This is a genomic window from Streptomyces achromogenes subsp. achromogenes, from assembly GCF_000720835.1.
Lineage (GTDB): Bacteria > Actinomycetota > Actinomycetes > Streptomycetales > Streptomycetaceae > Streptomyces > Streptomyces achromogenes.
This window is the reverse complement of record NZ_JODT01000002.1, coordinates 115,343-172,808: the sequence shown is the minus strand read 5'-3', so window position 1 is coordinate 172,808 and position 57,466 is coordinate 115,343. Positions and strand designations below refer to the sequence as shown.

Sequence of the window (57,466 nt, the reverse complement as noted above, 5' to 3'; positions counted from 1 at the left end):
CCGAGTTCCGTGCCCATCAAGTACGACATCGACGGCTACGTGAACCGCTTCGCCCAGGAAGCCAAGGTCAACGCCGAAGACGTGCCGAACATGGCGGCGGCCGTCACCACGGTCGTACGCGACCATGTCTCGCCCGGCACGCTGGAGTCGGCACTGGATCAGCTCCCGAACGACATCTGCGCCCTGCTGCTCCAGCCGGCCTGAACCGCAGCGGTCCGCTACGGCCGCCGGTGACCGGGAGGCGGGTCCGTGCGCGGGGTCAGCGGCGGTCCGCTGTGACCAGCCATGACGTGCTGAGCAGACGGACCGTGCCGTCCGCCGCCAGGTGGCCGCGCAGATGGTCCGTCAGGACGCGGCGGGCGCGGGCGCGCGTGCCCGCGTCGGCCCGCGCCAGCAGGTGGCGGCCCGGGCCCGTGCCCAGCAGGAACTCCGCCGCGTCCTCGGCCCCGTGGCCCCACACTCCGTGAGCGTGCACCCGGTCCACGGTGACGGCGGTGAACCCGGCCGTGGTGAGGACGGCACGGATGCGGTCCGCGGCGGCCAGGGAGAACATGCCCGGCAGTGCGGGCGTCCCGAAGTCGCCGACCGGCACAAGACCACGCAGGCTCGCGATCGCCGTCACCCAGTCGTTGAGCGTGGCGTCGGCCGGGCAGACGAACGCCAGCCGCCCGCCGGGCCGCAGCGCCCGGCCGATGTTGCCGAAGGCCGCGATCGGGTCGGCGAAGAACATCAGCCCGTAGCGGCTGACCGCCGCGTCGAACGCGGCCGTCTCGAAGGGGTGCACCTGCGCGTCGCCTTGTACGAAGGAGACGTTGCCGAGGCCCTCCTCCTTCGCGCGGGCCCGCGCCCCGGCCAGCATCGGCGCGGACAGGTCGAGGCCCAGCGCGCGGCCCCGGGGTGCCCGTCGCGCGGCGCGGCGCGTGGTCTGCCCGGAGCCGCAGCCGACATCGAGGATCCGGTGCTCACCGGTGATCGCCGCGGCGTCGAGCAGCGGGTGGTCGAAGCCCCCGTTCACGGCGTTCCAGCGGTCCTGGTGGCGGGCCCAGTGGGTGCCTTCGGAGCCGTTCCACGCCTGCGCCTGGTCGGTGTTGGCGATGTCCGGCACGGGTGCCTCCCGGTGTCGGCGACAAGAATGGGCGTGCGCCCAAACAGTATGGGCAGGTGCCCAAACCGGCAATCCCCTTTACACTCCGGGGAGTCGCATCGTCTGAGCCGGAACGGGAGAACGGCCCATGTCACCGCGCGGAGTGGCGACGCCGGACGTACGCGAGCGGTTGTTCGCGGCTGCCGAGCGCGTCGTGGAGCAGGGCGGCCCCGGCGCGCTCACCAGCCGGTCCGTCACCACCGAGGCGGGCTGCGCCAAGGGGCTGCTGCACGCGCACTTCGCGGGCCTCGACGAGTTCGTGGCCGAGCTTTGCCTCGACCGGTTCGCGCGGACGGCGGCGAAGGCGCGCGCGCTGTCGGGGCTCGTCGGGCAGGGCACGGTGGCGGACAACCTCGACGCCGTCGTCCTCGCGCTGCTCGACTCCGGTGGCCCCGCCCTCTCGGGCCTCGCCCTGACCCGGCCCGCGGCGACCCGGCGTATCTGCGAGGCGCTGGAAGGCGGGGCGCCCGGCTTCACCGCGATCCAGGAGGCCGTCACCGCCTATCTGGCCGACGAGCAGGAGCGCGGCCGGGTCGCGGCGACCGTGGACCCGCACACCGTGGCCCTCGCCCTGGTCGGCACCGCCCACCACCTCCTGATGACGAGCTGGCCGGGCACCCCCGACCCACGGCCCGCCATGACGCGCCTGGTGGCCGCGCTCCTGAAGGGCTGATGAGGGGCCCGACCCGTAGAGCCCCGTCACCCGTGGAGCCCCGTCACCCGTGGAGCCCCGTCACCCGTGGAGCCCCGTGACCCGCGCGGGAACTCTCCCGCGCGCGTGGTGCGGGGCGGCCGGTGATGTGCGCGGGCACGCGAAAGGCGGGACGTAGGCACTTTCCGTGGTGAGTGGTGCGGTTTTATGCGGGTTGTGCTGCACCTTCATCCATGCGGTGTGTTTATGCGGTTCAGCCGGTTATCCCATGCCGGTTCGGTCATCACGGTTGCGGGACCGGGCCCCGCAGGCCGGCGGACGGGACGCCGGTCCACACCCCTTCGGCCCGAAGGACACGGAAGGAGGTGACAGACATGGAGAACCGCGAGGAGGTCTACGAGGCGCCGATGCTCAGCGAGGCCGGCGACTTCGCCGAGGTCACGCTCGGCTGGCCGTTCGGACACCGCCGCGACGGCGGACTCCCGCCGTACTGGCTCTACCCCTACGGCGAGTGAGCCCGGTGCGGTGAACCCTGTGGGCGCGCGCGACGCCGCGCGTCCACCGGGTGCGGGGCCGCCCGACCTGCCCGTGAGGAGAAGGAGTGCCGTGGACGACTGGTGGGTGATGCTGCCCGATTCACCGGCCGCAGCCGCTGTCGCGGAGCGGCTGCGCCGGGACGGCGTGCGCCGCGTGCCGCACGCCTCGGGACGGCCCTGGCTGGTGGGCCGTTGGGACGCCCGGCAGGAAGTGTCGGCCCGGGCGGGCGAGGCACGGATCGTGGTACTGGGCCGGAGCACCGCACAGGCCGGGACGCTACGGCGGCGGATCGAGCGAGTGCGTCTGCCCGCGGAGGCGGAACACGCCGTGACGGGCCTCGCGGGCAGCTTCCATGTGCTGGCCTCGGTGGGCGGACGGGTATGGGCGCGCGGCACGGCATCGGCCGTACGTCGTGTCTTCACCACACACATCGACGGCGTACCGGTGGCGGCCGGCCGCGCCGATGTGCTGGCCGCCCTGTCGGACGCGGACCCCGACCCCGGGGCGCTCGCCGTGCGGCTCCTGCACCCGCCGGTGGCGTCCACGGTCCTCGCCGACCGCACCTTCTGGCGGAACGTGCGCGCCGTACCCCCGCAGGAGGCGTTGGTGTGGGAGCGCGACGGGCGCCGCGGGCCCGGGGTCCGCTGGTGGCGTCCCCCCGAACCGCACCTGTCGCTGACGGAGGCCGCGGCCGAGGTGCGTACGGCACTGACGGACGCGGTCGGCACCTGTACGGCCGGTGGCGGCACGGTCAGCGCCGACCTCTCCGGGGGACTGGACTCGACGAGCCTGTGCTTCCTGGCCGCACGGGAAGCGGACCGGCTGGTCACCGTGCACTGGGAAGGACGGGACCCGGACAACGACGACGCCGCCTGGGCCGCACGCGCCCGCGAGGCACTGCCCTCGGCCACCCACCTGGTGCTGACCGGTGAGGAGTCACCCGACTGGTTCGCCGGCGTGGGCGGGCTGCGGCTGCCCAGCGAGGAACCCTGCGCCTGGGTACGGGACTTCGCCAAACAGTCCGACCTGCTGCGGCGGGTCGGGGAACACGGCTCCCGGCTGCATCTGAGCGGCGGTGGCGGCGACGAGATGTTCACGCCGTTCCCCTGCCACCTCCAGGACCTGGCCGCCATCCGGCCGTGGCGGGCCTGGCGGCTGCTGAGCCGGGAACGCCACCAATGGCGCGCCGGCCGCCTCTCGGTGGCCCGCGGCGTTCTGCGGCGGACCTCCTACCGGCGGTGGCTGCTGGACGCCGCCGGACACCTGACCCTGGCGCCGCCGCCGGGTTTCACGGGCATGCTCGGCTGGCAGCCCGAACCCCGTGCGCCGGGCTGGGCCACTCCCGAGGCGGTGGTGCTGATGACGGACGCGCTGCGCACCGCGGCGGCCGACAGCCCCGAACCGCTCGCGCCCCAGCGGTCCGTGCACTGCGCGCTGCAACAGGTCTGTGAGGGCGGCAACACCATCCGCGTGCTGAACCAGACGCTGTCCGGCCCGGACATGGCCCTGCCCTACACCGACGACGCGGTCGTCACCGCCGCCCTGTCGGTCCGCCCGCTGGAAGCCGTACGGCCGGGCACGTACAAACCACTGCTGGGCGCCGCCCTGTCCGGCATCGTGCCCGCGCACCTCCTGGCCCGGTCGAACAAGGGCCCCTACGACGCCGACTTCTACCACGGGCTGCGCCGCCACCGCGGGGAGCTGCTGGCCCTGACCGAGGACTCGCTGCTGGCCGAAGCCGGGCTGATCGACACCGAACGGCTGCGCCGCGCCCTGTACCACCACGCCGCCACCGCCGAACTCGACCCGCTGCTCCACACGTTGGGCTGCGAGGTGTGGCTCCGCTCACTGGACGGCGGCGGACCGGCCCCGGTGCCGTACCCGCCGGTCACGAGAACACGGTGAACGAAGGGGTACGGCGATGGAAGGAGCCTGTTGATGTCCATAGCGCTGGCCGCGTACGTGACCGCGGTCGACACCGACGGTGGCGCCATGGTCCTGCTGGACGAACGCACCGGGCAATACAGGCAGTTGAACCCCACGGGTGCGCTCGTCCTGCGCCTGCTGCTGCGAGGCGCCGGCGCCGAGGACGCCGCGGCGGCCCTGGCGGAACGCTATCCGCAGGCCGGCGCGCGGGCCGGCGAGGACGTCGCGCGCCTCGTGGAAGCGCTGCGGCGGGCCGGACTGCTGCGTGACTGAGCCACCCGGCGTGATCCACCGCCCGGACACGGGAGGCCCGGAGAAGGTCCGGAAGCCCGGAGTACGCCTGAGAAAGACACTCTCTCGCCACCGCACCAGGAGCGATCACCATGACCGACCCCATCGGAGTACCCCAACCAGCCGTCGTCCCACCCTCGCGCCGCCTGCTCGCCCTGCTGGCCGTGGCCGCCGCCCGCCCGCTGGCCGGCGCCGGACCGCGCCGCATCCGCGCCGTCCTGCACCTGCTGCGCCGCGGAGCCGTCCCCGCCACCCGGCAACAGGCCGCCGCGGCCCGGCAGGCCGTGATCACCGTCAGCCCGCGCTGCGCCGCCGACCGCAGCTGCCTGCAACGCTCCCTGGCCACCGCCCTGTTGTGCCGCGCGTGGGGCATCTGGCCCACCTGGTGCACCGGCGTGCGCACCGACCCCTTCCGCGCCCACGCCTGGGTCGCCGTCGGTTCCGAGCCCGTGGGCGAACCGGCACACGAACGCGGCTACACGCCCGTCATCACCGTCCCGCCCCTGCCCCTCACCGGGAACCGCTCATGACCGGACGCCCGAGCCCCGCCACGGACACCGCCGCCGGCGGCCGGGGAACCCGGCGCGCCCTGCCGTACGCGGTCCACACCCGGGGGCTGGCCAAGTCCTACCCCGGCGGCCAGGACGCCGTACGAGGCGTGGACCTGACCGTCGCCACCGGCGAGATGTTCGCCTTCCTCGGCCCCAACGGCGCGGGAAAGTCCACCACCGTGTCCATGCTGTGCGCCCTGAAGAGGCCCAGCGCGGGGGAGGCCTGGGTCGCCGGGGCGAACGTGCTCATCGAGTCGCACCTGGTGCGCCGCCGCGTCGGCGTCCTGTTCCAGCACAGCGCCCTGGAGCCCGACCTGACCTGCGCCCAAACCCTGCACCTGCACGCGCGCCTGCACGGTCTGTCCCGCTCCGACGCCCGCTCCCGCACCGGCCAGGTACTGAGCGCCGCCCGGCTCGTCGAACACCGGCACGCACGGGTCCGCACCCTCTCCGGTGGCATGCGCCGCCGTCTCGACATCGCCCGCGCCCTGCTGCACGACCCCCGCGTGCTCTTCCTGGACGAACCGACCGCCGGACTCGACCCGCCCGCCCGCGCGCGCCTGTGGCAACACCTGCGCCGCCTGCGCGAGGACGAGCGCATCACCGTCTTCGTCACCACGCACTACCTGGAGGAGGCCGAGTACTGCGACCGGCTCGCCATCATCGACCACGGCCGTATCGTCGCCCACGGCACGCCCGCCGGCCTGAAGTCCGCCCTCGGGCAGGAGACCGTACGGCTGCGCACCAGCGACAACCGGCGGGCCGCCGCCCTGCTCAGAACCGACCACGGCCACACCGCCTTCGAGGGCGGCGAGGAGGTCACCGTGCCGGTGACCGACAGCGCCGAGTGGCTGCCCAGGCTGTGCGCCACCCTGGGCGCACACGGCATCCACATCCACACGGCCACCGCCACCGTGCCGACCCTGGACGACGTCTTCTTCCACCACACCGGCCGCCCCTTCGATCCCGAGAACGGCACCCCATGACGACGGCCCGCGTCCCGTCCAGGGCGGCCCACGCCGGGAAGGACGGAGTGCGTCAGGAACTGCGCGCCGTCCACGCACTCATCACGCGCGACTGGCTACGGCTGGCCGCCAACCCCACGAACACCGTGCTGATGCTCCTGCAGCCCCTGCTGTTCCTGCTCGCCTTCGGCGGCGGCCTGTCCGCACTCGTCCCCGACAGCGCCGTCGGCGGCCAGTACCGCGCCTTCCTCTATCCCGGCATCCTGCTCATGGCCATCCAGGCGCCGGCCGTCAGCGTGGGCATCCGGCTGATCACCGACCGGCACAGCGGCAACATCCGCGAGCTGCTCGTCACCCCCGCCCGCCGGTCGAGCCTGCTGTGCGGGATCTGCCTCGGCGGCTGTGCCACGGCCACGGCCCAGGGGGCCGTCCTGCTCGCCCTGGCACCGGCCGGCGGACTGCCCTACCGGCCCCTGCCGCTCGCCGGCCTCCTCGCGGAACTGGCCCTGGCCGCCTTCACGCTGACCGCGCTCACCCTCGTACCGGCCGTACACACCCGGCGGCCCGAGACCTTCAGCACGCTGCTGGGGCTGACCAGCGCTCCGCTGCTCTTCGGATCGGGAGCGCTCGTCCCCCTCTCCACCCTCCCCTCCTGGGTGACCTCCGCGGCCGCCCTCAACCCGCTCGCCTACGCCACCGACCTGCTGCGCCGCACCGCCGGCCCCACCACCGCCGCCGGCGTCCACTGGGGCTCATGGCAGCCACCGCCGGCCCTGGAGGCGGGCGTCCTCCTGCTGACCGCCATCACCGCCCTGCTCTGCACGGCCCACCGCTTCGGCCACACCGACGACATGACATGACCTCAGGTTCCGGCGCGGCCGGGCTTCCGCCAGGTCAGCGAGTACCGACGGAGCACATGACGGCGGTAGCGCACACCGGGCAACAGCCGACGTGCCGTGGCCCGGACCTGCCGGTAACTCATCCGGGGGACGGTGACCGGCATGCCCTCCGGCTCGCGCGCCCGGCGCAGCACCTTCGTGATCCGTACGACCGGGGCGGCCGCGATCGTCACCGCCCACTCCGCCGGGCCCTCCTCGCGCGCCAGACCGACCACCACCAGCGTGCCGGCGGGCCGCAGCAACTCGCGCATCCGGACCAAGGCGGTCTCGAAGTCCATGTGAGGGACGGCGGACACCGAGCAGATGAAGCCGTACCCCTCGTCCGGTAGGTCAGCGGTCAGGAAGTCGCCTTCGACGAAGGTGAGTCGGGGATCGTCGGTGGCGAGCGCCCGCGCGCGGGAGATCATCCGGGGCGACTTGTCGATCCCCGTGACCCGCTCGGCCCGCCCGGCCAGCTTCCGTGCCAGGAGTCCGTCCCCGCAGCCGACGTCCAACGCGTCCCCGCAACCGCCGGGAACCGTACGGAGGATGCCCGGGTGCCGGGCGACGTTGGTGTTCCAGTACGGTGTCGGGCCGGCTCGGTGCATCGGCTCATCGTGGGACCCGGACAGCTCTCAGCGGCCGAAGAGTCGCGGGGGAGGCTGGTCGGCGTGAACGGCGGCATCGGTCCTCGCGCCCTCGTACCCGTACCGTGGCTTCTCCGCTCCCACTGTCGACCAGCGGTGCCGGACGCCGAGTTCAGCCGCGTGTCAGCGCGGGCGCGTACGTGTGGTCGCCCAGGGCGCGGTGTACCAGTTCGAGAACCATGGCGATCACTTGGCGCTCATCGATGCCGACGCTCTCGTCCTTCTGGCCGATGAGGTCGTCCAGCAGGCCGTCGGACGCGTGGTAGGCCATGCGGAACGCCACACGGGTGTCGCCGGCCCGGAACGCGCCGGCGGCCGTGCCTTCCTCGACGAACGCGCACATCAGGTCGATGACCCGCTGGTTGGCCTGCCGGCACAGCTCCAGGGCCTTGGCGTTGGCCGAGCCGTAGACGATCCGGTGCAGTTCCGCGTTCGCGAGGGCGTGCCGGACGAGGGCGCTCATCACCCGGTCGATGGTGGGCCACCAGTCGTCGCTCTCGTCCAGGATCTCCTGCGCGGTGGAGACGATGGCGTCCACATAGCGCTCCCACAGCGCGCCGAGCAGGTGGTCCTTGGACTCGAAGTAGAGGTAGAAGGTGCCCTTGCCGATCTCGGCCGCGTCCGCGAGTTCGGAGATGGTGGCGCGTTCGAAACCCGTTGTGCCGAAAACGCGTTGCCCTGCACGCAGGATGTCGTCCCTGCGGTCGTCGGGGCTCTTGGTGACCCGCTTCCTCCGCGTCGTCGCCGGCATGCCCACCTCCGTTCACGCGGTGTCGTGGAGCCCTATGGGCGTGCCCAATATAGCTGACCGGCGGTCGGTCCCCTCTCGTTGACTGACCGTCGGTCATTTGTTTGACCGATGGTCGGCAGCACCTAATCACCGGCCTGGTGCCGCTGACCGTGGCCGGCGGGCTCTCCTCCGGTCACCGGTCTGCTGACGGCCGTGCGACTCCTCGCCGCCCTGGTGTCGGCGCTGTGCCTGCCGTAGCCCACCCTCCCGTGTGCGCCGATCCGCCGGTGCCGCTCGAAGTGTTGGAATTCGGGGGTGAATAGAGTTGAGTCCTGCCTCATGACTCAGTACGTCAAGACATTCCATGCCGTCGAGATCGGCGACGGCGGTGACGGGCGATGGGCCGAGCGGGTCCGGCCGGCCATGGCGGGCGCGGCGGTCTGGCTGACCGAGGAGGGGCGGACTCCCGAGGGCGCGGCGCGTGCCCGACGGCTCTTCGAGGAGCACATGCCCGAACTCGTCCCCGCGCTCGACCGGCTCGCCGGCCAACTCCCCTCACCCTGGGCCGGAACCCTTCTCACCATGGCGGCGGTACGGCCGTTCTTCTCCGGCTGCACCCAGATCGGCCGCGAGGGCACCCTGCTGAGAAACTACGACTACGCTCCCGAACACTGCGAAGGCACCATCGTCTCCTCCCACTTCCTCCGCCCGGTGATCGGCATGCAGGAGCCGGGTGGGGGCTGCTGGACGGCATGAACGACGCGGGTCTCGCGGTGTCGCTGACCTTCGGCGGGCGGTACGTCCACGGGCGGGGATTCGCCCTCCCGTTGGTGCTGCGCTATCTGCTGGAGACTTGCCGGACCGCCGACGAGGCGGTGGACAGACTGCGCACCATACCCATCGCGATTCCGCAGAACGTCACCCTTGTCGACCCGGACCGGACCGTGACGGTCCACGTCGGACCCGATATCCCGCTGACCGGGACGCGGGATTCCTGCGCCGCCAACCATCAGCACCTCCCGGTGCCGGACGAGCAGGAACGCGTCACCCGCACACAGGAGCGGCTGGCCGCTGTACGGGCGGCGGGCGTCGATGTCGCGGCGATGCTGCGACCGCCGCTGTACCAATACGTGTACGAGGACTGGCTGGGCACCATGTACACGGCCGAGTACCGGCCGGCGGAGGGCCGGGTGACCTACCACTGGCCCGAAGCGAGCTGGGAGCACTCCTTCGACGGCTTCTCCCCGGGCACCCTCACCGTCACCTTGGGGCTTCCGGACGGGCGCGACCAGAGCTGACGACAGGCCTGCTAAGTGCTGACTGTGGGTAAGCGTCAAACTACCGTCCCCGTGCGGGAACCCGGCTGCCGTCGCGCGTACTGCGGTGCGGCGGCCGGGCCGACCCTCGCGGTGGATCACCGTGAGCTCGGACGCCTACGACACCGGGGACTCGCCGCTCTGGGCCGCTTCGGCGCGATCTTCGGCCCGTGGATCGGCCGCGCCCCCGTAGCCGCGTACTCGGTGCGGCCGGCGGACCACTGATGTCGGCCGGACGGCCACCGGGTCGTGTGCCTACCCCTTCTTCTCGATCGCCTCGGCAAACGCGGCCAGTTGTGCGGCCAGATTCTTGATCTCGGCGATGGTCCAGTCGTCCATCAGCTCGGCCACGATGTCGGCCCGGGCCTGCCACAGCTTGCGGATGGCCTGCTTGCCCGCGCGGCTGACACTGACCAGCTGGGCGCGGGCGTCCGCCGGGTCCGGCTCACGGACGATGAAGCCACGGGCCTCCAACCGCTTGGCGGGCGGCGTGAGCGTGGACTTGTCGACCTCCATCACATCCGCGAGGACCGACAGCCGCACCGGCGCGTGGTGGGAGATCTGAGCGAGCAACGTGTAGTCCCCCAGGGACAGTTCGAGGCCCGACGCCGCCATGATGCGGCGTCGCGCCGCGGTGGAGAACATCCAGTTCCCCACCGTGGCGAGGGCCGCCGCCACCTCACCGGAAGCCTTGCGCTGTTCGTCCGGCCCGCCTGAGGAACCGGCAGACGTGCGTCCCATCCCAGACACCCACGTTCCTGATCGATTGGTTGTGGTCAACCAGCCATTATTCCCCGGCTCCGCCCCCGGCGGTTCCGCTCCGGACGGCACTCCCTTCTCCGGCGGCGCGAGGCGCTGACCGTCGTTCGTACACCACGACCCTGCGGCCGCGGGTCCGCTTGTCGGTGACCGGAGTGAAGTACCGGTGCAGGAGAGCGGTCTTCGCCCTGTCCCGGGGGGTGGTCGCCAGGGGGGCCGCCGGGGAGGCGTCCGTCACCAGGAGGACACGCTGTTCGCCGAGGAGCGCGCCGCGTATGACATCCGGTTCCGTCTCCACACCTTTGAGGGTGCCGGACTTCTCCGGGGACTCGGCCAGGGCTATGTCCCGCAGGCCCGCGAAGGCGTCCGGGGTGACGGACTTGGTGTCCCTGCGATCCGCGGGTACGAAGAGAACCGCGTCCCCGGGCCGCTTCAGGTGCCGTATGTCCGAGGCGACCGCCAGGACGTCGTCCACTCTGCTCGCCGGGGACCGCTTGGCCAGTGATTGCGGCAGCAGGGCCGTTACGGCCACGGCGAGCGTCACGGGGAGAATCCACCTCGACGCTGCCGGGAAGCGGGGCCGGGCAGCCCGTACCGCCGCGCCGACGGCCGCACCGATCAGGAGTGCCAGCCCCAGCATGCTGTAGAGAACGTAGCGGTCCAGGAAGATCGGCTGGATCAAAGACAGGGCGATCAGGCCGAGTTGCGGCACCGCGAGCAGCGGCACCCCTACGGCCGCCACCGATGACCGGCCTGCCCGGGGCCGCTCCAGCAGCGCGCCGGCGCCGCCGATCGCCAGCAGCACCCCCGGGCCGATCAGCATGTGCCAAGTCAACGGCGGTATCCAGGCCACCTGTGCGGACTGACCCCGGCTGAACGCGATCAGCGGCAGCACTCCGGCGGTGGCGCACCCGGCGGCGGCCGCCCAGCGGGCCAGGACTCCGCGCTCGGCCCGGGTCCAGAGCAAGGTGGCCAGATGGGCCGCGAGGATCATGAGCGAGAGCCAGTGCAGCAGGCCGGTGAGCAGGACAGTGGTGCCGTAGGCGGCCCAATGGCGGGTGCGGACCTGCCGCTGGAGGGCGGTGACGAGGAGCAGGGTGGAGATCGCCGCGCCGGCCGCCACCAGCGCGTAAGACCGGCCCTCCTGGAGATGGAACTGCACGGCCGGCAGCAGCCCGAACGTCATGCCGCCGGCCAGGCCCGCCCACTTCCCCGCCAGCCGGCGGCCGATGACGGCCACGCAAGCCGCCGCGACCGCTGTGGCCAGCACCGAGGGCAGCCGCAGGGTTGTCGTGCCGGGACCGAAACACGTGAACAGCGCGTGCATCAGCAGGTAGTAGAGCCCATGGACCACGTCGACGTTCGCCAGCACACGCCACATCTCCGCCGTCGAGCGCTGAGCCACCTGCCAGGTCGCGGCCTCGTCCCGCCACACACTGTGCTGCCGCGACAACCCCCACAGGCCGAAGACGAACGTCCACAGCATCGGCAGCACCCACACGGCGACCGTGCGGAGCGAGGGGGCCGGCGCGGCACGTGGCGCCCTGGGCGGGCACGGCGGGAAGGGAGTGGCTAACTTGAGGTCGGTCGACATGACGATGGGCTCCCGAGGCAGTTGTCCACCGTATTCAACACGTTGGGTGCCGGGGTGCGGGGAGCGGCCTGGTAGGAGGAGAGCAGGCGGAGCTTCTCGTCGTTGTCGCTGTCGCGGTCGGCGTGGTAGAGGACGAGGAGCAGACCGGGCGATCCGGAGACCAGGAGCTTCTCCCGGTTCAGCGTGAGTGCGCCGACCTGCGGATGGTCGAGCGTGACGGTCGCGCCCTCGCGGGTCCGCACGTCATGGCGTGCCCACAGCCGGCGGAAGCGCTCGCTGGCGAGCGAGAGTTCGCCCACCAGCTCGATGAACCGCGGATCGTCGGTGTCCGTGCCGACCGATTCCCGGAACCCGGCGACCAGGCCGGCGGTGGCCTCCTCCCAAGCGGGGTAGAGGGCTCGCTCGGCCGGATCGAGGAACACATCCCGCAGCCGGTTGCGGCCGGCGACCAGCCGGGGCGAGAGCGCCGTCGCCGGCGCGTTGGCCGCCAGGACGTCGAAGCAGCGGCCTTCGAGGAACGCCGGTTGCGTCAGCGAGTCCAGGAGCTTGCGGATCCCCGCGGGCACCGCCTCCTTGCGAGGCCGGCGGCGGACGCGGCGAGGGCTGTCGGAGCCCAGTCCGAGCAGATAGGCGGTCCCCGCGTCATCGAGCCGCAGCACCCGGGCCAGCGCTTCGAGCACCTGGACGGAGGGGTTGCGGTCCCGGCCCTGTTCCAGGCGCAGGTAATAGTCGGCACTGATACCGGCGAGCATCGCGACCTCCTCGCGGCGCAGGCCGGGAACCCGGCGGACACCGAGCTGGGGCAGACCGACACTCTCCGGCGTGACGAGTTCGCGGCGGGCGCGCAGAAACTCGCCGAGCATGTTCGTGTGGCGGTTCATGCGGGGAGCCTATGCGGATTCCCGGACCCGTGCCTGGCCCTGTCACCCCCAGGATCACGGGGGCTCTGTCCCGCTGCCGGGCCGGGTCGCAGGATCGGCCCCGAGCTGGTTCAGCGACGAGAGGAAGCAACCGACATGACCGTGACACTCGTCACCGGAGCGAACAAGGGCATCGGGCGCGAGACCGCCCGCCGGCTGATCAAGGAGGGGCACACCGTCTACATCGGGGCACGCAGCGTGGAGCGCGGGCAGGCCGCCGCGGCCGAGCTGGGCGCCCGGTTCGTACGGCTCGACGTCACCGACGACGGATCGGTCCGAGCCGCCATGCGCCAGATCGAGGAGCGCGAGGGCCGCCTCGACGTCCTGGTCAACAACGCCGGCATCGCGGACCACACCCTCGGCACCGACGGGGTCACCGCCGAACGCGCGCACGCGGTGTTCGAGACCAACGTCATCGGCGTCGTCCGTGTCACCCAGGCCGCGCTCCCGCTGCTGCGCAGGTCGCACAACCCGGTCGTGGTGAACGTCTCCAGCGCGCTCGGCTCGTTCTGGGCGGTCACCAACCCCGAGCGCCGCCAGTCGCACTACGCCTTCATCGTGTACGGGGCGAGCAAGGCGGCCGTGTCCATGCTCACCGTCCAATACGCCAAGGCAGTGCCCGAGTTCAAGGTCAACGCCGTCGAACCCGGCTTCACCGCCACCGACTTCACCGCGGACTTCCCGGGCGGGCGCCCCGTGGAAGAGAGCGCCGAAGTCGTCGTACGCATGGCCACCCTCGGCAAGGACGGCCCCACCGGCACGTTCCAGGAGGACGACGGCGAGTTGCCCTGGTAGGCGCGGCCACCGAGGCGACGCCACGGCGCACGACGTCGGGGAAGCACGTGGTGGCCCGGCGATGAGCTGGTCCGCAAGGGCAGCTGCGCTTGACGCGCACCCCGTAGCGGAGAGGACGATCACGGAGTACGACGCTCACCACGAGGCCCCACCGCCCCCATGGCCCGGTCCAGGGCGCCGGCGAAGGAGCCCTTCCCGCCCGAGGCGATCCAGGAGTGCTGAGCGGCGACCAGGCAACCGAACGCCGCGGCTGCCAGGGCACGGGGTGTCGGGTCGTCGGGGGAGTAGGGGGCACCGGCCGAGGCGGCCCGCTCGCGCAGCCCGGTGACGACGGCGTCCTGCGTCTGGTGCAGCTTCTGGAGATAGCCGGCGAGCAGCGCGGGGGTCTCGAACACCATGCGGTGGACCGGTGCCGCCCTGTGCTGGTGACCCGGCGCCTCCGCGCGGGCCACCAGTACGTCGAGCACACGGCGCAGGGAGGTCCACACCGGCTCGTCGGCCGGGCGAGCGCGCAGGGCGGCGGGCATGTCGTCCACGACGAGACCGAAGTGTCCGAGGACGATCTCCTCCTTGGTGGCGAAATAGCGGAAGACGCTGCGCTGGGACATCCCCACGGCCGCCGCGATGTCGTCGACGGTCGTCGCCTCGAAGCCGCGCTCCGCGAACAGCGCGGTGGCGGCCTCGGTGATCTCTTCCCGCACCGCACGGCGGGAGAGCTCCCGCAGGCCGACCCGTTTCCCACCCATGACCCACGCACTCTAGCGAGACGGACGGACGGCGGCAGGCCCGGCGGACGACGGCGGCCACGTCCGGCATGCCGGGGGCGGGGCGTCCGGCGGCCCGGAGACCGGTGGGTCAGATACGGCTCGGTGCCGGGTCCCGCTCGGAGAGGGGCGCCGTCGTACGGCGGGGGAGGAGCAGCGGGGTCGTGAGCACGAGCACGCCGGCCAGGCCGATGGCCGTACGCGGGCCGAGCAGGCCGCCCAGTACGCCCCACACGGCGGTCAGCAGCGCCGTCGAAGCCTTGACCGTCACGGTCCAGGCGGACAGCGTGCGGGCGACCCGGTCGGGCGCGGTGCGCTCCAGGCGGTAGGTGGCGTGGACCGGGTTGAACACCCCGCAGCAGAAGATGAGCCCCAGCTCCACGCCCATCACCAGCAGCAGCCCTCCGGTGCCGGGACCCAGGAAGGCCAGGCCGACGGGCCACAGCGCGCGCACGGCACCGGACGCCACCAGGATCCGGTGCTGCCCGAACCGGGCGACCAGCGGCCGGGCCAGCCGCGAGCCGGCCAGTCCGGCGAGGGAGGGCACGGCGAAGGCGAGGCCGTACTGCCACGGAGCGAACCCGAACCGGCCGAGCATCAAGACGGCCAGCAGCGGCTCGGCGGCCATCACCAGGCCGTTGAACAGGGCGGTGTTGAAGAACAACGGGCGCAGCGCCGCGTCGGCGAGGATGTACCGCCAGCCGTCGAGCAGGTCCCGGGGCCGCATGCGCGCGGCCTGACGGCGCTCCGGGCGCGGCTCGGCTCCGCCCATCGCGCGGATGCCGAGCGCCGAGAGCAGATAGCTGACCGCGTCGGCCAGCACCGTCGCCACCGGCCCGAGGAACCCGATCGCCGCGCCGCCCAGCGGCGGTCCGACGATCGTGGTCGTCCAGGCCGTGGACTCGAACCGGGCGTTGGCGACGAGCAGGTCCTCGCCCGGCAGCAGCGTCTTCAGATACGCGCCCGAGGCGGTGCGGAAGGTAATGTCGGCCGCCGCGACGACGACCGAGACCAGTAGCAGCTGGGGGAAGGTGAGGGCACCGAACGCGAACGCGAGCGGGACCGTCAGCAGCGCCGCGCACCGCGCCAGGTCCATGCCGATCAGCACCGGGCGCTTGCGACGGAACTCCACCCACGGACCGAGCGGCACCGCCACGGCCGCACCCACCGCGGCCCCCACGGAGGACAGCGCGGCGACCTCGGCCGGCCCCGCGTCCAGCACCTGGATGGCGATCAGCGGAAACGCGCCGAAGGCGAGCCAGGTGCCGAGCGCGCTGGTCCCGTACGCCGCCCAGAGCCACCCGAACCGCCGCCCCAGCCGTGGACCGGGCACCTGGCCCGGCCGGCGCCCGCTCTCCATACCGCGTCCCCTCGCATCCGTACAACCGACCCGCGACCAGAAGCATCAAAGCGAGTCAGGCGCCCGGGGATCAAACAACCGCGAAGCCCGACACCACAACCAATGGTTGTGGTCTTAGGGTGTCGGCATGGACCTCGAAACCGTCCGGACCTTCGTCGCCGCCGCCGACGCGGGGCAGTTCCAGGGGGCCGCCGCCGAGCTGTCGCTCACCCAGCAGGCCGTCTCCAAGCGCATCGCCGCGCTGGAGCGCGACCTGGGGGTGCGGCTGTTCACCCGCACCCCGCGCGGCGCCGAACTCACCATCGACGGGCAGGCCTTCCTGCCGCACGCGCGCGAACTGCTGCGCATCGCCGAGCGCGCGGTCACCTCCGTGCGCACCGGCCGCCGTCCGCTGCGCGTCGATGTGATCGCCTCGCGCGCCGCGCCGTCCGGGCTGATGCGCGACTTCCACCGCGCGCACCCCGGCACCGAGCTCGACGTCGTGTGGCTGTTCGACATCGAGGCGGCCGTCACCGCTCTCCAAAACGGCGAGATCGACGCCTCCTTCCGTGCCGTGGCCGCGCCCGGCCGGCCCCTTCCCGAGGACATCGCCTTCATGCGGGTGCTCGATGAGCCGCTCGACCTCCTCACCGGCCCCGCCCATGCCCTGGCGGGCGCCCGGTCCGTGCCCCTCGAACGGCTCGCCGGGCACCGCATCTGGATGCCCGGCGTCGTCCCCGGCACCGAGTGGGCCGCCTACTACGACGACCTCGTGGCCGAGTTCGGGCTCACCATCGAGGCGACCGGACCCAACTTCGGCTCCGACGCGCTCCTCGACACCGTCGCCGACACCCCGGCCCTGGCCACCTTCATGGGCGCGCACACCCGCCTCGTCTGGCCCGCCGGCCACGGACTGCGCCGCATCCCGGTGACCGACCCGACGCCCGTCTATCCGCACTCCCTCCTCTGGCACCGCGACAACCCCCACCCGGCGCTGGAGACGCTGCGCGCCCACCTCGCCGCCAGGGCGACAAGCCACGGCGCCACCGGGACCTGGACACCGGGCTGGGTACTGCCGCGCTGACCGCCGCCCCCGCCGCGATCACCCGTCCCCGGGTCGACGGACGGCGAGCCGGGCCGGGCGCGGTCATCGCGCCACCGGCGGGGCCCGGTGCGTCCGTGCCCGCCGGTCCGGCCTACGACGGTCACCGGTACGGCGTGCGTCGGTCACCGGTCCGGCGTACGACGGTCACCGGTCCGGACCGTGACGTCGGCGGGGTTCAGGACACGCTGATGTCGGTGTGCGCGTGAGCCACGCGCAGCAGCGCCCGCGCGATCACATCGGCCTCGTCGTCGCTCAGATGCCGGGCGAAGTGCTCCCAGATGCCCCGCAGGTAGACCGGCGCCGTCTCGCGCAGCGCGGCCAGGCCGTCCTCGGTGATCACGGCCCAGGTCACCCGCTTGTCCGTGGGATCGGGCCGCTTCTTCACCAGGCCGACCCGGGCCATCTCGTCCACCAGCCGGCTGACCCGGGTCCGGCTGAGGACCACACGCTCGGCGACCTCCTGCATCCGCAGGCCCCGCTCGCCCCCCGCGCGTAGCTCCAGAAGCACGTCGTACCAGGTCAGCGGGATGCGACCGTTGCGCTGGACGTCGCTTTCGATCGCCCGCACGGCGGAGTTGTGGGCCAGCAGCAGCGCTCGCCACGCCTCGACTCGATGCTCACCTTCGTTCACGAGGTCGAGTGTATCCAGACTTGCTTGCGTGCGCACGCACGGATTAAGGTGTGTGCAGACGCACTGATTCTCCGCTTCGGAAACGGGAGGCACACATGGTCCAGCGGATCACGCGCGACGAGCTGAAGAAGAAGATCGACGAAGGGCTGGTGACGGTTGTCGAGGCCCTGCCCGCCCAGTACTACAACGACAAGCACCTGCCCGGCGCGCTCAACCTGCCGCACGACCAGGTCGACCAGCTGGCTCCGTCCCTGCTGCCGGACAAGGAGGCGGAGGTCGTCGTCTACTGCGCCAACGAGCCCTGCCCCAACTCCGGCATCGCGGCCGGGCGGCTGGCGGAACTGGGCTACGTCAACGTCAGGGAGTACGGCGAGGGCAAGGAGGACTGGGTCGGGGCCGGTCTGCCGACCGAGTCCGGCGCCTGATCGGAGGACCGACCACATGACCACCGCACCGACCCGCACCGTCGACGGCGTGGAGCTGCCCGCCGCCGGCACCTGGAAGATCGACCCCGGACACGCCGAAGTCGGCTTCGTCGGACGGCACTTCATGCTGACCAAGGTCCGTGGCCGGTTCACCGGCGTGGATGCCACCGTCGAGATCGGCGAGCGCCCGGAGGACAGCAAGGTCACCGCCGTCATCGACATGGCCAGCGTGGACAGCGGTGACCGGACGCGCGACGACCACCTGCGCTCCGCGGACTTCTTCGACGCGGAGAAGCACCCCAAGGCCACCTTCGTCTCCACCGCGGTCACCTGGGACGGCAAGCGCGGCACCCTCACCGGCGACCTCACCATCAAGGACGTCACCCGCCCGGTGACCCTGGAGGTGGACTACCTCGGGTACGCGCGCGACCCCTGGGGCAACGACCGTACGGTCTTCTCCGCCCACGGCAAGATCAACCGAGAGGACTGGGGCCTCACCTGGAACATGGTCCTGGACTCCGGCGGCATCCTCGTCTCCAAGGAGATCGAGCTGTCGCTGGACCTGGAGGCGATCAAGGAGGCCTGACCTCCCGCCCGAGGGGCCCCGGTGCGCCGACCCGCGCACCGGGGCCCGTCCGGCATGCGAGGACGCGCGCCGCGTATGCCATCTGTGCCCCCGCGTGCCGATGTGCCGTGCGTGCCGCGTGTGCCGATGTGCGTGTGCGCCGATGTGCCGTGCGTGCACATGGGCCGTGCGTGCCAGGGGCCTCACGTGCACCATGTGTGCCGCATGCCACCCGTCCACATGCGCCCGCGTGCTCCCGCGCGCCTCCCCGCCCTGACGGTGCGCCCGCCCGGCCGCTCGGCCGCCGGCGGCCCGCCTCAGCGCGGGGCGCGTCCCGCCGCACTCGCGGCGCGAGGCGACGGCAAGCCCCGCCATACCGCCGAACAGTGCGGTAGCGGGGTGCGGTTGCCCACCTGCGCATTGGCGTGAGGGTGCCCATAGACACCGTTTTCCCACGCCGTGCCGACAGCACGGTGCCCGACGCATGCCCGGAAACGCGCCCCGCACGGCGCACGACGGGAAGCCGGCGCACGGCCTGTTCAAAAGGCGGCCCTTTGTGACGGTGAGTCGCTTGTCGCGCCGCCGCCGACTGTGGCACAGTCACCTACCGGACGAAGTCCGTATACGGGGGTATACATGTCTGGAACTCGTTTCCGAACTCACGTCGTAGCCGGCGACGAGCACTCTGGCCTCCTTCCGTAGGAGCACCCTTCCCACCGTCCGACCAGGACGGTTCTCCGCGTGCCCTGGGCCGCGGCCCGCACAAGAAATCCTCTGAAACACGAGCCGGGTCCCGCGCATGCCGTGACGGCCCCGCCCGTGCCCGCACTCGTACGCCGTACGACTGGAGGAACCATGACCACGCACGCCGGCACCACTGTGAGCACCGCACACGACCAGCCACTGCTCGACCTGACACAGCATGAGATCCAGGCGCTGCGCACCGAGTTCAACCTCGCCGACGCCCACACCCACCAGCGCCAGTCCGCCGCCCAGCACGAGATAGTCGGCCGCCTTCCCGAGCTGTGGTACGAGGCGGAGGAGGGCCTCCAGGCCACCTACGAGCAGCGCTTCACCGAGGCGTTCTTCCGCCTCCACCGCCAGCCCACCGCCCTGGCCAGGAACAAGACGCTCCTGTCGTACGCCGCTTCCATCTCCACCATGGTCGTGGCGATGTACCTCAAGCAGCGGCGCGCCGCCGTCACCCTGGTCGAGCCGTGCTTCGACAACCTGCACGACGTCCTGTCGAACATGGGCGTGCCGCTGTACCCCGTCGAGGAGTCGGCGCTGCACGACCCCGACCGCATCTACACCGAACTCAAGCGCCGGGTCCGCACCGACGCGCTGTTCCTCGTCGACCCCAACAACCCCACCGGCTTCACGCTCATGCGGCACGGCCGCAAGGGGCTGGAAGAAGTCGTCCGGTTCTGCAAGGACCACCACAAGCTGCTGGTCATCGACTTCTGCTTCGCCTCGTTCACCCTCTACGACCCCGAACTCGCCCGGTTCGACGTCTACGAGCTGCTGGAGGAGTCCGGGGTGAGCTACCTGGCGATCGAGGACACCGGCAAGACCTGGCCGGTGCAGGACGCCAAGGCGGCCATGCTCACGGCCAGCGAGGACATCAAGGAAGACATCTACAACCTGCACACCAGCGTGCTGCTGAACGTCTCGCCGTTCGTGCTCAACATGCTGACCCAGTACGTGGAGAACTCCCGGAAGGACGGTCTGGCCTCGGTCCGCGACGTGCTCGACACCAACCGGGCCGCCGTCAGGGAGGCGCTGCGCGGCACGATCCTCGACTACCAGGAACCGGTCGCCAAGACCAGCGTGGCCTGGGCGCGGATCACCCACCCCGAGCTGACCGCGACCGAACTCCAGCGGGAACTGCGCGCCGAGGGCGTGTACGTGCTGCCCGGGCGGTACTTCTACTGGAGCCAGCCGGGCCGCGGCGAGCCCTATGTCCGCATGGCCCTGGCCCGCGAGCCGGAGATGTTCGCCGGCGCGATGCAGCGGCTGCGGAAGGTGCTGGACCGCTATGGCCGCTGACCTCACCGCCGCGCAGGACCATGAGGTCTTCGTCGACGCGGCGCTGTTCCTCGGCATGCACAGCCGGGACGACGGCCTGCGCGTCGCCTGCAAGACGTTCTTCGTGGAACGGCTCGACACCCGCGTGGTCATGAACCTGGAACAGGTGGGCCGCTGCGACGACGTCATCTGGAGCTACTCACGCGAACTCCAGGACCTCTACTACCCGTTCATGGACCAGCTCCACACGGTCATGGACATCAGCCGGGAAGAGTACGACCGGGTGGACGCCGCCCTGGCCCTGTCCGACGCGGACTTCCCTGACCAACTCCCCTTCATCGACCGCCTGTTGCTCGCCATGGTCGTCAATCGCAAGGGGCTGCTGCACACCGTCGGCCCCCGCGCGGACGCCTTCGGGGGACTGCCCGTGCGCGCCGTGGCCGCCTGGCCCGCCGGGGTGCCGGAGCCCGCCTTCCCCGAGTCGCTGGAGCGGCTCTACCGCGCATCGCTCGCCCTGCGCCTGCCCGAGGACCGGCTGGGCATACCGGCACCGGACCGGGCCCCGGCGCGGGACCGTACCTGAGGAGCCCGACATGTACCAGGGAGTGATCGCGGCCCTGGTGACGCCGCTCTCGGAGACCGGTGAGGTCTCCGAGAGCGGGGTCGCCCGGCTGCTGGACACCGTACGACCCCACGTCGACGCCCTGCTGCCCAACCTCAGCACCGGCGAAGGGCGCCGGCTCGGCGACCGGCAGTGGGAGGACATGCTCACGGCCACCGTGAAACACGCGGGCGGCCTGCCCGTCCTCGCCGGCATCCTGCGGCCCACCACGGAACGGGTCCTGGAACGGGCCCGGGTCGCGGTGGACCTCGGCGCCCGGGCGCTGGTCGCCACCACCCCGTACGGCACGGGGATCACCCAGGACGAGATCCGCCGGCACTTCACCGAACTCGGCGAGCGCGGCGGCCTGCCGGTCGTCGTCTACCACGGCACCGAAGTCGCGGGGAACGCCGCCGACTTCGACACCCTGCTGCGGATCTGCGCACTGCCCTCGGTGGTGGCCGTCAAGGACTCCTCGGGCAGCGCGGACTTCACCCGGCGGCTGGTCCGGGCCCGCCCCGGGGCGCGGATCCTCGCCGGTCTGGAACACCTGCTGCTGGAGTCCGGACCCGTGGACGGATACGTGGTCGCGCTCGCCAACGCCGAACCGGAGCTGTGCGCCGACCTGTTCGCCGGCCGGCTCGCCGATCCGGCCACCCGCCTCGCCGACGCCTGCGCACGCTACGGCCTGGAGCGGGACGACTGGTACCGCACGATCAAGACCGCGCTGTACCACCGCGGCGTACTGGAGACCGACAAGACCGTGGAGACGGCGGAGGCGGGCGAATGAACACCGAGGCACCCGGCACCGTTCCACCCGGCACCGTTCCACCCGGCACCGTTCCACCCGGCACCGAGCCACCCGGCACCGAGCCACCGGTCGGCGTGCCAGCCGGCAACGCCGTGTCCGGCCCCACGGTCCCTGCCCCGGTGGGGTCCGGCCCCACTGCACCCGGCCCGACGGCGGCCCGCCGAGCCGTACCCTCCTGGCCCGCCCCGGCCTCCGGGGAGGAGTCGGTCCACCGCGAACTGTTCCGGCTCAACCGGACACCGCTCGACTCCCGGCTGCTCGCCCGGGTCGAGGAGATCGAGCGGGACTGGATCCTCCCGCTCGTGCGGTCCATGGAGGCGGCCACCGATCCGGTCGCCGACCGGGCCGGCTGGCAGCGCCTGCTGGCCGGGCTGCTGGCTGAGGAACGCTCGGGCAACCCGGCCGGCGAGTACCTGGCCGAGAAGGCGAGCCGCGCGGAATTCACCTTCGTGGTCAGGGAGTTCGCACTCGACGGGCTGACCGAGGCGCAGAACTTCTTCCCCGCCGTGCCCCGGCTGCCGATCAAGGCGCAGATGGCCGTGATGCGGGTCCTCATCGACGAGTTCGGCTGCGGCAACCTCCAGCAGGCGCACTCCCAGCTCTACCGGCTGCTCCTCGCCGAACTCGGCCTGCCGCAGGAGCCGCAGCACTTCCTGGACACCACCGGGGACGAGACCTTCCAGTTCCTCAACGTCTTCTACTGGCTCACCCAACGCGCCCCGCACGTCGAGTACTTCCTGGGCGCCCTGGCCTACCTGGAGGCCTCCATACCGGACGCCTTCACCCACCAGGCGCGGGCCTGTGAACGGCTCGGCATACGGCACGGCCGCTACTACACCGAACACCTGCACATCGACACCTTCCACATGCGGGAGATGCAGTTGGCCATCAAAGAGTACGAAGCCGCCTACGGTCTCGACCCGACCCGGCTGTGGACCGGCGCGCGACTGCTCTCCCGGCTGATCGGCGGTGCCTTCGACGCGGCCGTGGCGCGGGCCCGGGAGTCGGCCGGCGAGGTGGCGGCATGACGGGCCGCACCGGAGCCGAGGAACCGGTCCTGGAGGAACTGCCCGGCGACCGGCTGCGCGTCCGGGTGGCCGGCCGGGAGTACGTGACCGACGCCACCTGCCCGCACCGCAAGGGCAGACTGGTCCACGGCCAGGTCAACACCCGTACGCTGCGCATCAGCTGCCCGCTGCACCACAGCAGCTTCGACCTGGCCACCGGCTGCCCGGCCGGCGGCCCCGCCGAGGAGGCGCTGACCGTGCACCGGGGCGGCGTCTGGCCCGGCTACTACCGCGCCGAACAGGTCTGGCTCCCCGCCTCCGAGCAACTCCTGGACTGGGGCGAGGAATTCCACGAGCTGATGCTCGACGACGAGCTGCGCATGACGGCCTTCCAGGCGGCCATCGGCGAGGCGGTGCGCCCCGGGGACACGGTCCTCGACCTGGGCACCGGCACCGGCATCCTGGCCCGCTGGGCCCTTCAGGCCGGGGCGGCCCGGGTCTACGGGATCGACCTGAACGAAAAGGTCCTGGCCACCGCCACCGAGCGGCTCGCCGAGGCCGGATTCGCCGACCGCTTCATCCCCCTCGCGGGCCTCTCCTTCGACCTGGAGCTGCCCGAACGCGTCGACATCGTCATCTCCGAGATCATGGGGAACCTCGGCGACAACGAGAACTTCTCCGCGATCCTCGACGACGCCCGGGAACGCTTCCTGCGCCCCGGCGGCACCATGCTGCCCCGCCTGGTGGACAGCTTCCTGGTCCCGGTGACCGCCGAGTCCGCGCACGCGCAGCTGACCGGCCCCGGGCCCGAGGACGCGGGCGGACCGAGCGCGTTCGCCGCCCTGCTGGCCGCCCGCGGCGCCCGGGACCCCTTCTCCCTGTACTACGACGTGATCCTCCCGGTCTCCGGCCACCTGAGCGCCCCGGGCCTGCTGCGGCGCTACGAACCGGCGGGCGAGCGGACCGGCGCGGGCCGCACCCCGGTCTCGTACGACGTGCCGCTGGCGTTCACCGTGCAGCGGGACGGCGTGTTCACCGGGTTCAAGGGCTACTTCACCGCCCGGCTGTCGCAGACGGTGGCGCTCGACATCTCCGGCGACGACATCGCGGGACGGACCACGTCCGACAGCTGGAAGCACTGCTACCTGCCCGTCGAACGGCCGGTGCGGGTGCGGCGCGGCGACCGGATCGCCATGACCTTCAGCCGTCGCAGCGGCCGGGACGGCAGCCCCTTCGGCCAGACCTACGGCTGGCAGGGCCGGATCCTGTCCGGCTCCCGGGTGGTGGACCGGTTCGCCCACAGCACCGGCCCCGCCACCGACCTACCCGAATGACCACGACGCACGGGGGAGTTCACCCACACATGATCAGCACAGCGGCACCGGCCGAGCGACACGGGGACGGACGCCCCGTGCGGACGTACGACGTCGTCGCACTCAACGTGCCCATCGCGTATGACGAGTTCGGCGACCACGACCGCAACGGCGCCCTGTACACCCTCGCCTCCGACGCGCCGGAGCTGAGGGAGCTGGCGGCCTCCTGGCCGCAGCCGTTCCCCAGCTACCTGGACCAGCCCGAGCTGGTGCCCGGCCCGCACCCGCTCGCCCGCCCGCTGGTCCTGCGGGTCCGGCGCGGCGAGCGGCTGCGGGTCCGGCTGACCAACGAGCTGCCGCGCCCCGCCGGCATCACCCTCCAGGGTGTTCGCTACGACGTGCGCACCATGGACGGACTCGCGGCCGGCGCCAACCCGGACAGCAGTGTGCCCCCGGGCGGCACCCGCGTCTACGAATGGGTGTGCGAGCACGAAGGCGTCTTCCACTTCGGGGACATGTCCGACGCCCGCGGCGAGGGCACCCAGAGCCACGGCATGGTCGGCGCGGTGGTGGTCGAGGCACCCGAAGCCACCTGGACCGACCCGGAGACCGGAGCGCCGCTGGCCACCGGCCTGTACGCGGACGTCCATCTGCCGGACCGCAGCTTCCGCGAGTTCGTGATCTTCATGATGGAGTACCCGAGCAACGACAACCCCGCGGTGCCGCCGCCGATGCCCGGCCACGGCCACGGCGGGGGACACGGCGAGGACGGGGGACACGGCGACGGACACACCGGGGCCGGCGCGCGGACGGCCGCCGACCTGCCCGCCCCCCGCCCGCACACCTCGGACACCGTGGACGACCTGACCCCGCTCAACAACGCGATGCTGCCGGTCAACCACCGTATCGAGCCCATGGAATGGCGGATGTACCGCTACCAGCGGCTCCTCGCGGAGGGCCGGATCGACCCGGTGCGCGACGCGGTCATCGGCGAGGAGGTGCACCACAGCTCCTGGCTGTTCGGCGACCCCTCCACCCCCGTCCTGCGCGGCTACTGCGGTGACCCCACCGTCATCCGGCTGGTGCACGGCGGCATGCGCGACACCCATGTCTTCCACACCCACCTGCACCAGTGGCGGCTGCGGCCGGACGACGAGAACGCGCCCATCGTGGACTCCGTCAGCATCGGCCCGCAGGAGGCCATGACCCTCGAACTGATCGGCGGCCTCGGCTCCCGGCAGGGCGCGGTCGGCGACTCGATCTGGCACTGCCACATGTACGTCCACTTCCACATGGGCATGTGGGGGATGTTCCGGATCTTCGACACCCTCCAGGACGGCACCGGCAGCTACCCCGACGGCCGCACCGTCCAGCCCCTCGTGCCGCTGCCGCACCGCCCGGCCCCGCCGGCGCCCACGCCCGAACGGCCCGGCTTCCCCGGCTTCCTCGCCCAGTCGGCCACCTTCCCGCAGAAGAACCCCCGGCCGCCGCGGACCCCGCTCCAGCCGCCCGGCATGGGCCGCGAGCCCACCGCGCTGGAGGCCGCCGCCTTCGTGGACGACCCCCAGCCCGGCGAGGCCTTCACCAAGATCACCCCACCGGACGCCCCGGTGCGCCGCTACCACCTGGTGGTCACCAACGGCACCCTCCACTACCACGGCGACCCCACCGACGAACACGCCGTGACCTGGCACGACCACAACGCCCACTTCTACGTCCTCGCCGAGGAGATCGAGGAGGCCGGCGGCCTGGAGGAGTTCAAGCGGCAGCTCGCGCGGGGCGAGCGCACCCTCGAACCGCTGGTCATCCGGGCCAACAAGGGCGAGGTGCTCGAACTCACCCTGACCAACGCCCTGCCGACCGGACCGCAGCAGGAGTCGGCGTTCGACCCGCACCTGCCGTTCCAGCCGGAGTGCGGACTCCACACCCACCTGGTCAAGTACGACCCGCTGATCTCCGACGGCTCCGCGGTCGGCTGGAACTACCTCTCCGCCACCACCACCGCCGACCAGGGCGAGGAGGCCCACGGCCAGTACAACTCCTGGACCTACCGCTGGTACGTGGACGAGGAGTTCGGCACCGTCTTCTTCCACGACCACCTGCTCGCCAACTACCGCCAGCGCCACGGCCTGTTCGGCGCCCTCATGGCCGAACCCGAGGGCGCGGTCTGGGTCTCGCCGCACGACCACGGCCAGGAGCTGCGGCGCGGCACCCAGGCCGTGATCAAGAAGGCCGACGGCACGGCACACCGGGAAATGGTCCTGGCCATCGGCGACTTCGTGCCCATGGTCAAGCACGGACACGGCGACCACGGCGAGCCCGTCAACCCGCCGCCGGCCCCCGGAGCCCCGGACGACCAGGGCGCGATGGGCGTCAACTACCGCAGCGAGCCGCTGTCCGAGCGCGGCGGGGACCCGGCCCACTGGTTCTCCAGCGCCGTCCACGGCGACCCCGGCACCCCGCTGTTGCGCGGCTACCCCGGGGAGGACCTGCGCCTGCACATCCTGCAGGGCTCCCACGACCTCCAGCACAGCTTCACCGTCTCCGGTGCCCGCTGGCGCGAGTGGCCCCGCCGCACCGACACCGCCTGGCGCAACCAGCAGACGCTGGGCATCTCGAACGTCGCGGAGCTGGCCCTCGCCCCGACCATGGTCCCCGGCGACCATCTGTGGTCCTTCAGCGCGGGCAACGACCTGTGGCTGGGCTGCTGGGGCCTGCTGCGGCTGCACGACCGCCGGCAGGCCGACCTGCCGCCGCTGCCCGGCCGGGCCACCGGCGTCCCGCAGCTGCCGGCCCGCCGCCGGGTGCGCCGGCACACCGTACGCGCCCGCGCCCAGGTCATCGCGTACAGCGCGCTGCGCACCGACCCGTACGGGCTCGTCTTCACCGCCGACGGGGACGGCGGCCCGGAGGACGGCCCGCTGGTCCTGCGCTGCCGGGCCGGTGAATGGGTGGAGGTCACCCTGATCAACGAGCTGGACGGCCCGCCGCCCGCCAGCCCCCTGGACCCGGCCCTGATGAACGAGGCGGACCCCGGGGACCGGACCGTCTCCGGCCGGGTCTCCCTGCACCCCACCCTGCTCGACTTCGACGTCCGCACCGACGACGGCGCCCACGTGGGCCGCAACTCCGACTCCACCGTCAAACCCGGGGCCGCCCGCACCTACCGCTGGTACGCCGCCGAGCCCGGCGTGGTGCTGCTGCGCTCCCACGCGGACGTCATCTCCCACCCGCGGCGCGGACTGGCCGGGGTGCTGGTGGTGGAGGAGGCCGACGCCACCCCGTACGACCCGGACACCGGACGGGAGCGGTGGACCGGCGAGCGGGCCGTGGTGCGCCGCCCGGACGCCGAACCGGTACGCGAACTGGTCCTGCTCGCCCAGGACGGCCTGCGGCTCTACCACGACGGAGACCTCACCCAGCCGGTCACCGACCTGTTCTCCGACAGCCCCGACGACGCCGGCCAGAAGGCGTACAACTACCGCACCGCGGCCCTGCACCCGCTGGACCCGGTGCTCGGCGATCCCCACCCGCCGACCCCGCTGCTCACCTGCCGGCCCGGCGACCAGGTGGCCGTCCACCTGGCCATCGCCTCCCACCGGATGCGCAACCAGTGCTTCACCGTGCACGGGCAGGTGTGGGACGCTTCCGAGACCGGCCTGGGCTGGCAGGTGTCCACGATCGGCGCGCTGGCCTCCGGCAGCACCCGGACGGTGCGTTTCCGCGCCCAGCACCCTGGAGATCACGTCTACCGCACCGGCAATCTCCACTGGGGCCTCAGCGAGGGCTGGTGGGGGCTGATCCGCATCGAGGAGACTCCATGACCCCTGCGACCACCGGTATGGACGGGCAGTTTGATCCCCGGCTGCCCGCCGCGCCCGACACCATCGCCGTCTACACCGACCTCAACTGCTCCTTCGCCCACGTCGCCGTGCACCGGCTGCACGAGACCCGGCGCCGCCTCGGCCTGGAGGGACGGCTCTGGTTCGATCTGCGGGCCTTCCCGCTGGAACTGTTCAACCGGGAGGTCAACGCCCGCCCCGGAGTGGATTCGGAGATCTCCGTGCTCGGCGCGCTGGAGCCCGGGGCCGGCTGGCGGCTGTGGCAGGGACCGGACTGGGCCTACCCGGTGACCACGCTGCCCGCGCTGGAGGCGGTGCACGCGGCCAAGGCGCAGGGCTGGCACGCCAGCGAGCAGCTGGACCGCGCCCTGCGCCGCGCCTTCTGGGCCGAGAACCGGTGCATCTCCCAGCGCCACGTCATCCTCGACGTCGCCGCGGAGACCGGCGCGGTGGACGTGGCGGCACTGGCCGAGGCCTTCGACAGCGGCACCGCCCGGCCGGCGATCATGGCCCAGTACGAGTCGGCCCGCGACGGCCGGGTCGACTGCAGCCCGCACCTGTTCCTCCACGACGGCACCGACAGCGCCAACCCGGGCATCACGGCCCACTGGGTCAACGGCGGTTTCGGCGTCGGCTATCCCGTCGTCGACGAGGACCGCCCGGAGATCTACGAGAAACTCCTGACCCAGGCGGCGGCGCTGCTGTAGCCCGACCGGGGAAGCGGGGGAGTGCCGTGCGCGCGCCCCCGCTCACCGGCCCGTGGACGCCGTCCTCCACGACTCGGCCCCTACCGCCCGAACCCTCACCCGATCACCCCGCCCCCGGGCGCTTCCGGCCGTCCGGGCGCACCGTGGAGACGGGTGGCGGTCACCGCGACAGCGGTGTGCCGGCGGGCGGAGACGGAAGGGAGCGACCATGGGCGACGACACGACACCGGCCGGCGGTCCGGCGGGCGACGGGCCGACCTGCCTGGTGACCGGCGCCACGGGCTACATCGGCGGCCGGCTGGTACCGGAGCTGCTCGACGCCGGACACCGGGTGCGCTGCCTGGTCCGCACCCCGGACAAACTCCGCGACCACCCCTGGGCCGGCCGGGTGGAGATCCTCCGGGGCGACGTGACCGACGCCGAGTCGGTGGCCCGCGCGATGGACGGCGTGGACGTGGCCTACTACCTCGTGCACGCCCTCGGCACCGGCCGCGGGTTCGAGGAGACCGACCGCGCGGCGGCCCGGATCTTCGGCGCCGAGGCCCGCCGGGCCGGCGTCGGCCGGCTCGTCTACCTGGGCGGCCTCACCCCCAGGGCCGTGCCCGAACACGAGCTGTCGCCGCACCTGCGCTCCCGCGCCGAGGTCGGCCGGGTGCTGCTCGCCTCGGGCGTCCCCACGGCCGTGCTCCGCGCCGCCGTGATCATCGGCTCGGGCTCCGCGAGCTTCGAGATGCTGCGCTACCTCACCGAGCGGCTGCCGGTGATGGTCACTCCGCGCTGGGTGCACACCCGGATCCAGCCCATCGCCGTACGGGACGTCCTGCGCCTGCTCACCGGCTGCGCCCGCCTGCCGCGCGAGGTGAACCGTACCTTCGACATCGGAGGTCCGGAGGTGCTGACGTACCTGGAGATGATGCACCGCTACGCCTCGGTGGCGAAGCTGCCCCGACGGCTGATCCTGCCCGTTCCCGTGCTCACCCCCCGGCTGTCCAGCTACTGGGTGGGCCTGGTGACGCCGGTCCCGGCCTCGATCGCCCGCCCCCTGACCGAGTCCCTGCGCCACGAGGTGGTGTGCCGCGAGGACGACATCGAGCAGTACGTGCCCAGCCCGCCGGGACACCCGATCGGCTTCGACCTCGCCGTCCGGCTGGCCCTCCAGCGCATCCGCGACGCCCAGGTCACCACCCGGTGGTCGTCGGCCTCCGTGCCCGGCGCGCCCAGCGACCCGCTGCCCACCGACCCCGACTGGGCGGGCGGCAGCCTCTACACCGACGTACGCGAACGCGACGCGGATGTCTCGCGGGAGGCGTTGTGGGAGGTCGTCGAGGGCATCGGCGGAGAGCACGGCTGGTACTCCTTCCCCCTGGCGTGGGCGGTGCGCGGCTGGCTCGACCGGCTGGTGGGCGGTGTCGGACTGCGCCGGGGCCGCCGTGACGCCCGGCACCTCAGGACCGGCGACTCCCTGGACTTCTGGCGGGTCGAGGAGATCGCACACGGCCGGCTGCTGCGGTTGCGCGCCGAGATGCGGCTGCCCGGGCTGGCCTGGCTGGAGATGAGCGTGGACGGCGACGACGGCGGACCGGTCCGGTACCGGCAGCGGGCGCTGTTCCACCCGCACGGCCTGCTCGGCCACCTGTACTGGTGGAGCGTCTCGCCCTGGCACGCGGTCGTCTTCGGCGGCATGGCCCGCAACATCGTCCGTACCGCCGAGCGCGCGGCACCGCCACCCCGGGGGCGCGGGGCCGGCGCGTCCTGAGCCGCTACGGCGCCCGGAGGGCACGGGGGGCTGACAGCCCCATGTGTCAGAAGGCGTACCGGATGCGCAGCCAGGGCGCGTGGGCCGCGACCAGGTCGCGCAGGGTGCGTACGGCCCCTGCCTTGACCTGGTGGTGGTAGCGGACGTTCAGGGCGCCGTTCTCCGAGCGCTTGTCCTGTTGCAGCGCCGGCTGCCAGAGGAGTTCCTCGGCGCGGGGGTGCCAGCCCAGGTTGACCTGGTGCAGGTCCCGGTTGTGGGTGAGCAGGATCACCTCGGCGGCCGCCTGCCGTTTGACCCGGCCGGGCAGGACGTCGTCCAGCTGCCGGAGCACCTCGGTCCAGGCTTCTTCCCAGCCGGGGCGCAGCACCACGGGGGAGAGGTTGAAGTGGACCTCGTAGCCGCGTCCAGGAAATCCGCCGCGGCGGCGATCCGGTCGCCCACCGGCGATGTCCGTACGTCCAGCAGCCGCGAGTCCGCGGCGGGCATCACGGAGAAACGGATCCGGGTGCGGCCCCGGGGGTCGAGCGCAAGCAGGTCGGGGTTGACGAACTTGGTGGCGAAGGACGCCTTCGCGGTGGGCCAGCCGCGGAAGGTGCGCACCAGGTCCGCGGTGTTGTCGCTGATCAGCGCGTCCACGGAGCAGTCGCCGTTCTCCCCGATGTCGTAGACCCAGGCCGAGTCGTCGCACTGGTTGGGTTCCGGCTTGCGTCCCTGGCGGGCGATGTGCCGGGCCAGGTGGGCGAGGATGGCGTCGATGTTGGTGAAGACGGTGACGGGGTTGGCGTATCCCTTGCGGCGCGGGACGTAGCAGTAGGCGCAGGCCATGGCGCACCCGTTGGAGGGGCCGGGGGCGATCCAGTCGGCGGACCGTCCGTTGGGCCGGGTGGCCAGTGTCTTCCGCTCGCCCAGGACCAGGGTCTCCCCCTTCACCCGCACCCAGCGCTCGACGTTGCCCTCGTTGCCGTGCAGCCCCGGGATGCGCCAGTGGGAGTCCACCTCGATCAGCTCCGCGTCCGGGAAGCGGGCGAGGATCTGGCGGCCGCGCGCGGAGGACGCGGCGGCCGGTTCCGCGTAGATCGTCCGGACGGGCAGCAGACGACGGGCCGCGGCGGACTCGCGGAACGGCGGGCGGTCGTCCGGGCCGCGCCCGGCACCCGTGCCTCCGTGTCCGGGCGCCCCCGGGGCGGGGTCCAGCGCGTCGAGGCCGAACAGGGCGTCGTGACCGTCGTCGCCGGGGCCTGCGGAGGAGTGCGTCATGCGGGGCTGCCGAAGAGTAGGGGAGGGGCCGTACACGGGGACGACGGCCGCATTCCACTGTAGACGTTCCCCGCGCGTCACCGGCGGCCCCGCCGGCACGCGGGGGCATACGGACCGCCGACGTCACTTCTTCCGCTTGAGGGCCGACGGTTTGTGTACGGCCGTACGCCCGGACTTGTCGCTGCGCACCTCGTACTGCGGCTCGTCGGGCGAGGCGTCCACGGTGCGCCCGGACGCCTCGGTCCGCTGGGTGATCTTCTTCTCGACGGTGCCCGTGGTCTCGCTGCCGTGGGTGCGCCAGACGACCTTGTCACCCTTGGCCGGCTCTCGTCCGCCGGACGTGTTCTTCTTCCTGGCCATGGCGGTGCTCCCTCGCACAGAGGTCGGATGCCTACCGCCAGGGTGCCCGCGGGCACCGGAGCGCGCATCCGTGACCCCGCCTCCCGCCCGCGTGCGGCCCGGCCTCGGCCGTGTTCCACGGGCCACGTCGGCCACCGCTCACACCGGGGCCGGCCGAGCCGCACGGACGGCGGGCGGGGTCTGCCCGAGCCGGCGTCGTCAGATGAAGAAGGCGTTCATGCCGGGCACGTCGGAGAGGTAGGTCTCGATGCTCGCGATCCGGCCGTCGCGCAGACGGCAGACGGTGGACAGGTGTTCGTCCAGCCGGACGTCGCCCCGTTGGGCGGTGTTGTGCAGGGACAGCGCCATGTTCTCCCGGCTGACCAGGATGTGCAGCAGCCGGAAGTCCAGTCCGTAAGAAGCGATCTTGCGGGCCCGTTCCACGACCGCGTCGGCGCCCACGGCCGTACCGGAGATGGTGTTGTCGCCGGGCAGCGTCCAGGTGGCGTCGTCGGTGAGCAGGGACCGGATGCCGTCCCAGTCACCGGCGGTGAGGAAGGCGTGGAACCGGGTGCCGAGCTGGTGCGCGGCCTTGTACGGGTCCTCGTACGAGGGCATGGTTCCTCCACGGAAGAGCGACTAAAGCAGTGATCTTTGCGTTAGTCAGCCTAGGTGGCCTTCTGGCTAAAGCGCAACTCTTTGCTTTAAGGTGGGGGAGTGACCGTCAAAAGCAAAGACAGCCGCCCCGGAGGCAGAAGTGCCCGGGTGCGTGCCGCCGTCCACCGCGCGGTGGTGGAACTCGTCCAGGAAGTCGGCGCCGACAACGTGACCATCCCCGCGGTGGCGCGCCGCGCCGGCGTCAACCCCAGTTCCGTCTACCGCCGTTGGGGGACGGCCCCCGCCCTCCTCGCCGACGTGGCCGACCAGCGCCAGGACGAGGAGGCGCCCGAGCTGCTCGGTGATCTCCGCGAGGACCTGGAGCGGGCGGCGGTCTGGACGCTCACGGACCTGTCCCGGCCGGGAGGCGTGGCGTTCTTCCGCGCGGAAGTGGCACCGGACGTGGACGAACGCCGGGCCGGCCTGCGCGCCTGCCTGGAGCGGGTCAGCGCTCGCTTCCAGGCGCCGCTGGCCGCCGCCGCCGAGCGCGGCGAGCCGGTGCCCGCGCTGGAACGCGTGCTGGACCGGGTGGTCGCCCCCCTCTACTTCCGCGTCGTGTTCTCGGTCCCGGAAACGGACGAACAGTACGCACGGGACCTGGTCGCCGAGTTGTGCGCGCCGGGCCGGGACGCCGCTCCGGGCGACCGCGGCCACCGCTGACCTCGGGCTCCGGTGGCCGAAGTATCGGACGTGCGCGATCTGTTGACACTCTTCGGGGGCTTTCTATCATCAAACCTTGTCCGTTACTGCGATCGGCATCCGAAATATCGAACCAGACAGAACCAGAGAGTTGTCATGCGCATGACTTGATGGTTCATTCCCCGGTGGTGGGACGCCACCGGCCCCCGACTCCCCCAGGAGACCGCTCATGTCTGTGACACCGGCCCGCCCCGGGCGGGCCAGGCCGCTCGCCCTGCTGGCCCTCGTGCTGGCCATGGCCACGGCCCTGCTCGGCGGCCGGGCCTCCGCCGAGGGCGACGCCGTGGCCGCCGGCTCGCTGCCCTGCGACCTGTACGCGGCCGGCGGCACGCCCTGCGTGGCCGCGCACGGCACCACCCGCGCCCTGTACTCCGCGTACAGCGGCCGTCTCTACCAGGTGAAGCGCGCCTCCGACGGCGCCACGCGGGACATCGGCACGCTCGGCGCGGGCGGTTACGCCGACGCCGCCGCGCAGGACTCCTTCTGCGCGGGCACAAGCTGCCTGATCACCGTCATCTACGACCAGTCCGGCCGCGGCAACCACCTCACCCAGGCACCGCCCGGCGGCTTCCAGGGCCCCGCCGCGGGCGGCTACGACAACCTCGCCGAGGCGTCCGCCGCGCCGGTCACCGTCGGCGGCCACAAGGCGTACGGCGTCTTCATCGCTCCCGGCACCGGCTACCGCAACAACAACACCAACGGCATCGCGACCGGGGACCAGCCGGAAGGCATGTACGCGCTCCTCGACGGCAGCCACTACAACGGCGGCTGCTGCTTCGACTACGGCAACGCCGAGACCAACAGCCGGGACAACGGCAACGGCACGATGGAGACCATCTACTTCGGCAACAGCAAGACCTGGGGCTACGGCACCGGCAACGGCCCCTGGGTCATGGCCGACCTCGAGAACGGCCTGTTCTCCGGGGTCAACCGCGGCTACAACGCCAACGACCCCAGCGTCAGCCACCGGTTCCTGACCGCCGTCGTCAAGGGCGGCCCCAACCACTGGGCGATCCGGGCCGGCAACGCCCAGTCGGGCGGCCTGTCCACCTACTACGACGGACCGCGCCCCAACGCCTCGGGCTACAACCCGATGAAGAAGGAAGGGGCCATCATCCTCGGCATCGGCGGTGACAACAGCAACGGTTCCGCCGGCACCTTCTACGAGGGCGTGATGACGTCCGGCTACCCGTCGGACGCCACCGAGAACGCCGTACAGGCCAACATCAACGCGGCCGGGTACACCGCCTCCCCTCCGGCGGGCGCGCCCGCCGTGGGTTCCAGGGTCTCGCTGCGGGCCACCACCTCCTGCTGCACCGCCGACTACCTCCGGCACAACACGGCCGACAACAACGCCGCCATCGGCGCGGTCTCCTCGTCCAGCCCGTCCGCCGACAAGGCCGCCGCGACCTGGATCGTGCGCGCCGGCCTGGGCGACGCCTCGTGCGTCTCCTTCGAGTCCGCCGACAAACCGGGACAGTATCTGCGCCACTACGACTTCCGGCTGCGCGTCGACACCATCGACAGCGGTGCGCTGTCCAGGCTGGACGCCACGTTCTGCCCGCAGCCGAGCCACAACGGCCAGGGCGTCTCCCTACGGTCCGCCAACTACCCGAGCGACTTCGTACGCCACTACGAGTACGGCGCCTATGTCGCGAGCCACGGCGGCTCCCATACCTGGGACAGCGCCACCGCCTGGGCCGACGACACGAGCTGGGTGGTCACCTCTCCCTGGGCCTGACGCCCGCGACGCGACACCCGCACCCCGGCCGTGCCACCACCTTCGGTGGCACGGCCTCCTGGTGTCGTCGTATCCGGTTTTCGTATCGGCCCCCGCCAGGCGAAAGTTTCGCCTATCCGCCACATTGGCCGGAAAATCTCCGTCCCGCTCATTGTGGTCGCCGTGAGCCGTTCCTAGCCTGGGAGCGCTCCCATAGCAATCCGCCCGCCCTCCTTGGTCCTTGGAGGCCCCATGCGCCCGGACCGATCGCGCCGCCACCGCGCCGGACTGCTGGTGACCACAGCCCTGGCCGGGGCCGTGGCCCTGGTCGGCACGACCCCGCACGAGGCCCGCCCCGCCACCGTCACCGCCGCACCGGCCGGTTACGGCGTCGAGGACGACGGCGCCGACTGCCCCGTGCCCGCCACCGGACAGACCCCCTCCCGGGCGCTGCTCCCGGACCCGTTCCTCAAGCTGGACGGCACCCGCGTCACCACCGCGTCCGACTGGCGGTGCCGCCGCGCCGAGATCAGAGAGCTGGCGGAGCGGACCGTCTACGGCCGCAAGCCCCCGAAGCCCGCCCGTGTGAGCGGCACCGTCTCGGCGACCACGATCACGGTGAACGTCGGTGACCAGGGCCGGAGCGCCGGCTTCTCCGCGCGCGTCGAGCTGCCCGGCGGTTCCGGCCCCTTCCCCGTCGTCATCGTCTACGGCGGGCTCGGCGCCGACACCCGCACCATCAAGGCCTCCGGCGTCGCGGTCATCACTTACGACCCGTACACCGTCGGCAAGGAGGGCACGTCCCGCGGCGGCAAACAGGGCGCCTTCTACAGCCTCTACGGCTCGTCCAGCACCACCGGCCTGCTGATGGCCTGGTCCTGGGGCGTGAGCCGGATCATCGACGTCATCGAACAGTCCGGCGGCACGATCCTGAAGGCGGGCGCGACCGGAGTCACCGGCTGCTCGCGGTTCGGCAAGGGCGCCTTCGAGGCGGGCGCGTTCGACCAGCGGATCGCCCTCACCATGCCGGTCGAGTCGGGTACCGGCGGCGTCCCCGCCTACCGGAGCATCCCCGGGGAGAGCGGCGCCCAGCCGCTGAGCAGCGCCTACGCGGAGCAGCCCTGGCTCGGTGACGCCTTCGGCCCCTACACCGGCAACCCGAACGCCCTGCCGGTGGACACCCACGAGATCGTCGGCATGGTCGCTCCGCGCGGCCTGTTCATCATGGAGAACCCGTACGTCGACTGGCTCGGCGCCCGGTCCGGCAGCGTGGCCGCCCTCGGGGGAGCCGAGATCTACAAGGCGCTGGGCGCGGGCGGCGACATCACCTACTGGTCGGACGTCCGGGACGGCACGCACTGCGCCGTCCGGCCCGAGTGGAAGACCCCGCTCCAGCAGAACCTGTCGAGGTTCCTGCTGGGTTCCGGCAGCGGCTCGGGCGTCTTCCGGACCGCCTCGGGCAAGGCGGGCGACCTCGCGCGGTGGCGCGACTGGCAGACGCCCGTGCTGACCGGTGCGGGCGGGGCGGGGGCCGGGACCGGCGACGGTGCGGGCGGGAGGGGGTCCGCGACCGGCGCCGGTGCCGGGTGACGTCTGGAACACGCCGGCGCCACCACCGGCTCCGGCTCCACCGCACCGGCCGCCCGCGCCTGCGGCAGACCCTTGCGGGCGTGGGCGTTCCGCCGAGGCGACGGCCGGTCCCCTCCGTCCCCGGGGGACCGGCCGTCCGTGGTCGTGGCGCGCGTCGTCAGGTGTCGCTCACCGGTGGAACAGGGCCACCGGGACGGCGTCGGCCAGGGCCTGGTACCCGGCCGGGTTGAGGTGGAGGTGGTCACCGGTGTCGTAGGCCGGCCGCAGTCGGCCGGGGGACTCCGGGTCGCGGGCCGCGCGGTCGAAGTCGATGACGGCGTCGAATCCGCCGCCGGTGCGGATCCATTGGTTGACCTGCTGCCGGGCCGACTCGTGGGCACCGTTCGGATCGTCGTAGCCGTTGCCGCCGAAGGGGGTGAGCGTGGCGCCGTAGACCTGGATGCCCTGGGCGTGGGCGCGGGTGACGATCTGCCGGTAGGCACCGATGAGTTCGGCCGCGATCCGCTGCGCGTCCGCCGGGGAGGTGCCTGCGGTGCCGATGTCGTTGACGCCCTCGAAGACGATGAGCCGGTCGACGCCGCTCCGGGCGAGGACGTCCCGGTCCAGCCGGGCCAGGGCGTTGGGCCCCAGCCCGTCCCGCAGCACGCGGTTGCCGCCCGCGGCCTCGTTGACGACGGCGATGTCCGCCGTGCCGGGGCGGGCCGCCAGCCGTGACCGCAGCCGGTCCGGCCAGCGGTCGTTGCCGTTGGTCGTGGAGCCGCGGCCGTCGCTGAGCGAGTCGCCGAGGACGACGGTGGCGGAGGCGGTCCGCCGCGACCACACCTCCAGCCCGCTCAGGAAGTACCAGTGGTCGACGGTCGTGGCACCGGCCAGGTCCGCGTCGTCCAGGTGGTCCCCGGCGAGCAGGTAGGACGTCGTGCGGGACCCCGGGTGCGAGGTGATGGCGGTGGAGGCCTGCCCGTGCGCGAGGTACAGCGTCACGGTGAGGTTGCTGCCGGGCGCCACGTCGAAGTCCAGCGGATCGCTGACCGCCTGTGCGCCCTGCGGGACGTCGAAGCCCGGCTGCCCGCCGAACGTCACCCGCCGGGAGCTGCCCGGCACGATCGCGCCGACGCCCGCCTTGCCGTCGGCCGGGCGGGCCACGGAGACGGCGGTGACGGGCAGGTCGGCCCCGCCGAAGGCGTTGGACAGGCGCAGCCGTATGCGCTTGCCGCCCACCCCGACGTGCACGGTCTGCCGCAGCGTGGCGTTGTCGAACACGCGGTCGCTCTGGGTGAACGGCGCCGGGGGCATGTTGCCCGGCTCGGTCAGCTGGGGCATGGACGCCCACGTGTCCGTCCACTGCCCGCCGCCGGTCGTCGGACCGGCGGGCCGGGCGGGAGCGGCCGCGCCGCTTCGCGGGCCGTCCGCACCGGATGAGGAGTGGGGGGAGAGGCCCACCGTGGCGGCGATCGCCGCGGCGGCGGCCACGAAGGACGCTGTTCGCTTCATGAGAAGGGTTCCTCCGACTGGTCTGGTTGCTGGGGCTGGTGGGTGTCAGGCCCGTTCCGGCACGGGGGCAAGGCCCGTTCCGCCACGGGATGTCAGACCCGTTCCGCCACGGGGTGAGCGGCCGTGCCGGATCCGGGCTCCGGGCCGGAGACCGCCGCCACCACGGCGTCCGCCTCCGCGTCCGGTTCGGGCAGGAACAGGCCCAGGCCCGCGTAGACGACGAGCGAGGTGACCAGCGGGGTGACGACCACCGTGGTCTGGGAGGCGCCGTCCAGGCCGTACTTGACGAAGAAGTAGCCGCCGAGACCGAGCGCCCAGGACGTGAGGGCCGCCCGGGGCCCGCAGCGGCGGAAGGCGGGCAGCAGCCCGAGCAGCATCGGAATGGAGATCGGACCCATGACGGCCGCGACCATGCCGACGATGATGCCGAGGACTCCGCCGAAATGGTCGGCCTCGATGGCCACGACCATGGAGACGGTGATGAAGACGACCGTGACCACCCGCGCCGCCCGCAGGCCCCGCGCGGTGCTCACCTCGCGGAAACCGGGCAGGACGGCGGGCAGGATGTCCCGGGTGACCACCGCCGAGATGGCGTTGGCGTCCGAGGAGGCCATGGCCATGGTGTGCGAGAACATGCCCGCCAGGGTCAGTCCCACCAGGCCCGCGGGCAGGTACGACTGTGCCATCAGGGCGTAGGTCTGCTGCGGGTCGGCGATGTGCGGCATGAGCACCGGCGCGGCGACCGCCGGCAGCAGCAGGACGGCCGGCCACACCAGGTACAGGGCCGCCGACAGCCCGGCCGAACGGCGGGCGGAGCGCGGGGAGTCGGTGGCCATGTACCGCTGGGCCAGGTTCCACATGCCGCCGTTGTACTCGAAGAGCTTCACCACGACGTACGCGGTCAGGAAGCCGGCCGTGTACGGCCCGACGAGGGGGTCGGTGTGCCCGGCCGGCAGCCGGTGCCACAGCGTGCCCAGGCCGGAGACGCCACCGAGCCGGTCGAGGACGACCCACATCATCGACAGCGCGGCCACGCCCTGGATGACGAACTGCCCGAACTCGGTGAGCGCGTCCGCCCACAGCCCGCCGACCGTGCAGTACAGCAGGGTGACGACGCCGGTCAGCAGGATTCCGTGGCTCATCGACATACCGGTGAAGACCTTCAACAGCACCGCCACAGACGCCCACTTGGCGGCCACGTCGAAGACCTTGAGCAGGGCGCCGCTCCAGGCCAGCGCCTGTTGGGTGGGCAGGTTGTAGCGGCGTACCAGGTACTCCAGCGGGGAGGCGACCTGGTAGCGCTCGCGCAGCCGGTTCCACCGGGGGGCGAAGAGCCAGGCGCCGACACCGGTGCCCAGGGCGAGGGGCAGGAAGGCCCAGACGTAGACGGTGATGCCGTAGTCGTAGGCGACCGCGGCGTACGCGACGAAGACGGCGGCGCTGTAGCCGGACATGTGGTGCGAGATGCCGGTCAGCCACCAGGGCATCCGGCCGCCGCCGGTGAAGTAGTCGGACACGTCGTCGACCCGCCGGTGCGACCACAGGCCGATCAGGAGCATCACCAGGAAGTAGGCGCCTACGGCGGCCCAGTCGAGCCAGTGCATGGGGGGACCTTCTTGTCGTGAACGGCGGGCAGGCGTACGGACGTCGGGAACGGCGGGCAGGCGTACGGACGTCGGGGCGGACCGGGCGCGGCGGGCCGGGGTCCGCCGGGGGTCACCAGCGCGGTGACTTCTTCTCGTACGACGGGTCCAGTCGGCGCATGTACCCGGTGTCGTCCCGGTTGCGCAGACCGCAGCGCAGGTACTGCTCGTGCAGCCGGGCCAGCGCGTCACGGTCCAGTTCCACGCCGAGGCCGGGAGAGCGGGGGACGGCGACCGCGCCGGCGCGGAAGCCGAGCACGCCCGGGACGATCACGTCCTCCGCCGGGTCCTTCCACGGCCAGTGCGTGTCGCAGGCGTACGTGAGGTTCTCGGTGGCGGCGGCCAGATGTGTCATCGCGGCCAGACTGATGCCGAGGTGGGAGTTGGAGTGCATGGATAGCCCCATGCCGAAGGTGGCGCAGATCCCGGCGAGCAGCTTGGAACGGTGCAGCCCGCCCCAGTAGTGGTGGTCGGACAGGACGACCCCGACGGCGTCGTCGCGCACCGCGGAGGGCAGTTCGTCGAAGGCGACCACGCACATGTTGGTGGCCAGTGGCATCGGGGCCTGGCGGGCGACCCGGGCCATGCCCTCCTGACCGGGGGTCGGGTCCTCCAGGTACTCCAGGACGCCTTCCAGCCGACGGGCCACCTTCAGTGAAGTCTCCACGGTCCAGGCGGCGTTGGGGTCCAGCCGCAGCGGGACGCCGGGGAACGCCCGGCGGAGCGCGAGAACCGCCTCCACCTCCTGCTCGGGCGGCATCACCCCGCCCTTGAGCTTGATCGCCGTGAAGCTGAACCGCGCCATCATGCGCCGGGCCTGCGCCACGATGCCGTCCGGGTCCAGGGCGGGTCCCCACTCGTCGGGCTCGTGTCCGGGATGCGCCGCCCACTTGTAGAACAGGTAGGCGCTGAACGGGACTTCGGTACGGACGGCACCGCCGAGCAGATCGCTGACGGGACGGCCGGCGGCTCGGCCCTGGATGTCCAGGCAGCCCACCTCGAACGGGGAGAAGACCCGGTCGACCGTGCTGCTGGTGGTGATCATGCCGGTCAGGCCGTGGCCGTCACCGCCTCGGTCGTCGCCGATGACATCGGCGATACGGCGGTGCATCGGACCGAGGGCGTGGACGTCCATGCCGGTGATGGCGTCGGCCGCCGAGCGCAGCCGACGCAGGTGGCCCTCGTCGGCATACGTCTCGCCCAGGCCGGTGATGCCCTGATTTGTCGTCACCTCGACCACGGCGCGCAGCGCGTAGGGTTCGTGGACACCGACGGCGTTGAGCAGGGCGGGGTCCTTGAACGCCACCGGTGTGATGTCGACGCGGCTGATCCGCAGTTCCTCGCTCATCGGATCGCCGCACCCCTCGCGATGATCTCCTCCAGTTCGGCGAGATCCCCGGGCGTCGGATCGGTCAGCGGTGGACGTACGCCTCCCACGTCGAGACCGCGCAGCCGGACGGCCGCCTTGACCAGGGACACCGCATAGCCGGGGACGCGTTCGCGCAGTGCGACGAGCGGGTGGAAGAAGCCGGCCAGCAGCCGCTGGACCAGGTCGTCGTCGCCGGTGGTGACGGCGCGGTGGAAGGCGAGAGCCGTCTCGGGGGCGAAGCAGAACGCCGCCGAGGAATACAGGTCCACGCCGATGCCGCGGTAGGCGAGCTGGGACCCCTCGGCGGTGGGCATCCCGTTGAAGAACTGGAAGTCCCGTCCGCCGGTGGCCGGGTCCGTCCGGACCGCGGTCACGATCCGGGCCAGCAGGTCCAGGTCGCCGGTGCCGTCCTTCAGGCCCACCACCCGTGGCAGGCGCGCGACTTCCACGGCCGCCGGGACGTCGAACCGGGCGGTTCCGCGCTGGTAGACGATCACGGGCAGGGAACCGGCGGCGACGACCTCGCGCACATAGGCGACCAGCCCGGCGGGTGGTCCCGCGACCAGATACGGCGGCATCAGCAGCAGCCCGTCCGCACCGGCCTCCTCGGCGGCCCGCACGTACTGCCGGGCGAGGGGCAACGGCCCGCCGGCGCCCGCGAACACGGGCACCCGGCCGGCCGCCACGCGCACCGCCGTACGCACCACGGAGGCGAATTCCGCCGGGTCCAGCGCGTGGAACTCCCCGGTCCCGCAGGCGGCGAAGACACCACCGGCTCCGGACTCGATCCCCGCTCTCAGATGGTCCGAAAGTTTCGCGGTGTCGATCGAACCATCTTTCCTGAACGGAGTGACGGGAAAGAAGAGAATGCCCTTCAGCACGCTGACCTCATCCGGTGACTGTCACATATGTGAATGGCCGTCATGATGACGAATGGTGGGAGGGAATGTATGGTCGGCCGCCGAGCGGGGTCAAGGTGTGTGCGGCGCCTGTCTGGCTTGGCGGGTGTGGATCCTGGTTGGCCGACCGGGGTGCGGCCGGTCGAATGATGGACGAAACTTTCGGAGAGGCGGTGTGAGGGATCCGGGCGGCCGTGTTCCCGCAGGGCGAAGGGAGTCACTCCGATTTGTCGATATATATGTTGTTTAACTCGCATGGGTGATAGTGCCGTTGTGTCAGTTTTCCGCACGCGAGGGCGGGGATTGCCCGGAAAGAGGGACAACGCCGGACGGATTCGGTGCCCCTGCCGAGGGACTCGCCGAGGAGATGGCTCGATGAGAATCGGAGAAAAGCGCCGGTTCCGGCGAGATCCGCTGAAGTGCATCGACACCCTCCGCCACCACAGCGAGACGGAAGTGTTCCGCCTTCCCCACGGCGGCTATTGCGTCAGGAACGCGGATCTGGCGCAGACGCTGCTGCGCAGCCCGGAATACAACACGGGAAAGTCGGGATTCTTCAACGAACTACTGCCCACACGACACGCCCAGGTCGAAGTCGGCCGCGCGGTACGGAACTTCCTGCGCGCGGCCCTGCCCCGGTATCGTGCCGAGCTGACCCGGGCGGTGACCGCGCTCCCGGAGGTCAGCCGCTGGCCCGCCGCAGGGGACACGCTGGTGCACCGATGCCTGGCCGACCTGCTGCTGCACCCGGAAAGCCCCGCCCGGACAGGCGGGTTGACCGATCGGGCGATGCGCGGGGGAGTGGTGTTCCACGCGCCGCGCGCCTGGCGGCGAGCGCGGGCGGAGTTCCTGCGGGCCAAGCTGCTCACCGCTCTGACCGAGGACGTGCGACAGCGCCGGGAACACCCCGCCGACGAACCCCGTGACGTGCTGGACGCCCTGCTCGCCGCCTGCCCTCCCATCGAGGTGACCGACCGGACGCTGGCCGAACTGCACTTGATGATGTACCGGGCGATCGTGGTGCCCATCAGCGCCTCGCTGGCCTGGTCGGTGCTGCTGGGCTGCCTGCACCAGCCGTCGGCCGCGCCGTGGCCCTGGCCCGCCGACCACGTGGTGCGGGAGGCACTCCGGTACCGCCCGGTCCCTTGGCTGCTCGGCCGCGTCGTCCCGCACGCGGTCGAAATCGGTGGCGTCGCCTTCCGGCCCGGCGACCTCCTCTCCGTCAGCCCGTACCTGATGCACCACGAGCCGGGCCGGTGGACCGCCCCCGACGAGTTCCGGCCCGAGCGCTGGGAGGAGCCGGGCGAACACGGCTCCTACGTGCCGTTCGGTGCGGGCCCCTACATCTGCGCCGGCGCGGCGGTGGCGCAGACACTGCTGACCGAGTCGCTGACCGCGCTCACCCGTGACGCCCGCCTGACCGTCAGCGGCGGCGACACCCGCGCGGTCATCTCCGAAGGCAATGTTCCGCGACCGTTCGTCCTCCATCGCACACCACGCCACGGGGGAACCGAGCACGACAGGGAAGGGAGGTGAACAGCCATGGCCGCATCGATGCGACGCATCTTCAGCAACAAGCCCGCCCGCGCCTGGTATTGGTACTGAACGCCACGGCGATGACGGCCCGGAGGCCAGCCCCGGCTTCCGGACCGTCCCGAGGTCGGCAGTAGCCCCGGCCATCGTGACGGCAACCCCGGCCAATGTGACGGCCGTACGCGGCGCTCGGTTCGCCGTGCCGGGTCGAGAGGACGGGAGCACCGGACACTCCCACCCGGTCACAAGGAACTGGCCACCACCTCCAGCATGACCTCGTTCGTCCCTCCGTAGATCCGCTGCACCCGCAGATCGTCACGCATCCGCACGAGCGGGAACTCCGGATCGTGCGCGGCGGTTTCGCCGAGGGCGTCCAGGCAGCGGTCGATGATGTGGCCCGTCGTCTCCGTGCACCAGATCTTCGCCATCGACGCCGTCGCCGTGTCCAGCTCCCCGTCCAGCGCGAGATCCACGCAGTCGTCGAGGAAGGACTCGGCCACGCGCGCCTGTGTCGCGCAGCGGGCGATCTCGAAGCGGACGTGCTGCTGTGCGAAGAGCCCGGACTCCCGGGCCCGGTCCAGTGTCACGTCCACCGCGCGCCGCGCCGCCGCCACCGCCTCGGCCGCGATGATCAGCCGTTCGCGCGGCAACTGCCGCATCAGCATCAGGAATCCGGCGCCCTCCCGGCCGAGCAGGTTCTCCGCCGGCACCAGCGCGTCCTGGAAGTACAACGGCGCGGTGTCGGAGGTGCGCTGGCCGAGTTTGGCCAGCCGCCGGCCGCGCCGCAGCCCGGGGGTGCGGTCCGCCTCCACCACCAGCAGCGACATGCCGCGGGTCCCGGCCGCCGGATCGGTGCGGACCGCGGTGACGATCAGGTCGGCACTGGAGCCGTTGGTGATGAACATCTTGCTGCCGTCGACCCGGTAGCCGTCGTCCCCGCGCACCGCCGTCGTCCGGATGCCGCGCAGATCGGACCCGGCGTCGGGCTCGGTGAGGGCCAGCGCGCCCACGAGGTCGCCCGAACACATCCCGGGCAGCCAGCGGAGCTTCTGCTCCGGGGTGCCGTACTGCTCGATGTACTGGGCCACCACCCCGCTGTGCATGGAGTTCCCGAAACCATGCTCGCCCACCCGCACCTGCTCCTGGAAGATCACCAGATCGTGGGCGAGGGTGCCGCCACCGCCTCCGTACCGCTCGGGAACGGAGGCGCCGAGCAGGCCCAGCGAGCCCGCCTTGCGCCAGAAGTCCTTCTCCACACCGCCCTGGCACTCCCACTCGGCCCGCCGGGGCACGGCCTCGTCGGTGAAGAACGAACGGGCGAGTTCCTGGACCGCAAGCACGTCATCGGTCATCCAGCGGCGAACGTTCTGAGCCACGTTGTGTGCCACTCCTCCAAGGTCCCCGGGTTCCGGGGCCGTCGGCCACGGCGCCGCAGGCCGAGCGGCCGCACGCCCCCGGTCATGGGCATCGACCACACCATCAAACACCGCCATTCCCCGATGAGTTGGCAACCAGTCATGCCTGGCCGAAAGAACCCGGTAACCGACTGGGGGCGTTGTGGCGCGCGATCACGGTTGTTACAGTGCCGCCGTCTCTGATCGAGATACGGGGGTGATCGGTTATGCCGTCTGCCGCAGCCGTGATCGAGCGGGATCTGTTGCAGTTTCTGGAAACTGTCGCACGAGAGAGTGTCCGTGGTCCGGACGACGATCTTTTCGCCGGGGGTTATCTCACCTCGCTGGGCGCTTTGGAACTCGTCGCTTTCCTCGAAGGGCAGTATGGAATAGCGGTCGAGGTGGAAGACCTCGATCTCGACAATTTCCGGTCGGTGACCAGGATCGTCGATTTCGTCCTGGCGAAACGTTCTGCCCGTGAACAGGGTGGCTCACCGGGGGCCGCCGCCGCGGCCCCGGGCGGGGGCGGGCGGTGACCGAGCGCCTGCCCCGCATCGAACCGAACGACTTCACCGAAGGAATCCGGCAGGCCGCGGCGGAGTGGGACACGGCCGGAGGGCCGCCCCGGGACATGGCCGAACGGATGGCCAAGGCCGGTCTCCTCGGCGCCGACCTGCCCGCCGACTACGGCGGCTCCGCCCGCTCCGCCCGCTCCGCCCTCCAGCTCGGCGAGCTGACCGCCGCGCTCGGCGCCGTGTGCACCTCGCTGCGCAGCCTGCTCACCGTACAGACCATGGTGGCCGCCGCCGTGCTGCGCTGGGGCACCGAGGAACAGCGGCACACCTGGCTGCCCGCGCTCGCCTCCGGTGAACGGATCGCGGGCCTCGCCGTCACCGAGGCGGACGCGGGAAGCGACCTGAACGCCGTCGACACCACCATCGAGCGCGACGGCGGCCGGCTGCGGGTCAACGGACGCAAGCTCTGGGTGACCTACGGCGAGTGGGCCGACATCCTGCTGGTCCTCGGCCGCGACGGCGACCGCCCGACCGCCGTCCTGGTCGAGACCGACCGCCCCGGAGTGGAACGGGAGCCGGTCTCCGGCCAGCTGGGGCTGCGCGGCGCCCGGATCGCGCACATCCGGCTCCGGGACGTGGAGGTGCCCGCCGAAAACCGGGTCGCGCCGCCGGGGTTCGGCCTCTCCCACGTGATCGGCACGGCACTCGACCACGGCAGGTTCACGGTCGCCTGGGGATGCGTGGGCATGGCCGACGCGTGCCTCGAGGAGGCCGCCGGCCATGTGCTGACCCGGCGTCAGAACGGTGTCGCCCTCGCCGAACACGAGCTGGTGCGGGCGAAGATCGCCGAAATGCACCTGGCGGCCGCATCGGCACGGGCGCTGGCCGAGCGGGCGGCCCGGCTGCGGGACGACCGCGCCCCGGACGCGGCCTCGGCGGCCTTCGCCGCGAAATACGCCGCCGCCCGCGCGGCGGCCTCCGTCAGCCGGGACGCCGTGCAGCTCCAGGGCGCCGCCGGATGCGCACCCGACAGCCTGGCCCAGCGGTTCTTCCGGGACGCCAAGGTCATGCAGATCATCGAGGGCGCCGACGAGGTGGCCCTGCTGCGGATCGCCGAGCACGCCCTCGGCGGACGCCGGGCCCGGACCGCCCCCAGTCGGAACCCGGCCGGAAACGAGGCGGCACGGTGAGCGCGTACGCCGGCACGCCTGAGATACGCATCGGGCGCGTCCACCTCTGGCACCCCGAACACACCCTGGCCGTCACCGACCTGCCTGAGCGGGCCACCCTGCCCGAGGCACGCGACCGGCAGCTGCTCGCCCTCGGCATCGACCGGGTGCGCGTCGCCCACGGACTGACCGAGGTCGACCTCGCCGAGCGCGCCGCGCTGGACGCGCTCGCCGGCTCCGGCACCGACCCCGCCGACCTGGACGGGCTGCTGCTGGTGCAGGGCCGTGCCCCGGAATACCTCATGGCCTCCGAGGCCACCCGGCTCCAGCACCGGATCGGCGCCACCCGGGCCCTGACCCTCGGCGTCGGCGACCTGGGCTGTGTCTCCAGCAGCGCCGCCATCGAAATCGGCGCCGCACTGCTGCGCGGCCGGGGCGGACCCGGGCGCATCCTCGTCGCGATGGGCGTACGGGCCGCGGCCACCGCCCGCTACCGCCCGCCGATGACGGTCCTGGGCGACTGCGGCGCCGCGTTCCTGCTCACCACGGGCGACGACGACGCCGGCGGCGCGCCGTACACCTCGGCCGGTGACACCGGCGGGAGTGCGCCGTACGCCTCGGCCGGTGACACCGGAGGGACCGCCCCGTACACCGGAGGGACCGCCCCGTACACCGGCCCGTACACCAGCGGGAGTGCCCCGTACGCCCCCGGTGGCGACGGCGCCGGCCCGGCTCCGCGTCCCGCCGCCGGTGGCCGGAGCGCCCGTTACCGGCTGCTCGGCCAGGAGCTGCGCAGCGACGGCCGCTACGCCGATCTGTTCCGCATCCGCTACCGCGAGCTGCCGCCCGAGCGGTGGGCCGAGGAGTGCGCGGACGAGAACGCGTACTCCTTCCAGCTCGCCATCGAGAGCCGCAACCGGCTGCGGGACCTCAACGCCGAACTGCTGCGGCGGTGCGCCACCGCGCAGGACGAACCGGCCGCCGTGGTCATGCAGAACCTGTCCGTGGGCGCGTTCGCCTTCTGGCAGGACGCCCTGGGACTGAAGATCGCCGACGTCTGCCGCGACAACCTGGCCGGCCACGGCCATCTCGGCCCGGCGGACGTGCTGATGAACCTGGAGAGGCTGGCTCCCTCCGTGCCCGCCGGCGGCAAGGTGCTGGTGATGAACAGCAGCCCCGTCGCCGCCTGGTGCACCGCGCTTGTGGAGCGGCTGCCCGACTGAGCACGGGGGCCCGCCGGTACGACGCCCCGGGCCCCGGGCCGTCCGCCCGGGGCCGCCCCGCGCCACCCGAACCGGAAGGACGCAGATGACCGCGGCCGTTGGCCTTCCCACCGTCAAATGCCTGGTGTGGGACCTGGACGACACCCTGTGGGACGGGGTGGTGCTCGAAGGCGACCGGCCCAAGCCGTTCGCCGCCGCCCTGCGCACCCTGGACACCCTCGACGGCCGCGGCATCCTGCACGCGGTGGCCAGCCGGGGCGAGCGCGACGTCGCCGAACGCTGGCTGGAGGAATGCGGCTTGGCGGACCGCTTCGTCGCCCTGGAGATCGGCTGGGGAGCGAAGTCCGACGCCGTGGCCGCCGTGGCCGAGTCCCTCAACATCGGCATCGACACCCTCGCCTTCATCGACAACGATGCCTTCGAACGCGGCGAGGTCGCCGCGGCCCACCCCACGGTGCGCTGCTACCCGGCCGACCAGGTGGGCGCCCTGCCGGACCTGGACGACTTCCGGCCGCCCTTCGTCACCTCCGAGTCCCGCCAGCGCCGCGCCATGTACCAGGCGGAGCAGCGCCGCAAGGCCGCCGAGGAGTCCACGAGCGGCTCCCAGGCCGAGTTCCTCGCCTCCCTCGGCCTGACCCTGACCGTGCGCCGGGCCCGCCCCGGCGACCTGGAGCGCGCCCACGAACTGACGGTGCGCACCCACCAGCTCAACAGCACGGGCCTGACCTTCTCCCTGGAGGAACTGCGGGACCTCGCGGCCTCACCCCGGCACGAGGTGCTGGTCGCCCGGCTCACCGACCGGTTCGGCTCCTACGGCACCATCGGCCTGGCCGTCAGCGACCTGCTGGACGGCGAGCAGCGGCTGCGGCTGCTGCTCATGTCCTGCCGGGTGCTCTCCCGGGGCATGGGCCGGGTCCTGATCGGACACATCGTGCGGCGGGCCCGCGCCGCCGGCCGGGTGCCGCGCGCCGAGTTCGTCTCCACCGCGCACAACCGGATCACGCTCGTCACCCTCGGCTTCGCCGGCTTCGTCCCCGTCGAGCGCGACGGCGACCGGATGCTGCTCGAACACCGCCCGGACCGCGGGGAGCCCGACTCCCCGCACGTGCGGGTCATCGACGAGGACACGGACGCCGGTACGGAGGAAGAGGACACAGACGCCGGTACCGAGGAAGGGGAGGGGACCACCACGTGACCGAGATCGACACCGCCGAGCTGACCGAGCTGGTGCGCCGCACCGTGGCCGAGGCCACCGGCCGCGCGGACGACGAGGTCGGCGACGACGACACCCTGGTGGGCCTCGGCCTGGACTCGCTGCGCGCCCTGGAACTCGCCGCCCGGCTGGAAAAACGCCTGGGCGCACGCCTCGACCCGTGGCTGCTGCTCGACCGCGAGACCGTCGCCGAGGCGGTCGAGGGCATCGCCGAGCAACTGGGCGCGGACCGGGCCGGCCGGGAGCAACCGGACCCGGCAGGCGCCGCGACCGCCGACGGACGGCGCGAACTGTCCGACGGCGAACGCAGACTGTGGTTCCTGTACCAGCTGGCCGAGGACTCCTCCGGCTACCTGCTCTCCTGCGGACTGCGCCTGCGCGGACCGCTGGATGCGCCCGCCCTCCAGGCCGCGTTCACCGCCGTCGTCACCCGCCACCACCCGCTGCGCACCCGCTACGCGGAAGGCCCGGACGGCGAACCCGTCGCCGAGACCATGCCCCCGCCCGCCCCCTTCCCGCTGCCGGTCACCGATCTGCGCGAACGCGCGGACCGCGAGCAGGCGGTCCGGGCCGCCGCCGAGGAGGACCGCCACACCCCGTTCGACCTCGGCGCGGGCCTGCCGCTGCGAGCCCGGCTGCTGCGCACCGCCGACGACGAGCACGTCCTGCTGCTGGCGATGCACCACATCGCCTTCGACGCCTGGTCCACGGCCGTACTGCTGCGCGAGCTGACCACCGCCTACCGCGCGCACCGCGAGGGCAGCGACCCCCTGGCCGCGCTGCCCCGCCTGGAGGAGGGCTACGACGCCTTCGCCCGGGCCCAGCGCCGCGGCTCGGTGCTCCGCAGGTCCCGCCTGGCCTGGTGGCAGCGCTACCTGGAGGGGGCACCTCCGCGCATCGACCTGCCCGGCGACAGCGACGGCGCCGCCCCGCACGCCGGAACCCACGGGTTCGACCTGCCGGCCGACCTCGTCGCCCGGCTGAAGGAGTTCTCCGCCGGCGAGGGCAACACCCTCTACACCACTCTCCTCGCCGGTTTCCTCGCCCTGCTGCGGGCCCGCGGCGCCGGCGCCGACCTGGTGGTCGGCACCCCCGTGACGGGCCGGGTCACCCACGCCTACCAGCAGCTCATCGGGCTGTTCGTGAACACCGCCGTGGTCCGCGCCGACCTGTCGGGCACCCCCACCGTGCGCCAGACCGTCGACCGGGTCCGGGCCGCGGTCCTGGGCGTGCGCGACCACCAGGAGCCGTTCAGCGAGATCGTGCGCGCCGTCAACCCGCCACGGGTGGCCGGACGCAACCCCTTGTTCCAGGTCATGTTCGACCTGCACAGCCTGCCCATCGACCTGCTCGACCTGCCCGGGGTCACCGTGTCCTCGCTCGACGGCCGGCCGGTGTCCCTCAACACCGTCGAGGCGGCCGGCGAGGAGGCCAAGTTCGACCTCACCCTCACCGTCGAGGACCGCGGCGAACGGGTGCTGTGCGCCCTGGAGTACGAGGCCTCGCGCTTCAGCCGCCACTGGGCCGAGGCGTTCGCCGCCGACTACGCCCGGCTGCTCGGCGCCTGGGCCCGGGACCCGGACCAGCCCCTCACCACCACCCTGCCCGCCACGGCGTCCGCCGCGCCGCCCTCGGTCCTGACCGGGCCGGCCGGGCCCCTGGACGACATCGCCGCCCACCGGCTCGTCGAAGAGCATGCCGCCCGGCACCCGGACGCCCCCGCCGTCCGCGACGGGCACGACGAGCTGACCTACGGCGAACTCGACACCCGGGCACAGGCGCTCGCCCACACCCTGCACCGGCAGGGCGTACGCCCCGGCACCGTGGTCGGCCTGCTCCTGCCCAGGTCCGCGAGCCTGGTCACGGCCGCCCTCGCGGTGTGGAAGGCGGGCGGCGCCCACCTCACCCTCGACCCCCGCTACCCGGCCGAACGACTGCGGGCCATGCTCACCGAGTCCGGCTGCCGGCTCGTCGTCGGCGACCCGGGCCTCGTACCGGAACTCGCCGACGCGGCCCGCTTCCTCCCCGCGACACCGCCATCCGGTGACACCGGTGACACCGGTGACACCGGCGCCATGGGTGCCCCCCTCTCCGGCCCGCCCGGCGAGGAGGCGGACCGCACCGCCTACGTCGTGTTCACCTCCGGCTCCACCGGACGGCCCAAGGGCGTCGCCGTCACCCACCGCTCGCTGCTGAACAACTTCCGCGCCTGGAGCGCCGCCTATCACCTCGACCAGGTCCACGCCCATCTCCAGATGGCCGGCTCGTCCTTCGACGTCTTCCACGCCGACCTGGTGCGCGCGCTGTGCTCCGGGGCCTGCCTGGTGCTCTGCCCGCAGGACGCGCTGCTCGACCCGCCCGCACTGCTGCGGCTGCTGCGGGAGAACCGGATCGGCTTCGCCGAGTTCGTGCCCGTCGTCCTCCAGGGACTGCTCGAACACCTGGAGGAGCAGGACACCGACCTGTCGTTCCTGCGCGCCCTCGCCGTGGGCTCCGACGCCTGGCCGGCCGGCGCCCACCGCCGCCTGCTGCGCCGCATGGCCCCGGACGCCGTCCTCGCCAACTCCTACGGCCTGGCCGAGGCCACCGTGGACAGCGCCCTGTTCACCGGCGACCCGGCCGGCCGCACCGACGAGCAGCAGGTGCCCATCGGCCGCCCGCTGCGCAACACCCGCCTGTACGTGCTCGGCGCGGATCTGCGCCCCGTGCCGCGCGGCACCCCCGGCGAACTGTGGGTGGCCGGCGCGGGCCTGACCGCCGGATACCTGGGCCGGCCCGACGAGACCGCCCGGCGGTACCTGCCCGACACCGTCGCCGGAGCGCCCGGCGAACGCATGTACCGCACCGGTGACCGGGCGGTGCTCCTCGACGGCGGCGACCTGGTGCTCCTCGGCCGGGTGGACCGCCAGCTCCAGGTGCGCGGCCTGCGGGTGGAACCGCAGGAGGTGGAAACGGTGCTGGCCGCCACCCCGGGCGTACGCCGGGCCCTGGTGGTCGCCGACCCGCGCGGCGCCACCGAGGGCCTGGTCGCCTACCTCGTGCGCGAACCGGGCGCCGACCCCGACCCACGGCAGGCCACGGCGATCGCCCGCCGCGCCCTGCCGGAACCCGCCTGCCCCGGCCACTACGCCGTGGTCGACACCCTGCCGCTCACCCCCAACGGCAAACCCGACCTCGCCGCCCTGGCCCGGGTGCCGCTGGCCGCCGCCGGCGCCGGCGGCACCCGGACCGCGCCGCGCACCGACGCGGAGCGGGACGTGGCCACCGTCTGGCGCGAGCTGCTGGAGACGGACGACATCGGCGCCGAGGACGACTTCTTCGATCGCGGCGGGCACTCCCTGCTGCTCACCCGCATGGTGGCCACCCTGCGGCGGCGGCACGGCGTCGCGCTCGCCCTGTCCGAGGTGTTCCGGCAGCCGACCGTGGCCGCCGTCGCCCGGCTGCTGGAACAGACCGGCCGGACAGCGCCGCCGGCCGTCCCGACGCGCCGCACAGCGGCCCGTACCACCGTCAGGATCGGCGCCGACGGCACCGTTCTGGCGGCAGAGGACAGGTGAGCCGCGTGGACGGACAGGTGAGCCCCGTGGACGCCGCGGGCGCCCGCGAGACGGCCGCCGAGGTGCTGCCCGCCACCTCTGCCCAGGAACGGCTGTGGTTCGAGGAACAACTCGACCCCGACCGCGCCCTGTACGCCGTGCCGTGCGTGCTGGAGCTCACCGGTCCCGTGGACCGCGAAGCGCTCGGCACCGCCCTCGCCCGGCTGGTGGCCCGGCACGAGGCGTTGCGCACCGGCCTGCTGCGCCAGGACGGCCGCCTGCTCCAGGTCGTCCTCGCCCCGGACCAGGTACGCGCCGAACTGGCCTACGAGGACCTCGCCGGCGTCCCCGACCCCACCGCTTTGGCCCACGAGGGCCTTGACGGCGGCTCCGGCCTCACCGCCCGGGCGCTGGAGCGTGCCGGGCGGGAGTTCCGGCGGCCCTTCGCGCTCGCCCGGCCCCCGCTGTTGCGGGCGCTGTTGCTGCGTACCGGTGCCGACCGGCACGTGCTGGTGCTCACCGTCCACCACACCGTCTGCGACGGCGCCTCCGTCGCCCTCCTCGTCGACGGGCTGCTCGGCGAGTACGCCCGGGTGCGGCGCGGCGAGCCGGCCGCCCCGCCCCCGGACGGTCCCGCGTTCGCGGACTGGGCCGCCTGGCAGGAGGAGCGGCTCGCCCCGGATCGCGAACGGCTGCTGGCGCACTGGAAGAGCGCGCTGGCCGGCCTCACCCCGCTCGCGCTGCCCACCGACCGGGAGCGGCCCGCCACCCCGGACCACGAAGGCGCCGTCCGCCACACCACGCTCGGCGGCGCCCGGCTCGCCGCCCTGCGCGCACTGTGCCGCGCGGAGGGCGTCGGCAGTGCCACCGGTCTGCTCGCCGCCGTCTGCGCGCTGCTGCACCGCCTCACCGGACAGCGGGACGTGTGCGTCGGCATGCCCGTCTCCCGGCGTGACGACCCCGCGCTCGCCGAGGTCGTCGGCATGCTGGTGAACACGGTGCCCGTACGCGTGGACCTGCCGGGGGAGACGACCTTCCGGGAGGCGCTGCGGCGCACCGGACGGGCCGTGGCCGACGCCGTCGCCCACGGCGACCTGCCGTTCGACGAGATCGTGCGGGCCGCCGACGTGCCCCGGGGCGCGGACACCCCGCTGTTCCGGGTGCTGGTCGGCCACGAACGCGCCGGCGGCCCCCGGGCGGCCGGCACCGGGCCGGCCGTGCGCGAACTGCGCCCGCCGTTCCCCACCGCGCGCTACGACCTGTCGTACTACTTCACCGAGGACGCCGACGACGCCGCCCTGTCGGTGGAGTACCGTACCGCGCTGTTCGACGCCGACCGGGTCGAGCGGCTGCTCGGCCACTTCCGCACCCTGCTCACCGCCGCGCTCGCCGCCCCCGACCGCCCGCTCGCCGAGCTGCCCCTGCTCACCCCCGAGGAGGAGCGGGAGACGGCAGGGCTCGCCACCGGCACCCGCGTGGCGGCACAGCCGCCGGTCACCGAGCAGATCGCGGACTGGGCGCGGCGCACCCCGGACGCCGTCGCGGTGGCCTGCGGCGGCACTCAGGTGACCTACGCGCGACTGGCGGAGCGCGTGCGCAGGCTGGCCGCCCGGCTGCGGGAACTCGGCGCGGGCCCCGAACGGCCCGTCGTCGTCGCCGTACCGCGCTCCGCGGACCTGCCCGTCGCCCTGCTCGCCGTCCTCGCCTCCGGATCGGCCTTCGTCCCCGTCGACCCCGGCCACCCGCCCGCCCACCTGGTCCGGGTGTGCGCCGACAGCGGCGCCCGGCTCGCCGTCACCACCACCGCCGCGCGGCCCGCGCTGCCCCGGGACGGCCTGCGTACGCTCCTGCTGGACGGCGAGGAGCCGCTGCCCGAGGCACCGGAGCCGATGGCGGTGCCGGAACCCGGCCACCTCGCCTACGTGCTGTACACCTCCGGCTCCACCGGACGGCCCAAGGGCGTGATGATCGAACACCGGTCGCTCGCCGGACTGATGGCCGTGATGGACGAGGTGGACCCCATCGGCCCCGGCGACACCTGGCTCGCCACCTCCAGCGTCACCTTCGACGTGTGCCTCGCGGAACTCCTGTGGCCGCTCACCCGGGGCGCCACGGTGGCGGTGTCCGCCGCGGGCGTCGGGCGCCCGGGACTCGCCGGGGAACTGCGCCGCTTCGCGCCCACCCACCTCCAGGTCACCCCCTCGGCCGCCCGGCTGCTGCTCGCCGACCGCGACACCGCCGCCGGCCTGCGCGGCCTGCGCGCCCTGATCCTGGCCGGCGAACCCCTGACCGGGCCGCTGGTACGGGAGTTGACCCGCGCCACCGACGCCCGGCTGCACAACCTGTACGGGCCCACCGAGGCCACCGTGTACGCCACCCACCACGCCGGCCCCGACCCGGAACAGGCCGCGGTGCCCATCGGCCGGCCCGTCGCCGGCGCGGTCGTCCACGTGCTCGACGAGCGGGGCCGCCCGTGCCCGCCGGGCGTGCCCGGCGAGCTGTGGATCGGCGGCACCGGCGTCGCCCGCGGCTACCTGGGGCAGCCGGAACCGACCCGGCAGCGCTTCACCGACGCCCCCGCCGTCGGCGGGCGCGCCTACCGCACCGGCGACCTGGCCCGGCGCCGCACCGACGGGGTACTGGAGTTCCTCGGCCGCCTCGACCGCCAGGTGAAGGTGCGCGGCGTCCGGGTGGAGCCCGCCCAGGTGGAGCGGGCACTGGAGGAGCACCCCCGGGTACGGCAGGCCGTCGTCACCGCACGCACCGGACCGGCCGGCATCACCGAACTGATCGCCTACGCGGTCCCCGCCACCTGCGACGAGGCCGAGCTGCTCGCCCATCTGCGTGCCCGGCTTCCGCAGGCGATGGTGCCCGCCGCCGTGGTGGCCCTGGACCGCATCCCGCTCACCCGGAACGGCAAGACCGACTTCGCCGCCCTGCCGGAGCCGACGGTACGGCGCCCGGCACCGGGCGACGGCCCGCCGCGCACCGACGCCCAGCGCGCCGTCGCCGCCCTGTGGACCGAGGTACTGGGCCGGCCCGGCCCGGGGACCGACGCCGACTTCTTCGCCTCCGGCGGGGACTCCCTCAAACTCGTCGCCCTCTACGAGCGGCTGGAGAGCCGTTGGCCGGGGGCGCTGCGGCTGGCCGAGCTGTTCGACCTGACCACGGTGGCGGCCCAGGCCGAGGCGGTGGAGCGGCGAGCACGGACGGCACCCGCCGGACCGGACGATGCCGCGCCCGCCTGCGCCGGGCCGGACGGCGGTGAGCCGGACGGCGCCGGACCAAGTGGCGCCGGGACGCGAAGGGTCGAGCTGTGACCGACCGGCCCATCGCGCGAGCCGGGCGCCTGGACTCCGTCCCCTCGCCCGATCCCTCACCCCCGCCCGGTCCCGTACGCCCGCCCGATCCCCCGGCCGGGCGGCCGGACCCCGTACCCCCGGCCGGAGCCGCGCCCCGGGGCCGCGCCCCGCGCTCCCAGAGCCGCGCCCCAAGCTCCCAGACGACCCGCAAGGAGACCGTCGCAGCCATGACCGACGTCGCGATCATCGGGGTCGCCGTCCGCTTCCCCGACGCGCCCAGCCTGGACGCCTTCCGGGACAACCTGCGCCGGGGCCACGACAGCGTCCGGCCGCTGTCCCCGGAGCGGATCCGCACCAGCGGCATCGATCCGCACCGCGACTACGCGGAACTCGCCCACCTGGACCGCGTCGACACCTTCGACCACCGGTTCTTCGGACTCTCCCGGCGCGAGGCCGAGGTACTCGACCCGCAGCACCGCCTCGCCCTCCAGCTCGCCTGGCACGCCATGGAGGACGCCGGGCACAGCCCCGCGTCGCTGCGCGGCACACCCACCGCCGTCATCCTCAGCGCCCCGCGCGCCGACTACTTCCGGCTGGTGCCCCGGCCCGACACGCTCAGCCTGCTCGGCAACCTGCCCGCCGGCCTGCCCGGACGCGTCTCCCAGGTGCTCGGTCTGACCGGGCCGTCGTACGCCATGGACACCGGCTGCAACGGTTCCCTGGTCGCCGTCCACCAGGCCTGCCGTGAACTGGCCGACGGCGAGGCGGAGTACGCGCTGGCCGGCGGGGTCAGCCTGAAGGTGCTGCACGAGCCGCGCGAGGCCCACGCGCACTTCCCCGAGATCCTCTCCCCGGACGCCCGCTGCCGTGCCTTCGACGCCTCCGCCGACGGCACGGGCGACGGCGAAGGCGGTGCCGTCCTGCTGCTCACCACGCTGGAACGGGCGCTGCGCGACGGCGACCACGTCTACGCCGTCGTCAAGGGCGGCGCCGTCGCCCACAACGGCCCGCGCACCGGCGCCATGGGCACCCCGTCCCCGGCCGCCCAGGCCGAGGTGATCCGCCGCGCCTGGCGCCGGGCGGGCCTGGAACCGGGCGACGCCGGATACCTGGAGGCCCACGGTTCGGGCACCCGGCTGGGCGACGCCGTCGAGCTGCGCGGCATCGCGCTGGCCCGCGGCCAGGCACCGGGAGCACCGCTGCCGATCGGCTCGGTGAAGACCAACATCGGCCACCTCGACCACGCCGCGGGCATCGCGGGACTCGTCAAGGCCCTGCTGTCGGTCCGGCACGACGAGCTGTACCCGTCCCTGCACTA

Annotated in this window: 49 protein-coding genes and 1 pseudogene (2 of these 50 cut by a window edge); 33 read left to right on the top strand and 17 right to left on the bottom strand. The window is 72.8% G+C overall.

All coding sequences use genetic code 11. From position 1 onward, the window contains the following. On the top strand, positions 1-204 hold the final stretch of the coding sequence (locus tag IH25_RS0102600; RefSeq protein ID WP_030602112.1) for a DUF2267 domain-containing protein. 225 nt of this gene lie to the left of the window's left edge; the window shows 204 of its 429 coding nt (coding positions 226-429); its start codon lies beyond the left edge, outside the window; the stop codon is at positions 202-204. Positions 205-259: 55 nt separating this feature from the next. Here the strand turns inward: IH25_RS0102600 and IH25_RS0102595 are convergent, their stop codons facing one another. Beyond that, positions 260-1,105, bottom strand: coding sequence for a class I SAM-dependent methyltransferase (locus tag IH25_RS0102595; protein ID WP_030602111.1), 846 nt, complete (start codon positions 1,103-1,105; stop codon positions 260-262). A gap of 127 nt (positions 1,106-1,232) precedes the next feature. Here IH25_RS0102595 and IH25_RS0102590 point away from each other — a divergent pair, with 127 nt between their 5' ends. From IH25_RS0102590 to IH25_RS0102560, 7 genes are all read left to right on the top strand, one after another. After that, positions 1,233-1,817, top strand: a complete 585-nt coding sequence (locus IH25_RS0102590; RefSeq protein WP_030602107.1) for a TetR/AcrR family transcriptional regulator — start codon at positions 1,233-1,235, stop codon at positions 1,815-1,817. A 353-nt stretch (positions 1,818-2,170) separates the two neighbouring features. Further along, positions 2,171-2,311, top strand: coding sequence for a keywimysin-related RiPP (locus tag IH25_RS41070; RefSeq protein ID WP_157846926.1), 141 nt, complete (start codon positions 2,171-2,173; stop codon positions 2,309-2,311). Positions 2,312-2,402: 91 nt separating this feature from the next. Then, the gene (locus IH25_RS0102580; protein ID WP_030602104.1) at positions 2,403-4,238 is read left to right on the top strand and encodes an asparagine synthase-related protein; all 1,836 of its coding nucleotides are present in this window, start codon (positions 2,403-2,405) and stop codon (positions 4,236-4,238) included. Positions 4,239-4,271: 33 nt separating this feature from the next. Beyond that, positions 4,272-4,532, top strand: coding sequence for a lasso peptide biosynthesis PqqD family chaperone (locus tag IH25_RS0102575; protein WP_030602101.1), 261 nt, complete (start codon positions 4,272-4,274; stop codon positions 4,530-4,532). A 110-nt stretch (positions 4,533-4,642) separates the two neighbouring features. After that, positions 4,643-5,080: a lasso peptide biosynthesis B2 protein gene (locus IH25_RS0102570; RefSeq protein ID WP_030602098.1), complete on the top strand. Its 438-nt coding sequence runs from the start codon at positions 4,643-4,645 to the stop codon at positions 5,078-5,080. After that, positions 5,077-6,087 carry an ABC transporter ATP-binding protein gene (locus tag IH25_RS0102565; protein ID WP_078844097.1) on the top strand — a complete coding sequence of 337 codons (1,011 nt, stop codon included), beginning with the start codon at positions 5,077-5,079 and terminating at the stop codon, positions 6,085-6,087. Before IH25_RS0102570 ends, IH25_RS0102565 begins: the two co-directional genes overlap by 4 nt. Continuing rightward, positions 6,084-6,926 (top strand): ABC transporter permease, encoded by an 843-nt coding sequence (locus tag IH25_RS0102560; RefSeq protein ID WP_030602091.1) that lies wholly within the window; start codon positions 6,084-6,086, stop codon positions 6,924-6,926. The genes IH25_RS0102565 and IH25_RS0102560 overlap by 4 nt, the downstream gene beginning before the upstream one ends. A gap of 2 nt (positions 6,927-6,928) precedes the next feature. Here IH25_RS0102560 and IH25_RS0102555 read toward each other — a convergent pair whose 3' ends face one another. Both IH25_RS0102555 and IH25_RS38415 read right to left on the bottom strand, forming a co-directional pair. Continuing rightward, complete coding sequence (locus tag IH25_RS0102555) at positions 6,929-7,552, bottom strand: class I SAM-dependent methyltransferase (protein WP_030602088.1); 624 nt, start codon at positions 7,550-7,552, stop codon at positions 6,929-6,931. 151 nt (positions 7,553-7,703) lie between these two features. Further along, positions 7,704-8,342 (bottom strand): TetR/AcrR family transcriptional regulator, encoded by a 639-nt coding sequence (locus IH25_RS38415; RefSeq protein ID WP_030602086.1) that lies wholly within the window; start codon positions 8,340-8,342, stop codon positions 7,704-7,706. 318 nt (positions 8,343-8,660) lie between these two features. Between IH25_RS38415 and IH25_RS42055 the strand changes: the two genes are divergently transcribed. Together IH25_RS42055 and IH25_RS42050 are read left to right on the top strand one after the other, a co-directional pair. Further along, positions 8,661-9,077 carry a C45 family peptidase gene (locus IH25_RS42055; protein WP_245172668.1) on the top strand — a complete coding sequence of 139 codons (417 nt, stop codon included), beginning with the start codon at positions 8,661-8,663 and terminating at the stop codon, positions 9,075-9,077. Beyond that, positions 9,074-9,619 (top strand): carcinine hydrolase/isopenicillin-N N-acyltransferase family protein, encoded by a 546-nt coding sequence (locus tag IH25_RS42050; protein ID WP_245172667.1) that lies wholly within the window; start codon positions 9,074-9,076, stop codon positions 9,617-9,619. The genes IH25_RS42055 and IH25_RS42050 overlap by 4 nt, the downstream gene beginning before the upstream one ends. Before the next feature lie 273 nt (positions 9,620-9,892). On the opposite strand, the gene IH25_RS38410 is transcribed toward IH25_RS42050, so the two are convergent. The 3 genes from IH25_RS38410 to IH25_RS0102530 all read right to left on the bottom strand — a co-directional run bounded on the left by IH25_RS38410 (position 9,893) and on the right by IH25_RS0102530 (position 12,871). Further along, on the bottom strand, positions 9,893-10,378 hold the full coding sequence (locus IH25_RS38410) for a MarR family winged helix-turn-helix transcriptional regulator (protein ID WP_051753670.1): 486 nt from the start codon (positions 10,376-10,378) through the stop codon (positions 9,893-9,895). 46 nt (positions 10,379-10,424) lie between these two features. Next, the gene (locus IH25_RS0102535) at positions 10,425-11,882 is read right to left on the bottom strand and encodes a glycosyltransferase family 39 protein (protein ID WP_051753754.1); all 1,458 of its coding nucleotides are present in this window, start codon (positions 11,880-11,882) and stop codon (positions 10,425-10,427) included. 86 nt (positions 11,883-11,968) lie between these two features. Next, positions 11,969-12,871 (bottom strand): helix-turn-helix domain-containing protein, encoded by a 903-nt coding sequence (locus IH25_RS0102530; RefSeq protein ID WP_030602076.1) that lies wholly within the window; start codon positions 12,869-12,871, stop codon positions 11,969-11,971. A 135-nt stretch (positions 12,872-13,006) separates the two neighbouring features. Between IH25_RS0102530 and IH25_RS0102525 the strand changes: the two genes are divergently transcribed. Beyond that, the gene (locus IH25_RS0102525) at positions 13,007-13,705 is read left to right on the top strand and encodes an SDR family oxidoreductase (protein ID WP_030602072.1); all 699 of its coding nucleotides are present in this window, start codon (positions 13,007-13,009) and stop codon (positions 13,703-13,705) included. A gap of 119 nt (positions 13,706-13,824) precedes the next feature. Here IH25_RS0102525 and IH25_RS0102520 read toward each other — a convergent pair whose 3' ends face one another. Together IH25_RS0102520 and IH25_RS0102515 are read right to left on the bottom strand one after the other, a co-directional pair. After that, entirely contained in the window at positions 13,825-14,451 is a 627-nt protein-coding gene (locus IH25_RS0102520; protein WP_030602068.1) for a TetR family transcriptional regulator, read from the bottom strand. Between the two features lie 109 nt (positions 14,452-14,560). Beyond that, positions 14,561-15,829, bottom strand: a complete 1,269-nt coding sequence (locus IH25_RS0102515) for an MFS transporter (RefSeq protein ID WP_030602066.1) — start codon at positions 15,827-15,829, stop codon at positions 14,561-14,563. Between the two features lie 127 nt (positions 15,830-15,956). Here IH25_RS0102515 and IH25_RS0102510 point away from each other — a divergent pair, with 127 nt between their 5' ends. Then, positions 15,957-16,892 (top strand): LysR family transcriptional regulator, encoded by a 936-nt coding sequence (locus IH25_RS0102510; protein WP_030602063.1) that lies wholly within the window; start codon positions 15,957-15,959, stop codon positions 16,890-16,892. 196 nt (positions 16,893-17,088) lie between these two features. Here IH25_RS0102510 and IH25_RS0102505 read toward each other — a convergent pair whose 3' ends face one another. After that, a complete protein-coding gene (locus IH25_RS0102505) occupies positions 17,089-17,544 on the bottom strand; it encodes a MarR family winged helix-turn-helix transcriptional regulator (RefSeq protein ID WP_030602061.1) in 456 nt (151 codons plus the stop codon). A gap of 95 nt (positions 17,545-17,639) precedes the next feature. On the opposite strand from IH25_RS0102505, the gene IH25_RS0102500 reads away from it, so the two are divergent. From IH25_RS0102500 to IH25_RS0102450, 10 genes are all read left to right on the top strand, one after another. Next, positions 17,640-17,969, top strand: coding sequence for a rhodanese-like domain-containing protein (locus tag IH25_RS0102500; RefSeq protein WP_030602059.1), 330 nt, complete (start codon positions 17,640-17,642; stop codon positions 17,967-17,969). Positions 17,970-17,985: 16 nt separating this feature from the next. Beyond that, complete coding sequence (locus IH25_RS0102495; RefSeq protein ID WP_030602055.1) at positions 17,986-18,555, top strand: YceI family protein; 570 nt, start codon at positions 17,986-17,988, stop codon at positions 18,553-18,555. Positions 18,556-19,389: 834 nt separating this feature from the next. After that, positions 19,390-20,583, top strand: coding sequence for an aminotransferase class I/II-fold pyridoxal phosphate-dependent enzyme (locus IH25_RS0102490; RefSeq protein ID WP_051753667.1), 1,194 nt, complete (start codon positions 19,390-19,392; stop codon positions 20,581-20,583). Continuing rightward, entirely contained in the window at positions 20,573-21,145 is a 573-nt protein-coding gene (locus IH25_RS0102485; RefSeq protein WP_051753665.1) for a DUF6190 family protein, read from the top strand. The genes IH25_RS0102490 and IH25_RS0102485 overlap by 11 nt, the downstream gene beginning before the upstream one ends. A 10-nt stretch (positions 21,146-21,155) precedes the next feature. Further along, entirely contained in the window at positions 21,156-21,953 is a 798-nt protein-coding gene (locus IH25_RS0102480) for a dihydrodipicolinate synthase family protein (RefSeq protein WP_030602047.1), read from the top strand. A gap of 140 nt (positions 21,954-22,093) precedes the next feature. After that, entirely contained in the window at positions 22,094-23,002 is a 909-nt protein-coding gene (locus IH25_RS0102475; RefSeq protein ID WP_051753752.1) for an iron-containing redox enzyme family protein, read from the top strand. Continuing rightward, on the top strand, positions 22,999-24,315 hold the full coding sequence (locus tag IH25_RS0102465; protein ID WP_078844096.1) for a methyltransferase domain-containing protein: 1,317 nt from the start codon (positions 22,999-23,001) through the stop codon (positions 24,313-24,315). Before IH25_RS0102475 ends, IH25_RS0102465 begins: the two co-directional genes overlap by 4 nt. Positions 24,316-24,344: 29 nt before the next feature. Next, positions 24,345-28,118: a multicopper oxidase domain-containing protein gene (locus IH25_RS0102460; RefSeq protein WP_030602037.1), complete on the top strand. Its 3,774-nt coding sequence runs from the start codon at positions 24,345-24,347 to the stop codon at positions 28,116-28,118. Then, positions 28,115-28,843 (top strand): DsbA family oxidoreductase, encoded by a 729-nt coding sequence (locus IH25_RS0102455; protein WP_030602033.1) that lies wholly within the window; start codon positions 28,115-28,117, stop codon positions 28,841-28,843. The genes IH25_RS0102460 and IH25_RS0102455 overlap by 4 nt, the downstream gene beginning before the upstream one ends. Positions 28,844-29,051: 208 nt before the next feature. Then, positions 29,052-30,599 carry an SDR family oxidoreductase gene (locus IH25_RS0102450; RefSeq protein ID WP_051753663.1) on the top strand — a complete coding sequence of 516 codons (1,548 nt, stop codon included), beginning with the start codon at positions 29,052-29,054 and terminating at the stop codon, positions 30,597-30,599. Positions 30,600-30,645: 46 nt separating this feature from the next. On the opposite strand, the pseudogene IH25_RS37240 reads toward IH25_RS0102450, so the two are convergent. The 3 genes and pseudogenes from IH25_RS37240 to IH25_RS0102435 all read right to left on the bottom strand — a co-directional run bounded on the left by IH25_RS37240 (position 30,646) and on the right by IH25_RS0102435 (position 32,813). Further along, positions 30,646-31,856 (bottom strand): annotated as a pseudogene (locus IH25_RS37240) (spore photoproduct lyase family protein). Positions 31,857-31,979: 123 nt separating this feature from the next. Then, entirely contained in the window at positions 31,980-32,216 is a 237-nt protein-coding gene (locus IH25_RS0102440; protein ID WP_030602028.1) for a hypervirulence associated TUDOR domain-containing protein, read from the bottom strand. 198 nt (positions 32,217-32,414) lie between these two features. Further along, complete coding sequence (locus IH25_RS0102435) at positions 32,415-32,813, bottom strand: nuclear transport factor 2 family protein (RefSeq protein WP_030602026.1); 399 nt, start codon at positions 32,811-32,813, stop codon at positions 32,415-32,417. A 147-nt stretch (positions 32,814-32,960) separates the two neighbouring features. On the opposite strand from IH25_RS0102435, the gene IH25_RS0102430 reads away from it, so the two are divergent. The 3 genes from IH25_RS0102430 (at position 32,961) to IH25_RS0102420 (ending at position 36,861) form a co-directional block, all read left to right on the top strand. Continuing rightward, entirely contained in the window at positions 32,961-33,512 is a 552-nt protein-coding gene (locus IH25_RS0102430; RefSeq protein ID WP_245172666.1) for a TetR/AcrR family transcriptional regulator, read from the top strand. Positions 33,513-33,720: 208 nt separating this feature from the next. Then, on the top strand, positions 33,721-35,292 hold the full coding sequence (locus IH25_RS0102425; protein ID WP_078844095.1) for an alpha-L-arabinofuranosidase B: 1,572 nt from the start codon (positions 33,721-33,723) through the stop codon (positions 35,290-35,292). Positions 35,293-35,523: 231 nt separating this feature from the next. After that, on the top strand, positions 35,524-36,861 hold the full coding sequence (locus IH25_RS0102420) for a glucuronyl esterase domain-containing protein (RefSeq protein WP_245172665.1): 1,338 nt from the start codon (positions 35,524-35,526) through the stop codon (positions 36,859-36,861). Between the two features lie 168 nt (positions 36,862-37,029). Here IH25_RS0102420 and IH25_RS0102415 read toward each other — a convergent pair whose 3' ends face one another. The 4 genes from IH25_RS0102415 to IH25_RS0102400 all read right to left on the bottom strand — a co-directional run bounded on the left by IH25_RS0102415 (position 37,030) and on the right by IH25_RS0102400 (position 42,245). Further along, complete coding sequence (locus tag IH25_RS0102415; RefSeq protein ID WP_030602016.1) at positions 37,030-38,352, bottom strand: SGNH/GDSL hydrolase family protein; 1,323 nt, start codon at positions 38,350-38,352, stop codon at positions 37,030-37,032. Positions 38,353-38,444: 92 nt separating this feature from the next. Then, the gene (locus IH25_RS0102410; RefSeq protein WP_030602013.1) at positions 38,445-39,956 is read right to left on the bottom strand and encodes a sodium:solute symporter family protein; all 1,512 of its coding nucleotides are present in this window, start codon (positions 39,954-39,956) and stop codon (positions 38,445-38,447) included. A gap of 112 nt (positions 39,957-40,068) precedes the next feature. Continuing rightward, positions 40,069-41,343 (bottom strand): glucarate dehydratase family protein, encoded by a 1,275-nt coding sequence (locus tag IH25_RS0102405; RefSeq protein WP_030602010.1) that lies wholly within the window; start codon positions 41,341-41,343, stop codon positions 40,069-40,071. Further along, complete coding sequence (locus IH25_RS0102400) at positions 41,340-42,245, bottom strand: 5-dehydro-4-deoxyglucarate dehydratase (protein WP_030602005.1); 906 nt, start codon at positions 42,243-42,245, stop codon at positions 41,340-41,342. The genes IH25_RS0102405 and IH25_RS0102400 overlap by 4 nt, the downstream gene beginning before the upstream one ends. Positions 42,246-42,638: 393 nt before the next feature. Between IH25_RS0102400 and IH25_RS0102395 the strand changes: the two genes are divergently transcribed. After that, positions 42,639-43,799 (top strand): cytochrome P450, encoded by a 1,161-nt coding sequence (locus IH25_RS0102395; protein ID WP_030602002.1) that lies wholly within the window; start codon positions 42,639-42,641, stop codon positions 43,797-43,799. A gap of 239 nt (positions 43,800-44,038) precedes the next feature. On the opposite strand, the gene IH25_RS0102390 is transcribed toward IH25_RS0102395, so the two are convergent. Beyond that, positions 44,039-45,172 (bottom strand): acyl-CoA dehydrogenase family protein, encoded by a 1,134-nt coding sequence (locus IH25_RS0102390; protein WP_245172664.1) that lies wholly within the window; start codon positions 45,170-45,172, stop codon positions 44,039-44,041. 245 nt (positions 45,173-45,417) lie between these two features. On the opposite strand from IH25_RS0102390, the gene IH25_RS0102385 reads away from it, so the two are divergent. The 7 genes from IH25_RS0102385 to IH25_RS42765 all read left to right on the top strand — a co-directional run. Beyond that, positions 45,418-45,726 carry an acyl carrier protein gene (locus IH25_RS0102385; protein WP_030601996.1) on the top strand — a complete coding sequence of 103 codons (309 nt, stop codon included), beginning with the start codon at positions 45,418-45,420 and terminating at the stop codon, positions 45,724-45,726. Continuing rightward, the gene (locus IH25_RS0102380) at positions 45,723-46,895 is read left to right on the top strand and encodes an acyl-CoA dehydrogenase family protein (RefSeq protein ID WP_245172663.1); all 1,173 of its coding nucleotides are present in this window, start codon (positions 45,723-45,725) and stop codon (positions 46,893-46,895) included. Before IH25_RS0102385 ends, IH25_RS0102380 begins: the two co-directional genes overlap by 4 nt. Next, positions 46,892-48,097, top strand: coding sequence for a hypothetical protein (locus IH25_RS0102375; protein WP_051753660.1), 1,206 nt, complete (start codon positions 46,892-46,894; stop codon positions 48,095-48,097). The genes IH25_RS0102380 and IH25_RS0102375 overlap by 4 nt, the downstream gene beginning before the upstream one ends. A gap of 85 nt (positions 48,098-48,182) precedes the next feature. Then, positions 48,183-49,292: an HAD-IIIC family phosphatase gene (locus IH25_RS0102370; RefSeq protein ID WP_051753658.1), complete on the top strand. Its 1,110-nt coding sequence runs from the start codon at positions 48,183-48,185 to the stop codon at positions 49,290-49,292. Continuing rightward, positions 49,289-52,867, top strand: a complete 3,579-nt coding sequence (locus IH25_RS0102365; RefSeq protein ID WP_030601971.1) for a non-ribosomal peptide synthetase — start codon at positions 49,289-49,291, stop codon at positions 52,865-52,867. The genes IH25_RS0102370 and IH25_RS0102365 overlap by 4 nt, the downstream gene beginning before the upstream one ends. 5 nt (positions 52,868-52,872) lie before the next feature. Next, a complete protein-coding gene (locus tag IH25_RS0102360; RefSeq protein ID WP_051753655.1) occupies positions 52,873-56,166 on the top strand; it encodes a non-ribosomal peptide synthetase in 3,294 nt (1,097 codons plus the stop codon). A gap of 209 nt (positions 56,167-56,375) precedes the next feature. After that, a protein-coding gene (locus tag IH25_RS42765; RefSeq protein WP_051753654.1) for a non-ribosomal peptide synthetase crosses the window boundary here: on the top strand, positions 56,376-57,466 show its 5' portion. 5,635 nt of this gene lie beyond the right edge of the window; the window shows 1,091 of its 6,726 coding nt (coding positions 1-1,091); its start codon is at positions 56,376-56,378; its stop codon lies beyond the right edge, outside the window.

Coding starts and splice junctions, on each gene's coding strand:
- IH25_RS0102590 (WP_030602107.1), top strand. CDS start 1,233: ATGTCACCGCGCGGAGTGGCGACGCCGGACGTACGCGAGCGGTTGTTC.
- IH25_RS41070 (WP_157846926.1), top strand. CDS start 2,171: ATGGAGAACCGCGAGGAGGTCTACGAGGCGCCGATGCTCAGCGAGGCC.
- IH25_RS0102575 (WP_030602101.1), top strand. CDS start 4,272: ATGTCCATAGCGCTGGCCGCGTACGTGACCGCGGTCGACACCGACGGT.
- IH25_RS0102570 (WP_030602098.1), top strand. CDS start 4,643: ATGACCGACCCCATCGGAGTACCCCAACCAGCCGTCGTCCCACCCTCG.
- IH25_RS0102565 (WP_078844097.1), top strand. CDS start 5,077: ATGACCGGACGCCCGAGCCCCGCCACGGACACCGCCGCCGGCGGCCGG.
- IH25_RS0102560 (WP_030602091.1), top strand. CDS start 6,084: ATGACGACGGCCCGCGTCCCGTCCAGGGCGGCCCACGCCGGGAAGGAC.
- IH25_RS0102555 (WP_030602088.1), bottom strand. CDS start 7,552: ATGCACCGAGCCGGCCCGACACCGTACTGGAACACCAACGTCGCCCGG.
- IH25_RS38415 (WP_030602086.1), bottom strand. CDS start 8,342: ATGCCGGCGACGACGCGGAGGAAGCGGGTCACCAAGAGCCCCGACGAC.
- IH25_RS42055 (WP_245172668.1), top strand. CDS start 8,661: ATGACTCAGTACGTCAAGACATTCCATGCCGTCGAGATCGGCGACGGC.
- IH25_RS42050 (WP_245172667.1), top strand. CDS start 9,074: ATGAACGACGCGGGTCTCGCGGTGTCGCTGACCTTCGGCGGGCGGTAC.
- IH25_RS38410 (WP_051753670.1), bottom strand. CDS start 10,378: ATGGGACGCACGTCTGCCGGTTCCTCAGGCGGGCCGGACGAACAGCGC.
- IH25_RS0102535 (WP_051753754.1), bottom strand. CDS start 11,882: ATGCTGTGGACGTTCGTCTTCGGCCTGTGGGGGTTGTCGCGGCAGCAC.
- IH25_RS0102530 (WP_030602076.1), bottom strand. CDS start 12,871: ATGAACCGCCACACGAACATGCTCGGCGAGTTTCTGCGCGCCCGCCGC.
- IH25_RS0102525 (WP_030602072.1), top strand. CDS start 13,007: ATGACCGTGACACTCGTCACCGGAGCGAACAAGGGCATCGGGCGCGAG.
- IH25_RS0102520 (WP_030602068.1), bottom strand. CDS start 14,451: ATGGGTGGGAAACGGGTCGGCCTGCGGGAGCTCTCCCGCCGTGCGGTG.
- IH25_RS0102515 (WP_030602066.1), bottom strand. CDS start 15,829: ATGGAGAGCGGGCGCCGGCCGGGCCAGGTGCCCGGTCCACGGCTGGGG.
- IH25_RS0102510 (WP_030602063.1), top strand. CDS start 15,957: ATGGACCTCGAAACCGTCCGGACCTTCGTCGCCGCCGCCGACGCGGGG.
- IH25_RS0102500 (WP_030602059.1), top strand. CDS start 17,640: ATGGTCCAGCGGATCACGCGCGACGAGCTGAAGAAGAAGATCGACGAA.
- IH25_RS0102495 (WP_030602055.1), top strand. CDS start 17,986: ATGACCACCGCACCGACCCGCACCGTCGACGGCGTGGAGCTGCCCGCC.
- IH25_RS0102490 (WP_051753667.1), top strand. CDS start 19,390: ATGACCACGCACGCCGGCACCACTGTGAGCACCGCACACGACCAGCCA.
- IH25_RS0102485 (WP_051753665.1), top strand. CDS start 20,573: ATGGCCGCTGACCTCACCGCCGCGCAGGACCATGAGGTCTTCGTCGAC.
- IH25_RS0102480 (WP_030602047.1), top strand. CDS start 21,156: ATGTACCAGGGAGTGATCGCGGCCCTGGTGACGCCGCTCTCGGAGACC.
- IH25_RS0102465 (WP_078844096.1), top strand. CDS start 22,999: ATGACGGGCCGCACCGGAGCCGAGGAACCGGTCCTGGAGGAACTGCCC.
- IH25_RS0102460 (WP_030602037.1), top strand. CDS start 24,345: ATGATCAGCACAGCGGCACCGGCCGAGCGACACGGGGACGGACGCCCC.
- IH25_RS0102455 (WP_030602033.1), top strand. CDS start 28,115: ATGACCCCTGCGACCACCGGTATGGACGGGCAGTTTGATCCCCGGCTG.
- IH25_RS0102450 (WP_051753663.1), top strand. CDS start 29,052: ATGGGCGACGACACGACACCGGCCGGCGGTCCGGCGGGCGACGGGCCG.
- IH25_RS0102440 (WP_030602028.1), bottom strand. CDS start 32,216: ATGGCCAGGAAGAAGAACACGTCCGGCGGACGAGAGCCGGCCAAGGGT.
- IH25_RS0102435 (WP_030602026.1), bottom strand. CDS start 32,813: ATGCCCTCGTACGAGGACCCGTACAAGGCCGCGCACCAGCTCGGCACC.
- IH25_RS0102425 (WP_078844095.1), top strand. CDS start 33,721: ATGTCTGTGACACCGGCCCGCCCCGGGCGGGCCAGGCCGCTCGCCCTG.
- IH25_RS0102420 (WP_245172665.1), top strand. CDS start 35,524: ATGCGCCCGGACCGATCGCGCCGCCACCGCGCCGGACTGCTGGTGACC.
- IH25_RS0102415 (WP_030602016.1), bottom strand. CDS start 38,352: ATGAAGCGAACAGCGTCCTTCGTGGCCGCCGCCGCGGCGATCGCCGCC.
- IH25_RS0102410 (WP_030602013.1), bottom strand. CDS start 39,956: ATGCACTGGCTCGACTGGGCCGCCGTAGGCGCCTACTTCCTGGTGATG.
- IH25_RS0102405 (WP_030602010.1), bottom strand. CDS start 41,343: ATGAGCGAGGAACTGCGGATCAGCCGCGTCGACATCACACCGGTGGCG.
- IH25_RS0102395 (WP_030602002.1), top strand. CDS start 42,639: ATGAGAATCGGAGAAAAGCGCCGGTTCCGGCGAGATCCGCTGAAGTGC.
- IH25_RS0102385 (WP_030601996.1), top strand. CDS start 45,418: ATGCCGTCTGCCGCAGCCGTGATCGAGCGGGATCTGTTGCAGTTTCTG.
- IH25_RS0102370 (WP_051753658.1), top strand. CDS start 48,183: ATGACCGCGGCCGTTGGCCTTCCCACCGTCAAATGCCTGGTGTGGGAC.